Source organism: Streptomyces sp. NBC_00876, assembly GCF_045207435.1.
Taxonomy (GTDB): Bacteria; Actinomycetota; Actinomycetes; order Streptomycetales; family Streptomycetaceae; genus Streptomyces.
Genome location: NZ_CP108800.1, coordinates 3677309 through 3734979, shown reverse-complemented (window position 1 = coordinate 3734979; position 57671 = coordinate 3677309). Strand labels below are relative to the sequence as shown.

At 68.7% G+C, this 57671-nt stretch carries 44 protein-coding genes and 1 tRNA gene; 21 read left to right on the top strand and 24 right to left on the bottom strand.

The genetic code is table 11. The features are described 5' to 3' along the window. The first annotated feature begins 228 nt into the window (after positions 1 to 228). From topA to OG782_RS16320, 5 genes are all read left to right on the top strand, one after another. A complete protein-coding gene (gene topA, locus OG782_RS16340) occupies positions 229 to 3111 on the top strand; it encodes a type I DNA topoisomerase (RefSeq protein WP_406451599.1) in 2883 nt (960 codons plus the stop codon). Between the two features lie 491 nt (positions 3112 to 3602). Next, positions 3603 to 6905, top strand: coding sequence for a dTMP kinase (gene tmk / locus OG782_RS16335; protein ID WP_406451597.1), 3303 nt, complete (start codon positions 3603 to 3605; stop codon positions 6903 to 6905). Between the two features lie 165 nt (positions 6906 to 7070). Further along, positions 7071 to 8276, top strand: coding sequence for a DNA polymerase III subunit delta' (locus OG782_RS16330; protein ID WP_406451595.1), 1206 nt, complete (start codon positions 7071 to 7073; stop codon positions 8274 to 8276). Between the two features lie 176 nt (positions 8277 to 8452). Next, positions 8453 to 10009, top strand: a complete 1557-nt coding sequence (locus OG782_RS16325; protein ID WP_406451593.1) for an alpha/beta hydrolase — start codon at positions 8453 to 8455, stop codon at positions 10007 to 10009. 119 nt (positions 10010 to 10128) lie between these two features. Beyond that, positions 10129 to 10202: transfer RNA gene (locus OG782_RS16320), tRNA-Thr, on the top strand. A gap of 226 nt (positions 10203 to 10428) precedes the next feature. Here OG782_RS16320 and OG782_RS16315 read toward each other — a convergent pair. The 10 genes from OG782_RS16315 to OG782_RS16270 all read right to left on the bottom strand — a co-directional run bounded on the left by OG782_RS16315 (position 10429) and on the right by OG782_RS16270 (position 21351). Next, positions 10429 to 11994 (bottom strand): carbamoyltransferase C-terminal domain-containing protein, encoded by a 1566-nt coding sequence (locus OG782_RS16315; protein ID WP_406451591.1) that lies wholly within the window; start codon positions 11992 to 11994, stop codon positions 10429 to 10431. 118 nt (positions 11995 to 12112) lie between these two features. Next, complete coding sequence (tyrS, locus tag OG782_RS16310) at positions 12113 to 13528, bottom strand: tyrosine--tRNA ligase (protein ID WP_406451589.1); 1416 nt, start codon at positions 13526 to 13528, stop codon at positions 12113 to 12115. Positions 13529 to 13608: 80 nt separating this feature from the next. Further along, positions 13609 to 14643: a hypothetical protein gene (locus OG782_RS16305; RefSeq protein WP_406451587.1), complete on the bottom strand. Its 1035-nt coding sequence runs from the start codon at positions 14641 to 14643 to the stop codon at positions 13609 to 13611. 18 nt (positions 14644 to 14661) lie between these two features. Beyond that, entirely contained in the window at positions 14662 to 15675 is a 1014-nt protein-coding gene (locus tag OG782_RS16300) for an alcohol dehydrogenase catalytic domain-containing protein (RefSeq protein ID WP_406451585.1), read from the bottom strand. After that, a complete protein-coding gene (locus tag OG782_RS16295) occupies positions 15672 to 16415 on the bottom strand; it encodes an HAD family hydrolase (RefSeq protein ID WP_406451583.1) in 744 nt (247 codons plus the stop codon). Before OG782_RS16295 ends, OG782_RS16300 begins: the two co-directional genes overlap by 4 nt. Next, positions 16412 to 17353, bottom strand: coding sequence for a glycosyltransferase family 2 protein (locus tag OG782_RS16290; RefSeq protein ID WP_406451581.1), 942 nt, complete (start codon positions 17351 to 17353; stop codon positions 16412 to 16414). The genes OG782_RS16295 and OG782_RS16290 overlap by 4 nt, the downstream gene beginning before the upstream one ends. After that, positions 17344 to 18408 carry a hypothetical protein gene (locus tag OG782_RS16285; protein WP_406451579.1) on the bottom strand — a complete coding sequence of 355 codons (1065 nt, stop codon included), beginning with the start codon at positions 18406 to 18408 and terminating at the stop codon, positions 17344 to 17346. The genes OG782_RS16290 and OG782_RS16285 overlap by 10 nt, the downstream gene beginning before the upstream one ends. 17 nt (positions 18409 to 18425) lie before the next feature. Beyond that, complete coding sequence (locus tag OG782_RS16280; RefSeq protein WP_406451577.1) at positions 18426 to 19628, bottom strand: glycosyltransferase; 1203 nt, start codon at positions 19626 to 19628, stop codon at positions 18426 to 18428. A 20-nt stretch (positions 19629 to 19648) separates the two neighbouring features. Further along, a complete protein-coding gene (locus OG782_RS16275; RefSeq protein ID WP_406451575.1) occupies positions 19649 to 20374 on the bottom strand; it encodes a class I SAM-dependent methyltransferase in 726 nt (241 codons plus the stop codon). Further along, the gene (locus OG782_RS16270) at positions 20356 to 21351 is read right to left on the bottom strand and encodes a hypothetical protein (protein WP_406451573.1); all 996 of its coding nucleotides are present in this window, start codon (positions 21349 to 21351) and stop codon (positions 20356 to 20358) included. The genes OG782_RS16275 and OG782_RS16270 overlap by 19 nt, the downstream gene beginning before the upstream one ends. 934 nt (positions 21352 to 22285) lie before the next feature. Here OG782_RS16270 and OG782_RS16265 point away from each other — a divergent pair. Beyond that, positions 22286 to 23512 carry a helix-turn-helix domain-containing protein gene (locus OG782_RS16265; protein WP_406451571.1) on the top strand — a complete coding sequence of 409 codons (1227 nt, stop codon included), beginning with the start codon at positions 22286 to 22288 and terminating at the stop codon, positions 23510 to 23512. A gap of 165 nt (positions 23513 to 23677) precedes the next feature. After that, complete coding sequence (locus tag OG782_RS16260; protein ID WP_406451569.1) at positions 23678 to 24079, top strand: hypothetical protein; 402 nt, start codon at positions 23678 to 23680, stop codon at positions 24077 to 24079. A gap of 1287 nt (positions 24080 to 25366) precedes the next feature. On the opposite strand, the gene valS is transcribed toward OG782_RS16260, so the two are convergent. Together valS and OG782_RS16250 are read right to left on the bottom strand one after the other, a co-directional pair. Beyond that, complete coding sequence (gene valS, locus OG782_RS16255; protein ID WP_406451567.1) at positions 25367 to 27940, bottom strand: valine--tRNA ligase; 2574 nt, start codon at positions 27938 to 27940, stop codon at positions 25367 to 25369. Positions 27941 to 28305: 365 nt separating this feature from the next. Next, the gene (locus OG782_RS16250) at positions 28306 to 29028 is read right to left on the bottom strand and encodes a methyltransferase domain-containing protein (RefSeq protein ID WP_406451565.1); all 723 of its coding nucleotides are present in this window, start codon (positions 29026 to 29028) and stop codon (positions 28306 to 28308) included. Positions 29029 to 29375: 347 nt separating this feature from the next. On the opposite strand from OG782_RS16250, the gene OG782_RS16245 reads away from it, so the two are divergent. Continuing rightward, the gene (locus OG782_RS16245; RefSeq protein WP_406451563.1) at positions 29376 to 30503 is read left to right on the top strand and encodes a hypothetical protein; all 1128 of its coding nucleotides are present in this window, start codon (positions 29376 to 29378) and stop codon (positions 30501 to 30503) included. Positions 30504 to 30595: 92 nt separating this feature from the next. Here OG782_RS16245 and OG782_RS16240 read toward each other — a convergent pair whose 3' ends face one another. The 8 genes from OG782_RS16240 to OG782_RS16205 all read right to left on the bottom strand — a co-directional run bounded on the left by OG782_RS16240 (position 30596) and on the right by OG782_RS16205 (position 40782). Then, the gene (locus OG782_RS16240; RefSeq protein WP_406451561.1) at positions 30596 to 31252 is read right to left on the bottom strand and encodes a hypothetical protein; all 657 of its coding nucleotides are present in this window, start codon (positions 31250 to 31252) and stop codon (positions 30596 to 30598) included. Beyond that, a complete protein-coding gene (locus tag OG782_RS16235) occupies positions 31249 to 32439 on the bottom strand; it encodes an NlpC/P60 family protein (RefSeq protein ID WP_406451559.1) in 1191 nt (396 codons plus the stop codon). Before OG782_RS16235 ends, OG782_RS16240 begins: the two co-directional genes overlap by 4 nt. Then, complete coding sequence (locus OG782_RS16230; RefSeq protein ID WP_406451557.1) at positions 32436 to 34844, bottom strand: hypothetical protein; 2409 nt, start codon at positions 34842 to 34844, stop codon at positions 32436 to 32438. Before OG782_RS16230 ends, OG782_RS16235 begins: the two co-directional genes overlap by 4 nt. Then, a complete protein-coding gene (locus OG782_RS16225) occupies positions 34841 to 37453 on the bottom strand; it encodes an ATP-binding protein (RefSeq protein ID WP_406451555.1) in 2613 nt (870 codons plus the stop codon). Before OG782_RS16225 ends, OG782_RS16230 begins: the two co-directional genes overlap by 4 nt. 34 nt (positions 37454 to 37487) lie before the next feature. Then, a complete protein-coding gene (locus OG782_RS16220; RefSeq protein ID WP_406451553.1) occupies positions 37488 to 38060 on the bottom strand; it encodes a TcpE family conjugal transfer membrane protein in 573 nt (190 codons plus the stop codon). Then, the gene (locus tag OG782_RS16215; RefSeq protein ID WP_406451551.1) at positions 38057 to 38398 is read right to left on the bottom strand and encodes a hypothetical protein; all 342 of its coding nucleotides are present in this window, start codon (positions 38396 to 38398) and stop codon (positions 38057 to 38059) included. The genes OG782_RS16220 and OG782_RS16215 overlap by 4 nt, the downstream gene beginning before the upstream one ends. Positions 38399 to 38435: 37 nt before the next feature. Further along, positions 38436 to 39707: a conjugal transfer protein gene (locus tag OG782_RS16210; RefSeq protein WP_406451549.1), complete on the bottom strand. Its 1272-nt coding sequence runs from the start codon at positions 39705 to 39707 to the stop codon at positions 38436 to 38438. Positions 39708 to 39936: 229 nt separating this feature from the next. Beyond that, positions 39937 to 40782 carry a hypothetical protein gene (locus tag OG782_RS16205; protein WP_406451547.1) on the bottom strand — a complete coding sequence of 282 codons (846 nt, stop codon included), beginning with the start codon at positions 40780 to 40782 and terminating at the stop codon, positions 39937 to 39939. A 536-nt stretch (positions 40783 to 41318) separates the two neighbouring features. Here OG782_RS16205 and OG782_RS16200 point away from each other — a divergent pair. The 12 genes from OG782_RS16200 (at position 41319) to OG782_RS16145 (ending at position 52713) form a co-directional block, all read left to right on the top strand. After that, positions 41319 to 41822, top strand: coding sequence for a hypothetical protein (locus OG782_RS16200; protein ID WP_406451545.1), 504 nt, complete (start codon positions 41319 to 41321; stop codon positions 41820 to 41822). After that, a complete protein-coding gene (locus OG782_RS16195; protein ID WP_406451543.1) occupies positions 41816 to 42757 on the top strand; it encodes a hypothetical protein in 942 nt (313 codons plus the stop codon). Before OG782_RS16200 ends, OG782_RS16195 begins: the two co-directional genes overlap by 7 nt. Positions 42758 to 42960: 203 nt before the next feature. Next, positions 42961 to 43650, top strand: a complete 690-nt coding sequence (locus tag OG782_RS16190) for an SAF domain-containing protein (RefSeq protein ID WP_406451542.1) — start codon at positions 42961 to 42963, stop codon at positions 43648 to 43650. Then, positions 43650 to 44486 carry a hypothetical protein gene (locus tag OG782_RS16185; RefSeq protein WP_406451540.1) on the top strand — a complete coding sequence of 279 codons (837 nt, stop codon included), beginning with the start codon at positions 43650 to 43652 and terminating at the stop codon, positions 44484 to 44486. The genes OG782_RS16190 and OG782_RS16185 overlap by 1 nt, the downstream gene beginning before the upstream one ends. Further along, positions 44476 to 46023, top strand: coding sequence for a CpaF family protein (locus tag OG782_RS16180; RefSeq protein ID WP_406451538.1), 1548 nt, complete (start codon positions 44476 to 44478; stop codon positions 46021 to 46023). The genes OG782_RS16185 and OG782_RS16180 overlap by 11 nt, the downstream gene beginning before the upstream one ends. After that, complete coding sequence (locus OG782_RS16175; protein WP_406451536.1) at positions 46020 to 46931, top strand: type II secretion system F family protein; 912 nt, start codon at positions 46020 to 46022, stop codon at positions 46929 to 46931. Before OG782_RS16180 ends, OG782_RS16175 begins: the two co-directional genes overlap by 4 nt. Continuing rightward, entirely contained in the window at positions 46928 to 47815 is an 888-nt protein-coding gene (locus tag OG782_RS16170) for a hypothetical protein (RefSeq protein ID WP_406451534.1), read from the top strand. Before OG782_RS16175 ends, OG782_RS16170 begins: the two co-directional genes overlap by 4 nt. 80 nt (positions 47816 to 47895) lie before the next feature. Continuing rightward, positions 47896 to 48120, top strand: a complete 225-nt coding sequence (locus tag OG782_RS16165; RefSeq protein ID WP_406451532.1) for a hypothetical protein — start codon at positions 47896 to 47898, stop codon at positions 48118 to 48120. Between the two features lie 17 nt (positions 48121 to 48137). Then, positions 48138 to 48527 (top strand): TadE/TadG family type IV pilus assembly protein, encoded by a 390-nt coding sequence (locus OG782_RS16160; RefSeq protein ID WP_406451530.1) that lies wholly within the window; start codon positions 48138 to 48140, stop codon positions 48525 to 48527. A gap of 18 nt (positions 48528 to 48545) precedes the next feature. Further along, positions 48546 to 48968, top strand: a complete 423-nt coding sequence (locus OG782_RS16155; protein ID WP_406451528.1) for a TadE/TadG family type IV pilus assembly protein — start codon at positions 48546 to 48548, stop codon at positions 48966 to 48968. Then, positions 48968 to 49393, top strand: a complete 426-nt coding sequence (locus OG782_RS16150) for a pilus assembly protein TadG-related protein (RefSeq protein WP_406451526.1) — start codon at positions 48968 to 48970, stop codon at positions 49391 to 49393. The genes OG782_RS16155 and OG782_RS16150 overlap by 1 nt, the downstream gene beginning before the upstream one ends. Before the next feature lie 5 nt (positions 49394 to 49398). Continuing rightward, the gene (locus OG782_RS16145; protein ID WP_406451524.1) at positions 49399 to 52713 is read left to right on the top strand and encodes a hypothetical protein; all 3315 of its coding nucleotides are present in this window, start codon (positions 49399 to 49401) and stop codon (positions 52711 to 52713) included. A 54-nt stretch (positions 52714 to 52767) separates the two neighbouring features. On the opposite strand, the gene OG782_RS16140 is transcribed toward OG782_RS16145, so the two are convergent. Continuing rightward, the gene (locus OG782_RS16140; RefSeq protein ID WP_406451522.1) at positions 52768 to 53613 is read right to left on the bottom strand and encodes an SDR family oxidoreductase; all 846 of its coding nucleotides are present in this window, start codon (positions 53611 to 53613) and stop codon (positions 52768 to 52770) included. 125 nt (positions 53614 to 53738) lie between these two features. On the opposite strand from OG782_RS16140, the gene OG782_RS16135 reads away from it, so the two are divergent. Further along, positions 53739 to 54686, top strand: coding sequence for a helix-turn-helix transcriptional regulator (locus OG782_RS16135; protein ID WP_406451521.1), 948 nt, complete (start codon positions 53739 to 53741; stop codon positions 54684 to 54686). Positions 54687 to 54779: 93 nt separating this feature from the next. Here OG782_RS16135 and OG782_RS16130 read toward each other — a convergent pair whose 3' ends face one another. From OG782_RS16130 to OG782_RS16120, 3 genes are all read right to left on the bottom strand, one after another. After that, on the bottom strand, positions 54780 to 55586 hold the full coding sequence (locus OG782_RS16130; protein WP_406451519.1) for an SDR family oxidoreductase: 807 nt from the start codon (positions 55584 to 55586) through the stop codon (positions 54780 to 54782). Positions 55587 to 55654: 68 nt separating this feature from the next. After that, on the bottom strand, positions 55655 to 56299 hold the full coding sequence (locus OG782_RS16125; RefSeq protein WP_406451517.1) for a response regulator: 645 nt from the start codon (positions 56297 to 56299) through the stop codon (positions 55655 to 55657). Beyond that, positions 56299 to 57654: a sensor histidine kinase gene (locus OG782_RS16120; RefSeq protein ID WP_406451515.1), complete on the bottom strand. Its 1356-nt coding sequence runs from the start codon at positions 57652 to 57654 to the stop codon at positions 56299 to 56301. Before OG782_RS16120 ends, OG782_RS16125 begins: the two co-directional genes overlap by 1 nt. Positions 57655 to 57671: the final 17 nt, after the last annotated feature.

Here is a 57671-nt window from a genome sequence, read left to right as displayed (position 1 = left end):
CCACGGCGCCGCCGAAACCCGCAGGCAGCGGCCGTGCACAGGACGGACCGAGCGGGCCGGGCGGCAGGAATGGCGGAAGTCGGGTTACCGTTCGAGTGGCCGTTGCGGGCTTTTGCCGTTTGACACGGGGGCGGGTTGTACCGTCACACTCCGCAGCGACAGCACTGTCGGCAGCGCCATCGCGCTGCCCGGATGCCCATCGAGCGTCGACCGGAGAGAAGAGCGAAGTTGTCCCCGACCAGCGAGACCGCACAGGGCGGCCGCCGACTCGTCATCGTCGAGTCGCCTGCCAAGGCGAAGACGATCAAGGGCTATCTCGGCCCCGGATACGTCGTCGAGGCGAGCGTCGGGCACATCCGCGACCTGCCGAACGGCGCCGCCGAGGTGCCCGACGAGTACACCGGCGAGGTACGCCGTCTCGGCGTCGACGTCGACAATGACTTCCAGCCGATCTATGTCGTCAATGCCGACAAGAAGGCCCAGGTCAGGAAGCTCAAGCAGCTGCTGGCCGAGTCCGACGAACTCTTCCTCGCCACCGATGAGGACCGCGAGGGCGAAGCCATCGCGTGGCACCTGCAGGAAGTGCTCAAGCCTAAGGTCCCGGTCCACCGGATGGTCTTCCACGAGATCACCAAGGACGCGATCCGGGCCGCCGTCGCCAACCCGCGCGAGCTCAACCAGCGCATGGTCGACGCCCAGGAGACCCGTCGTATCCTCGACCGCCTCTACGGCTACGAGGTCTCGCCGGTCCTGTGGAAGAAGGTCATGCCGCGGCTCTCCGCGGGCCGTGTCCAGTCCGTCGCCACCCGCCTCGTCGTCGAACGGGAGCGCGAGCGCATCGCCTTCCGGTCCGCCGAGTACTGGGATCTGACCGGCACCTTCGCCACCGGGCGCTCCGGTGACGCCTCCGACCCCTCGACGCTCACCGCCCGCCTCAGCGCGGTCGACGGGCGCCGCATCGCACAGGGCCGTGACTTCGGTCCCGACGGGCAGCTCAAGGCCGGCTCCGCCCAGACACTGCACCTGGACGAGACGAACGCCCGCGCCCTGGCCGCCGCGCTCGCCGACTCCACGTTCGCCGTGCGGTCCGTCGAGTCGAAGCCGTACCGCCGTTCCCCGTACGCCCCCTTCCGCACCACGACCCTCCAGCAGGAGGCGAGCCGGAAGCTGGGCTTCGGGGCCAAGGCCACCATGCAGGTCGCGCAGAAGCTGTACGAGAACGGCTTCATCACCTACATGCGTACCGACTCCACGACCCTCTCGGACACCGCGATCACCGCGGCCCGGGCCCAGGTCACGCAGTTGTACGGGGCGAACTACCTGCCGGACAAGCCCCGCACGTACGCCGGCAAGGTCAAGAACGCGCAGGAGGCGCACGAGGCGATCCGCCCCTCCGGCGACCGCTTCCGCACCCCGGCCGAGACCGGCCTCACCGGCGACCAGTTCCGGCTCTACGAGCTGATCTGGAAGCGGACCGTCGCCTCCCAGATGAAGGACGCGGTCGGCAACTCCGTCACCGTCAAGATCGGCGGCCGGGCGAGCGACGGCCGGGACGCCGAGTTCTCCGCCTCCGGCAAGACGATCACCTTCCACGGCTTCATGAAGGCGTACGTCGAAGGCGCCGACGACCCGAACGCCGAGCTCGACGACCGTGAGCGCCGGTTGCCGCAGGTCGCCGAGGGCGACGCGCTGTCCGCCGACGAGATCACCGTCGACGGCCACGCGACCAAGCCGCCGGCCCGCTACACCGAGGCCTCGCTGGTCAAGGAGCTCGAAGAGCGCGAGATCGGCCGCCCGTCGACGTACGCCTCGATCATCGGGACGATTCTCGACCGCGGCTATGTCTTCAAGAAGGGCACGGCGCTCGTACCGTCGTTCCTCTCGTTCGCCGTGGTCAACCTGCTGGAGAAGCACTTCGGCCGGCTCGTGGACTACGACTTCACGGCCCGCATGGAGGACGACCTCGACCGCATCGCCCGCGGTGAGGCCCAGTCCGTGCCGTGGCTGAAGCGCTTCTACTTCGGTGCGCAGGACGGCGACGACACGGCCGGTGCCGGAAAGGCCTCCGACGCGGGCAACGGCGACGGCGACCACCTCGGCGGGCTCAAGGAGCTCGTCACCGACCTCGGCGCGATCGACGCCCGGGAGATCTCCTCGTTCCCCGTCGGCAACGACATCAAGCTCCGCGTCGGCCGCTACGGCCCGTACATCGAGCGCGGCGAGAAGGACTCCGAGGGCCACCAGCGCGCGGACGTCCCCGAGGAGCTGGCACCCGACGAGCTGTCCGTCGAGTACGCGGAGGAGCTGCTGGCCAAGCCGAGCGGCGACTTCGAACTCGGTGCGGACCCGGTGAGCGGGAACCAGATCATCGCCAAGGACGGGCGCTACGGCCCGTACGTCACCGAGGTGCTGCCCGAGGGCACCCCGAAGACCGGCAAGAACGCGGTGAAGCCGCGGACGGCCTCGTTGTTCAAGTCGATGTCGCTCGACACGGTGACGCTGGCCGACGCGCTGAAGCTGATGTCGCTGCCGCGTGTCGTCGGCGAGGACGCCGAAGGTGTCGAGATCACCGCGCAGAACGGCCGCTACGGCCCGTACCTGAAGAAGGGCACGGACTCGAGGTCGCTCACCTCCGAGGACCAGCTCTTCGACATCACGCTCGACGAGGCGCTGGCGATCTACGCCCAGCCGAAGCAACGCGGCCGCGCCGCCGCCAAGCCGCCGCTGAAGGAGCTGGGCACGGACCCGGTGAGCGGTGCTCCGGTCGTCGTCAAGGACGGGCGCTTCGGCGCGTACGTCACCGACGGTGAGACGAACGCGACGCTGCGGACCGACGACAGCGTCGAGGACATCACGCCGGAGCGCGGCTACGAGCTGCTCGCCGAGAAGCGGGCCAAGGGGCCCGCCAAGAAGAAGACGGCGAAGAAGGCCCCGGCGAAGAAGGCTCCTGCAAAGAAGGCGCCGGCCAAGAAGGCGACCGCGGCGAAGAAGACTGCTACGGCCGCCAAGAAGACCGCGGCGAAGAAGACGACTGCGGCGAAGAAGACGACTACTGCGGCGAAGAAGACGGCTTCTTCCTCGGCTTCTTCCTCGGCTTCTGCGGAGGACTGACCTTCCCGGAGCCCCTGGGCTCCTGAACGCCGGAGGGGCTGGACGAGTGTCCAGCCCCTCCGGCGTTGCTGCGTTTCCGTTCCCGGGACGGTGGGGCGGTGGGGCGGTGGGGCGGTTGGGAGGGGGCGCCTGCGGCGGGCCGTGTCCCCTCCCCGCCCCTTCCCGTAACCGGGGGCTCCGCCCCCGGACCCCTGCTCCTCAAACGCCGGAGGGGCTGAATGGGGCGAAGGGGCTGAATGAGGCGGAGGGGCCGGGGGAGAGACCCCTCGGGTCCTGCGGGTCCCTCGGGTCCCTCGGGTCCTGCGGGTCCCTCGGGTCCCTCGGGTCCTGCGGGTCCGGCGGGGGCCGGCGGGGTTCTGCGGGATCCTGCGTAGTTCTGCAGGGTTCTGCGGGTGGAAACTGTTCCGGGCGGCAGGCCGGATCGGTGCGTCGACGGTCGTATGTTCGGACGCGGACCCCGGGCATGGCCCCGCTCCCGATAGGCTGGGCGGATGACGCGAGCCGAGCAGCCAACGGTCGTGAGCCCCACCTCCGACACACTTGCCGCAGACTCACGCGAGCGCGCCGTACGAGCACTGTTGCGTGTTCCCCCGCTGAAGCGGTTGTGGAGCGCCCAGCTCGTCGGCAGTACCGGCGATGCACTCGCCCTTCTCGTGCTGGTGTTGCTGTCGCTGCAAGCGGCGGTCCTTGAGGGCTCATTCGGATCCGGATACCGCGGGGCGGCCTTCGCCGTCGCCGCCGTGTTCGGTGCCCGGATTATTTCCACCCTGCTCTTCGGAGCCGTACTCCTGGGGCCTTTGACGACCCTGACGGCGCCGGGAGGGCCGCTCGACCGGCGGTGGCTGATGATCGGCGCCGACGGGCTGCGGCTCGCGCTGCTGGTCGTCGCGCCCCTGTGGATCGACTGGACGCCCGACAAGGCGCTCATGATGATCCTGATCACCGTCTTCGTCACCGGTGCCGGCGAACGCCTGTGGACGATCGCGAAGGACGGCGCAGCGCCCGCGCTGCTGCCCGCCCCGCCGATCGAGGGCGCCGCGGTGCGCCCGCTGCCGGACCACCTCGACGCGCTGCGCCGGCTGTCGCTGCGTACGGACTTCGTTGCCGTGCCCGCCGCCGCGGCCGTTCTGCTGGTCGCCACGCTCGTCGGCAATCTGCTGGGCTCCGGCCTCGACTGGTTCTCCTTCCACCAGGCGGCCCTCGGCTCGTACGTCGCGGCCGGACTGTTCTCCGCCTCCATCTCCACCCTGTACTTCCTGGAACTGCCCGGTTCGCCGACGCCCCGCCCGCGCTCGCCCCTGGAGGGCCTGCGCCGGCCGTCCACCGGGAGCGGACCCGACAAGGGCCGTACCGGCGCCGTACCGCTGATCGTCGCCACCTGCGCCGCGGTCGCCGGAGCGATCGCGGCCGCGGCCGCTGTCGCCGTACTGCACGCCGCCGACCTGGGCGGCGGCCCCGCCACCCTCGCCCTGCTGATCCTCGCCCTGACCGGCGGCACGGGCATCGGCATCCGCACCGCGCAGAAGGTCCTGCCGACCCTGTCGAGGCGGCGGCTGCTCTCCCTGGCCACCGCCGTCACCGGGATCGCGCTCCTGGCGATGGGCCTGGTCCCGGACACGGCGACCGTCGTCCTGCTCGCCGTGCTCGCCGGTTACGCGGCGGGTGTCGCCGCGAACACCGGACACGTCCTCGTCGATCAGGAGACCGAGGAGGTCCGCCGGGCCAGGGCCACCGAGCACCTCCAGGCCGTCGTCCGGGTCCTGATCGCACTCGGTGCCGTCGGCGGCCCGCTGGTGGCCGCGGCCATCGGCACCCACCGGCTGACCGCGGGCGACTTCGTCTTCGCCCACGGCGGCGCGGCGTTCACCCTGATGCTCACCGGCGCCCTGCTGCTGCCCGTCGCCGTGATCGTCCTCGCGAAGACGGACGACCGCGCCGGCGTACCCCTGCGCCGCGATCTGCGCGAGGCGCTGCGCGGCGGCGACCCGGCGGTCGCCCCTTCCTCGACCGGCTTCTTCCTCGCCCTGGAGGGCGGCGACGGAGCGGGCAAGTCCACCCAGGTCGAGGCGCTCGCCGAGTGGATCCGGGCCAAGGGCCACGAGGTCGTCGTCACCCGTGAACCGGGTGCGACCCCGGTCGGCAAGCGGCTGCGCTCGATCCTGCTCGACGTGTCGTCGGCCGGGCTCTCCAACCGTGCCGAGGCTCTGCTGTACGCCGCCGACCGCGCCGAGCACGTCGACTCGGTCGTGCGTCCGGCGCTGGAGCGGGGCGCGATCGTCATCTCCGACCGCTACATCGACTCCTCGGTCGCCTACCAGGGCGCGGGCCGCGATCTCGCACCGACCGAGATCGCGCGGATCTCGCGCTGGGCCACGAGCGGGCTCGTACCGCATCTGACGGTGCTCCTGGACGTGGACCCGGAGACCGCGAGGGAACGGTTCACCGAGGCGCCCGACCGGCTGGAGTCCGAGCCGCCCGAGTTCCACGCCCGGGTGCGGTCCGGCTTCCTGACCCTGGCCGCCGCCGACCCGACGCGCTACCTGGTGGTGGACGCCGGCCAGGAACCGGAGGCGATCACCACGGTCGTACGTCACCGGCTCGACCACCTCCTTCCGCTCTCCGAGGCCGAGATCAAGGCCCGCGAAGAGGCGCGCAAGGCCGCCGAGGAAGAGGCCAGGCGCCTCGCCGAGGAGGAGGCCGCCCGCAAGGCGGAGGAGGAGCGCCTGGAGCGCGAGCGGCAGGAACAGCTCGCCAAGCTCCGTGCCGAGGAGGAGGAGCGCAAGCGCCGCGAGGAGGAGGAAGCGCGCCGCCGCGAGGCCGAACGCCAGGCGGAAGAGGCCCGGCAGCGCGCCGAGGAGGCCCGCCGCGTCGCCGAGGAGGAGCGGGCCCGGGTCGAGGCCGAGGACGCGGCCCGCGAGGCCGAGCAGGCCAGGCTCCGCCGCCAGGCCGAGGAGGAGGCCAGGCTGCGCCAGGAGGCCGAGGCCCGGCGCCTGGAGAAGCAGCGCAAGGCCGAGGAGGCCCTGCTGCGGGCCGAGGCGGCCCGCAGGCAGGCGGAGGCCGAGGCGGCCGCCGCAGCGGAGACGGCCCGCGCCCAGGCGCAGGCCGAGGCGGATGCGGAAGCGGCTGAGAAGGCGTCCCGGGCGTCCTCGCAGTCCTCGTCCGCTTCGTCTTCCTCGCAGTCCTCGCAGTCCTCGCCTTCCTCGCCTTCCGTGCCGGACAACGAGCTGACGGTGCCGACGCCGATCGTCAACCCGAACGAGATCACCCAGCCGGTGCCTTCCCCGGCGGACCAGCCGTCGGGTTCCTCCCTGTCGCGGTTCTCCTCGCCGTCCGACACCTGGCCCGCGGACGAGGCCGAGACGGCGATGCTCCCGAAGACGGTCGATCCGTCCTCGCGTGCCGGTGCACGGGACGCGGCGGGGGCGGCGGACGAGACGACGGTGCTGCCGCAGTTCCGGGACACGGGACGAGGCGCGGGACGGGACTCCGTACGGGACGCCGATCCCGTCGACCGGGTGCCGCGGGGCATCTTCCGGGACGAGCGCCCGGCAGGCTCCGTACCGGAAGGCGAGAACGAGCGCACCCGCGAGCTGCCGCAGATCACCGACCCGCACGCCGACCGGCAGCCGGTCCAGGACCAGCAGGAGCGCTCCGGCCGGTCCCGGCGCCCCCGCCCCGACTGGGCGGAGGAGACCCCGCTGGACGATCTGCCGACGCTCGCGGACGAACTGCTCGGCGACCACGACGACGAGGGCCCCGAGTCCTCGGGCCGGGGACGCCGCCCGCGCCGCTGATCAGGGACGAGGAACGGGACGTCGGGGGGCCGCGCGAACACGCGAGGCCCCCCGACCGCGTCGGGCCTCCGGTCCGGCGCCGGACTTCCGTCTGCCGGGATTGTCAGCACCGTCCCCCACAATGGGAAGCGGATCGACGCACACCAGCGAAAGGGCGATGACCTCATGTCCGTATGGGACGACCTGGTCGGCCAGGACCGGGTGCAGGAGCAGCTCGGTGCCGCCGCCCGGGACGCCGACGTACTGGTCACCGCCATCTCCGCGGGAGAGCCGGTGCCGCCCGGCTCGAAGATGACCCACGCCTGGCTGTTCACCGGGCCCCCGGGCTCCGGACGCTCCACCGCCGCGCGCGCCTTCGCCGCCGCCCTGCAGTGCACCAGCCCGGACCGCGCCCTGGGCGGGGCGCCGGGCTGCGGATTCTGCGACGGCTGTCACACCAGCCTGATCGGTACGCATGCCGATGTCGACGTGATCCGCACCGATCTGCTCTCCATCGGTGTGAAGGAGACCCGTGAGCTGGTCCGCCGTGCCCAGCTCTCGCCGGCCGTCGGGCGCTGGCAGGTCATCGTCATGGAGGACGCCGACCGCCTCACCGAGGGCGCGGGCAATGTGCTGCTGAAAGCGGTCGAGGAGCCCGCGCCGCGTACGGTGTGGCTCCTGTGCGCACCCTCGCTCGAGGACGTACTGCCCACGATCCGTTCCCGTTGCCGCCACCTCACGCTGCGCACCCCGTCCGTCGACGCCGTCGCCGACGTCCTGATCCGGCGCGACGGCATCGATCCGGAGCGGGCCGCGGCCGCCTCCCGTGCCACGCAGGGGCACATCGGCAGGGCCCGCCGCCTCGCCACCGACGAGCGGGCCCGTTCCCGCCGGGCCGCGGTCCTGAAGCTGCCGCTGCGGGTCGAGGACATCGGCGGCTGCCTCAAGGCGGCGCAGGAGCTGATCGACACCGCGACCGATGACGCGAAGCAGGCCTCCGAGGAGGTCGACGTCAAGGAGACGGAGGACATGAAGGCCGCGCTCGGCGCCTCCGCGGGCGGCCGGATGCCGCGGGGCACGGCCGGGGTGATGAAGGAGCTGGAGGACAAGCAGAAGCGCCGTAAGACGCGCACCCAGCGCGACAGCCTCGATCTGGCGCTCACGGAGCTGACCGGCTTCTACCGCGATGTGCTCGCCCTGCAGCTCGGCTCGCGGATCGCCATCGCCAATGCCGACGCCGAGGACTCCCTCGACCGCATCGCACGCTCGTCCACACCCGAGCGCACTCTGCGCCGGATCGAGGCGGTGATCGCCTGCCGACGGGCACTGGACCGCAATGTGGCCCCGCTGCTGGCGGTGGAGGCGATGACGATGGCGTTGCGCGCGGGCTGACACGGCCGGCCACGGAGATCCACCGGCCCATTGGTCACTGACCCCCACGGACCATCGGCCACTGACCCCCATCGGCGTGGACCCATGGTCACTGACCCCCATCGGCCACGGACTGCCGAATCACCCGAAAGAGCTGGGAATCGGGCGAGTCGCCGCTCGGCGACTACGCTCCGGGAATGGACACCAGGCGCCCGCTCCGCACCCTCGCCCTCGTGCTCGGCACTGCCGGCCTCCTCATCTCCGGCTGCAGCAGCGGAAGTTCGACGTCGGGTACCTCGTCCTCTGCGCAGGCCGCCTCGGCTTCCGCTTCCGCCTCCGCCGTGCCCGCGGCGCTGAAGCCCTTCTACGCACAGCAGCTCAGCTGGCGGGACTGCGGTGTCACCGGATTCCAGTGCGCCACGATGAAGGCGCCGCTCGACTACGCGAAGCCGGACGGTGGCGAGATCAAGCTGGCGGTCTCCCGCAAGAAGGCCACCGGCCCCGGCAAACGGATCGGCTCCCTGCTGGTGAACCCGGGCGGCCCCGGCGGATCGGCCATCGGCTATCTCCAGGGCTATGCCGCGATCGGCTACCCGGCCCAGGTGCGTGCCCGTTACGACATGGTCGCCATCGACCCCCGCGGGGTGGCGCGCAGCGAACCCGTCGAATGTCTCACCGGTTCGCAGATGGACGCCTACACCCAGGTCGACCAGACCCCCGACGACGCGGTCGAGGTCACGAAGCTGAGCGGCGCCTTCAAGAAGTTCGCCACGGGCTGCGAGGAGCGCTCCGGCGAGATCCTTCCGCACGTCTCCACCGTGGAGACGGCCCGTGACATGGACATCCTGCGCTCCCTGCTCGGCGACGAGCACCTGAACTATGTCGGGGCGTCGTACGGCACCTTCCTCGGCGCGACGTACGCCGAGCTCTTCCCGGGCCGCACCGGGCGCCTCGTCCTCGACGGGGCGATGGATCCCTCGCTCCCGTCGGCCGAGATGAACCGCGACCAGACCGCGGGGTTCGAGACGGCCTTCCAGTCCTTCGCGGCGGACTGCGTGAAGAAGGCGGACTGCCCGCTCGGCACGACGTCGGCCGCCGACGCGGCGACCGCCCTGAAGAAGCTGTTCAGCGATCTCGACGCGAAGCCGATCCCGACGGGGGAGTCCCGCGAGCTCGGTGAATCCCTCGCCACCACGGGCGTCATCGCCGCCATGTACGACGAGACGGCATGGCCCCAGCTCCGCGAGGCGCTCGCCGGCGCGGAGGCGGGCGACGGCTCCGGCCTGCTCTCCCTGGCGGACAGCTACTACGAGCGCGAGCCGAACGGCACGTACGCGAACCTGATGTATGCCAACGCCGCGGTGAACTGCCTCGACCTCCCGCCCGCCTTCGCCACCGCCAACGCCGTCACCCAGGCCGTGCCCTCCTTCGAGAAGGCGTCCCCGGTCTTCGGCAAGGGCTTCGCCTGGGCATCCCTGAACTGCGCCTACTGGCCGGTCCCGGCCACCGGCACCCCGCACCGCATCGAGGCCGAGGGCGCCGCCCCGATCGTCGTGGTCGGCACCACCCGCGACCCGGCCACCCCGTACAAGTGGGCCGAGTCCCTGGCGGACCAGCTCTCCTCCGGCACCCTGCTCACCTACAAGGGCGACGGCCACACGGCGTACGGCCGGGGAAGCGACTGCATCGACACGGCGATCAACACGTATCTCCTGGAGGGCACCCCGCCGGCCGCCGGCAAGAAGTGCTCCTGAGCCACCTCATCCTCCACCTGACCTGCGGATACGCGCCTGCGGCAGGGTGGTGCGGAGCACCCTCGGAAACTGTGTAGACTTGGCGTCGCTACTGATCGCATCATGGTGCGACAGGGCGTGCCGCCTTAGCTCAGTTGGCCAGAGCAACGCACTCGTAATGCGTAGGTCTCGGGTTCGAATCCCGAAGGCGGCTCCGCTTAAGCCTCAGGACTCACTCGCCGTGACCTGGGGCTTTTGCTTTCTCGTGACCTTACCCGGCAGGGGTTGAAGCGCGCGGCGAGCCCGCCGACGGCGATGTGAGGCCGAGGCGCGGCCATTTCTGCAGAGGCGCTGCAGAGATGTGGCCAGGACGTGAGAGCCGGGAGCAGTGCCGCGCCGACGTTACCCATCGCCGCTGCGGCCGTCCGAATGGCACTCCGTCACACCCGTGGGTGCCTCTGGAACCACTGGTCGCCGACGACCATGTCGTGGATGCCTCGTGCTTCGCAGTAGCGCACAAGGTCGGACATGCGGTTGATGAACCCGTGGCCGTTGAAGTTGAGGGAGGTGTTGCATAGGACTCCGACACCGTGTTCGGCGGCGAACGCAGAGAGCAGGACGTGAAGTTCCTGATTGCTGTCGCGGCTGACGGTTTGGACCCTGGCGGATCCATCCACGTGCGTGACGGCCTGGACGGTCGAGGAACGCCTGACCTTGCGGAAGTACAGCATGTAGGGGTCTTCGAAAGCTCCGTCGAAGACTGTGTCGATGTCCTCGATTCGGCAGCACGGCGCGATGGGGCGGTAGGTCTCGCGCTGCTTGATGGTGTTGAGGAGGTCTTTGGTGTCCTGCCGAAACGGCTCGGCCAGCAGCGAGCGGTTACCCAGTGCGCGGGGCCCGATCTCCCAGCGGCCCTGGACCCAGGCCACCACGCGTCCTTGGCCGAGGGCTTGTGCCAGTGCTCGATGATCGAGTGAGGTGCGCTGCCACAAGGCCGGGTCTGGCCGTGTGTCGTGGACGAAGTCCAGTCCGCTGTACACGTTCCAGTCGATGTAGGGGTCGCCGGTCATAGTGGTGAGCGCATCGATCGCGGTGCCGATGGCTGAACCGGAGTCGTTGGTGCAGGGAGGGACGAACACCGAGGAGAAGTGGCCGAGGTTGGCCCACTCGGCGTTCCAGTCGCAGTTGAGCCCACAGCCGCCCGAGATGCGCAGGGGAGTGCCAGCCGGTAGGTGTTCGAGGGCTGCGTCTGCGAACAAGGTGAAGATCCGCTGGGTGAGAAGGGCAGCGGCCGTCTTGGTCACTTGGGACTCCACGCCGGCGTTGTACAGCGCGCAGTCGCGGAAGTCCCTCTTGGGGGCCGGGTACACACTGTCGGTCTTCAGTAGCCGGTCTACGGCGGCGCTGATGTCCGCGTCGGCGTCCTCGGGATTGGCGTAGGCTGCCAGGGCCATGAGTTTTCCGGCGTCATTCAGGCGGGGCAGCGCACCCTCGTCGGGGAAGCTCGGGTCGGCGAGGGCGAACAGGAACGAGAAGCGACCTCCGGGCTCGGTGAGCACGGGTATGTGCTTGACGACCTTGAAATGTTGGTCGACGAGGTAGAAGGCACCGGTGTCTCCTTCCCATACGAGGACGGTCTGCAGCGGGTGTTCGCCCCGCGGCGCCATACCAACGGCCATCATGAGGTGGGAGCGCTCGTGTGAGGAACTGAAGAGGCGCACCTCCTTGCCGAAGAACCGCATCTGGCGCTGGGTGAGGGCGTCGAGTCCGTCGTAGCCGGCGCCGATCGAGCGATGCCGCATGGCCCCCTGCTCACGCCATCCTCCGAGGGCCACAACGTCGGGCAGCTGGTCGACGTGTTCGGCGATGTCGAGGATGGTGTTGACGTTCACGGCTGCGTAGCGTCCGAAGGAGTCTTTCTCTGACTCCAGGGAGTACAGCAGCCGCCGGTCGCGGATTACCGCGACGGTCCCGTCGTGGCCTGGTTTGAGCGCGAATACCAACACTTCGGACTTCCCCTCCAGAATGCGACTGGTACGGGGCGTGTTTGTGCATCGTTGGATGCACAAACACGCCCCACTGGTGCCTGATGCGTGGAGCTGGTTTCGGCGCAGCTGCTCTTTGCTACACGCCGTCGATCTTGGCCACCTTGCGGCCGACCTTGAGGTAGACGGTGTCAGAGACTCCTACCAGGTCAGCAGCAGCGAGGGCGGCGGTCACGGTCTCGTGCAGAGGACGGACGATGTCGTCTTCCGACAGGTTCACCGTCCGTTGGCCTTCCTCGGTCTCCACCACGACGCGGAGACCGTTCTGCTTGGCAAGGCGGCGGCCCGCGGACATGCTGGGCGTGAACTCCAGCACCTGGGTCAGTACGGCGCCCACCGATTCGCCGCCGAGTGAAGCGTCCACGACGGGCAGTGACTCGACGTCGCTGAAGCTGCGCTTGGAGAATTGGGAGGTGAAGTGCCGACGGGCAGCAGCCGCTGCCTCGCAGCCGTGCACAGCTGCGACGGCTTCGCCGGCGAGAACTTTCTTCAGGTCCATCGGATGCAGGGTCTTGTTCTCGACCCGGGCGACAGCGGCGTCTACCTCGGTGTCGGTCCACTCAGTCCATGCCTTGAGGTATGGCACAGTCAGCCGGTCCGGAATCGACATGATCTTGCCGAAGATGTCGTCCGAGGCGGCGGTCAAAGGGATGTAGTTCCCCTTGCTTTTGCTCATCTTGGCTCCGGTGCCATCGGTGCCTTCGATCAGCGGCATGCTGATGACCAGCTGCGGCTTCTGGCCGGCGATCTCCATAACCTTGCGACCCATCTGCATGTTGAGCAACTGGTCGACGCCGCCAAGCTCGATGTCCGCGTGGATCTTCGCGGAGTCGATGGCCATGACTACGGCGTAGATGAACTCTGACATCGCCAGACCCTGGCCCTTGGCGAGGCGGGTTCGGAAGTCCTCTCGCTGCAGCGACATCGATACGGGGATCTGAGACAGCACCCCGATCAGCTCAGGCAGTCGGATCTCGGCAAGCCACTCGCTGTTGTGGCGGAAGTCTGCTCGCTGGAAGTCGAAGAACGGTGCCACCTGGTCCCGGTAAGTGGCCAGGTTTTTGGCGATGTCCTTGTCTGTCAGCGGAGGCCGCTCGTCGGACCGGCCGGAGGGGTCGCCGATCTTCGCGGTGATGTCACCGATGATGAGCACAATGTGGTGTCCCATCCTCTGGAACCGGCTGAGGATGATCATCGGGACGGTGTGGCCGAGGTGGACATCGGCGGAGGTGGGATCGATGCCGAGCTTGACCCGCAGCGGCCTCCCCTCACTCCTGGCCATGTCGATGGCCGAAGTCAGAGAGTCCAGCGAGGGCAGAATGCCGACGGTTCGGCCGGCGATGAGCTCAGCCTGCTCCTTGGGACTGAGGTCGGACAGGTCAAGCTGACGCCTGGCGCTGGTCTCGGCCAGAAGGTCCTCGACGGTCTTGTCGGAGGAGAGGTCCTGCGCGAGTAGCTCAAGGGCTCGCGCTTCGGATTCGCCAAGGCGTGTCATGGGGTTCCTGTATGGATCGAAGGCTCGCTCATAGGACGGGCGAAGTATACCTGAGGGAACGTGTCCGTTGCTGGCGCTTTTCATGGCCACAGCTCTTTAACGTGCACCAGGAAATCTGCGAAATTTCTCTTCTCTGAATTCCATCGGCGATTGTTCTCGGCGCAGTCCTGATGGATGCGTATGAGATCCTCGTGGGGGCAGTAGGTCATCTGATGCATCAGTTGGAAAACGGGCGACGACACAGGGTCTTTGCAGCTGTCTTCCTGGATGAGCCGGAGGATTTCGTCGTGCGGCGTTTCGACGCTGATCCCTGACCCCGGGATGCTCTTCGAGAATTTCGGATGGCCGTTGAACCCCGAGTTGAGTCGAGCGTACAAGGCGGCCAAAGTGAAGCCGCCACTCAAAGGTGCGTCGTCATCGAATCGGTGTGCCACCTCCTGCGCGAATCGTACGTATTTGTGCTCGTCGACACCCAGGAGCACCAGAACGGCTTCGTGGGTCTGGCCCAGGGTGACGAAGTCGGAGGCCATCAGGGCAAGTGAGAGGCGGCGGCGGAAGGTCATGGTCGCGTCCACAATGCCGCGTGCCACGTAGTAGGCGTGGTTGTCCTCCTCGGCGGTCAGGAAGTCGTTCTCCTGAGTGTATCGCCCGAGCAGATACATGTTGGTCAGGGCTTCATTATGGTCTCGCTGATTGCGAAGGATTCCCTTTGTTTCGTCGAATCCCAGACGTTGCGCGAAGAGACGGAAGCGTTCTGACAGCTCGATGGTGAACTCGTAGGACCGTCCGCGACCGTTGTAGGCGTCGAGATCTCCCAAAACGATCTGGCACTTCTCTCCGCCATTTTGCAGGCGCACCATCTTCATGATGTGAGAGGCGGTTGCCATGTGGGGCGGTCCGGACATTCCGAATCCCGTTGTGACGATTCGACTCCTTGCGGATGCGGCTGTATAGCGGTCGGCCGCATGATGGCAGAGATAGCGTAGGTTCAGTTCATTCTGGCTCAACCCGGCCAGGTCGAAGTCGAACCTCTGGAGATCGAAGGGGCTGTATCCGTATTCCTTGACGATGCTCCGGTAGTAGTCCTCGGAGAACAGTACGGGTTCGGCGGTCACGGTCTCTCCTTGGCGAGGTCATGCGGGCGAAGCCGCTTCGGCAACGAGTACGGCTTTGATCGGTCGAATGCCCGTACCGGTGGTGACGGCCGCGACAGCCGAAGGCAGGGAACGGAGCGGGAATCGGCACTGGACCAGCACGTCAGCCCATGCCGGGCGCTGGCCAAGCATCTGCAGCGCCTTCGGGAGGTCGCCGGTGCCGTGTCGGCGGCAGTAGCTGAATGATCCGGTGATGGTGATCGAGCGACGGAAGACGTTCCGCAGGTCGTGGTGCAGGCGCACGCCCGGATCGTAGGCGTTCTGTACGAGAACAGTGCCGCCGTCGCGGACGAGGGACAAGGCGGCGTCGAGAGGGCGGGCGTCCCAGCCGCTCGCGGCGTCCACCACGGCGTCGAATCCGTTCTTTGGGGCCTCGTGGAGGGATATGAAGGATGCGTCTATGTGATCGGCCACGGCGGCCAGCTTGCCGACGTTGCGGACGAGTACGGTCACTGACCAGCCCTGGGAAGCGGCGTAAGCCGCGCTGCAGAGAGCGAGCGGGCCGGAGCCGACGATGGCAAGGTTTCCAGGACGATGGTGCGACAAGCCGCAGCGGATGCCATGGATAGCGACCGCGAGGGCGTCTGCGAGGACGGCCTGTGCGGGGTCGGCGCCCTCGGGCAGAGGCAGTACGTTGCGGTGGGGTGCAACGACGAACTCTGCGAATCCGCCGGGCAGATCCCAGCCCAGCCGAAGGATGGCCGGGCAAAGATGGATCGCCCCCGTCGCGCAGCTCGCGCAACTGTCGCAGGGGACAAGGGGATCGATCACCACAAGAGAGCCGGAATGGGCATTGAGGTCCCAGCCGACGACTTCATGGCCTGGGCGCCAGGCGTGACCAGGCGTGGGAATTGGCGACTTGGTAATCTTGGCCAGGTCGCTTCCGCACACACCGGAGAACGCCACTTTGACCAGAGTCTGGTCCGGCTGTGGTTCCGGGCAGGTCAGGCGTGACCACGATAGGGCGCCCTCTCGTACTTCCCATGCCTTCATGCATCCCCTTCCTTCGGTCGTCGTGGTGCTCGCCAGGTCGGCATGAAGGTGGGTAGTTGTTCGATGCCGCTGATGGAAGGGCCGTGCCAGGGCTTGTCGCCGAAGGCAATGGTTGAGGGGCCGCCTCTGCGTTCGACGCGAACCGGGGTCAGGCCGGCGGCGGTCGCTCCGCGCAGTTCGTCGCCTCCGCCGTCTCCGCAGTACATCGTGTCCTGTGGTGCGACGCCGAGTTGTCCAGTCACCGCGTAGTAGAGGCTTATGTGCGGTTTGATGGCTCCCACGCGGCAACTGAAGACCGCGGCATCGACGGATTCGCTGAGCGCTGAGTCCTGCCATGCCTCGGCGATATCGGCGGACGCGTCGCTGAGCACCGCGATTCGGAGACCGCGCTCGCGTAGCGTCCGCAGGACGGCAACCACGTCGGGGGACGCAGAGAGCCGGGCGGTGGCCAGCCGCAGGAGGACGGTGCACAGGTCCTGCGGAGTTGGCGTGCTTTTGCCGCAGCGTTGCCAGAGATGGTCGCTGAGCGAGTCGAGCGTCGGCAACCGTCCATCATGGCGCTCCGCCCAACTGTCGATGTACGCCTGCTCAATGACGTCGGCGGGTACCGCGGTGGCCGCAGCTATCGTCTCAGCCGCCTCGAGTCGTTGCGCTCGGGTCGGAGCGTCGACCAGTGTCCCGAACAGGTCGAGCACCAGCGCCTGCGGATACGCGCGGGGGCCGGGCGATGGGATGGTCACGGCTCCTCCTGGGGTGGCGGGGCCAGGCGGACGCAGGGGCGGCCGGTCAGCACGCTATGAATGCTGGGGCCCCGGTCGCGGTAGTGGCGGCCCGCCAGCACGGTCGACACCAGTTCGCGTAGTAGCGGCCCCCAGGCCGATCGCCGACGGCCTCGTTGCAGGGCTGCTTCTACCTCGTGGGCTCGGGCCTCGGCCCGGTAGTGCCATGTCAGCCGACCCAGCGCACTCCGACTGGCCCACGGGGGAGGGGTGACCCGAAGTTCGGCGAGGCGGACTGCGATTTCGCCGCAGACATCCGCCATGTATTCCTGGTGGACACCAGGGGTGGCTCGATCGGTCATGTTGTCGCCGTGTACCCGGTAGAACGTTAGAGGGTGCGTCATCCGGGCACCGAGACCGAGGTCGTCGAGTACGTGGAAGAACTTCTCGTTCGTCACCGGCAGCAGTTTCAGGGCAGCAGCACGGTCGACGATGATGGTGCTCGTGTTGCCGCCTGGGTGGGGATCGGGAACCAGAAGGCTGCCGTCACCATCGACAACGTGCTCCCAGTGCTGCACGAGCATGGCGCCGGTCCGGAGATAGCCGGACGCGGTACGGAGCTTGGCCGGCGCGAACCAGTCATCGGCGTCCAGGAAAGCCACCCAGTCGCCATGGCATTGTCGGACGCTCTCCGTCAGTGTCGCCGCAAACCCACGGTGCAGCTGAGTGATCACCCGGATCCGAGAGCCGAATTCGGCACACACCTCCAACGTCCGGTCGGTCGATCCGTCGTCCAGGACGACGATCTCCTCCAGGCGGTAGTCGCCGGGCTCCTGCGCCAGGCAGCTCTCTACGGCCTGGCCAAGGAAGTGGGCGTAGTTGTGGCTGAGGATGCACACCGAGATGCTGGGGAGCGCGTTGCTGACGCCCTTGGCATTCACTGCGAGATCTACGTCCATGGGCGTGTGTAGACCTCCAGATAGGTGGCCATGATGGCCGCATGCTCCTTGATCCGGTGCTCGCTGAACTCCTCTGACGGAGCGCGACGGGGAACCTTGCGGAGGCGCTCGGCCGCCTCGTCGAGCGCGGAGAGGAAGCGGGCTCCGTAGGCGTACTCGGCCCCGTCGGACCAGTCGAACCACACGGGCTCGTCGATTACTCCCGTATGACAGCGGTACTGATCACGGAGGTAACCCACGGCGGAGGCCACCGGCACCAGTCCGAGGTCGAATGCGAGTTCCAACTGTCCCGAGTGCGATCCCCATCGGTACGGCAGGATCAGGGCATCGCATCCCGATGCCGTCTCCGCCACTTCCTCATCGGTGGGGAATGGCAGGACATCTACCTGGAGACGAGGCTCGGCTGCGGCCGTAGCGAGTAGAGCCGGCCAATGGTCTTGCTCCTGCAGCAAGTTGATGTAGCCAGGCGCCCTGAGCAGCACCGACAGGAAGGTGTTGTGCTGGTGGCGGCCGAAGCGCCAGTTGTACAGCACTGTAGCGATGTCGCGGTTGTCCCGCAGCGAGCCGAACAGAAAGTACCGCGCATGCCCGCTGCCCGGAGGCCGGAGGCGGGGAACGGCGGTGGGCGAGACCACGTACCCGTGCGGGATCGTGACGGTTTCCACCCGGTTGCCGAACCGTTTACGTATCTCGGTCCCTGACGCCTCGGTCAGACAGACGAAGGGGACGCGCGCGTCCACCAGGGCGCGCAGCTTGCGGTGGTAGTCGATTCTGCCGCTGAAGACAGGGCTGATGTCATGCGCAGTGAAGATCACGCGTCGGCGGAATCGGGCGCATTCTGACAGGACGGACTTCAGAGTCGGCAGGTCGTCGAACTCGACGTGGTGCAGGTGCAGAACGTCGAACCAGTTGAAGGGTCTGTGTTCGAGCAACCATCGCAGCGACATGTCCCGAGGCACTGCTTCAGTGCCGTGCGGTGAAGTGCCGTTGACGATTTCGACATGCTCGCTCGTGAGCTTGCGGGCATACGGGGTGCGGGCGGGTGCATGCACCACTTTCGTCCGGCTACCCATCACGTCCTCCGGGCGAGGGAAAGGACCCCAGCAGCGACATCACTCGCCGTCGGGAAACCGGGCATCGGGCCGGACAAGCGGTGAGCGTGCTCCTTGAGGGCAGAGGAAGACAGCACGGTATCGACGGCCGTAGCGACAGCTTCCGGCCTGGGTGGCCATGCGACGGCGACTCCACACCCGGCCTCCTGTGCGGCTGCCGCCACATAGTGCTGGTCGCGGGCACGAGGTACGGTGATCAGCGGCTTGCCGAACCACAACGCCTTGCTGGCGATCCCGTACCCGGAGGTCGTGACAACCGCGTCAACCGACGGCAGCAAATCGGCGTGCGGGTAGTAGCCCAGCACCGTGGCATTGCGCGGAGTCTCGACGCCGAGAGCGTGGTCTGCCGAGATGGTCACCAAGATTTCCGTGTCCGTTTCCGCGAGCCCCTCCAGGGACGCGCGTACGAGGTCGACATCTTCTTGCCAGGCGCTGCTGTTGGCCACCAGGACACGGGAACGCCCTCGGGAAGCCGCACCCGCGCCGGCGGCTGGAGAAGAAGCCGGCCCGGCCTCGTCCCACGGGGGCAGCGAGGTTCGGGTGACGAAGTGCGGCAGTGGGCGAGTGCCCCGGCGAAGGTGCGGATGGCCGAGGAGAAAGGTGCACTGTGGAGACATCCGGAACCACGGTGCCTCTTGCCGATCCCGCGGTTCAGGGCCGAGACCGACTGCCTCCCGGATTCCGTCCCACCAGGAGGAGTACGCATCGAACTCTGGGACGCTGGTCTTCTCCCACCAGACGCGGTGCATCGCATCGGTCTCGGCACCTTCGTCGAACAGATAGTGCACGTAGGAGGCCCAGGGGACGCCGAGATGCTCAGCGGCAAGGCCGGCACCGATGACGAAGGAGTCAACCAGTAGGACGTCGGGCCGGAACAGCCGTGTGGCCCGTTCGATCTCGGCGTACTCGGAGGCCACCCGGTGATGGAACCAGTTGGTACCGCCGGCAGGGCCCAGACCGTGCTGATCCCGTCCCTCGGCGCGGGACCAGTCATAGGTGATGCTGGACTCATAGGCCATGAAGCGCGTGCCAAGCGTGTCAGCGAGAGGCTTCAGGCTCGGCAGGCCCAGAAGCATCGTGTCCGTACCCAGGTCTCCCAGGGCCTGTACTGCCGGAACGATCGGATAGAGGCTGCCTCGCTGCGCGTACGGTATCCACAACACGCGGGGACGATGCGGCAGCCTCATCGCGCGGCGCCCTTCCCCGGCTCCACCCTGCTCTTGATGAGTGCCAACTGGGTGGTCCTGCCTCCCCCGGCGTCATCGCTACGGGTGAGCGAGAAGTCGGCGATCTCCAGCCCTCGCGCCCGAACGAACGCACAGAACTCCTGACTGGCCCACTCCCGGACATGGGAGGTGTTGCGGGGAGGGCCCGGGTCCGCAGGGCCGGCCCGAAGCTCGCGTGCCGGAGTCGACAGCACTGCCGCTCGCGCACCACCGTGGAGGAGCGATCCGATGAGGTCCATTGCAACCTCGGGATGGACAAGATGCTCAAGCACGTCCGAACAGACCAGGACAGTCCGGCGAAGCACTTCGACAGGTAGTGGAAGTGTGCGGCACGTCTCCAAGTCCGCTTCGACCCACTGCCCGAACGGCAGATTCTGCTGACACCAGGCGATGTTGGGGCCGATGTCGACGCCGATGTACATCCAATCGGGATGTGCGGCTTGCAGGGTGACCAGCTTGCCACCACGTCCGCAGCCGAGGTCGATGACCACGTCGCAATCGTTGGCCAGTGCCACCTGGGCGGCGAATGGGTAGACGTCCGGCTGCCAGACGACACCGTCCTGTTCGTCGTCAATGAAGTACTCGGGCTTACCCCGCTGTTCATAGCCGTACGGAAGGAAGTAAAGGTCGGGATCGAGCCCTGGCTCGACCGCGTTGCCAGCGGCTATATCGTTTGTTGGCACAGCGCTTCCTCCCTGAGTGCTTCGACTTTCGCCCACGCTCGCCCGCTGTTGATCGCTGCCTTCGCCTGGCTGTAGCCATCCACCAAGTCCCCGGCGAGCCCCGCTGCCATCAGCATCACGGCGCTGTTCAAGGCGATCAGATGTACATGCGCTGGGTTCCCCTCCCCAGCGAGGGCGTCAAGCACCCACTGCACCGCCTCTGTCGCTGATCTTGGCGGGTGGATGGAGTTCGGCGAACTCAACCCCAGGTCTTTCAGGTCATCTGCCTCGAACGTGTGGACTGCGCCGACTGTGCCGTTCGCCAGACGGCAGGTGAGGGAACGATCCCCCAGCCCGAACTCGTCGGCGAAGTAGCCGGCGGTGTTGCCCGAAGCCACGACGAGTGCTTCCGAGACCCCGAGACGACCAAGCACGCGGGCTGCCAAGTCGACCTTCGGGTGCGCGAGGCCGAAGACCAGGACCCCACCGCGAAGTCGTGCCGCAAGGGCGGCCAGGCCGAAGCTGAGTGGGTTGAGGACGTGGAATCGGCCCCCGTACACCTGGTCCAGGACGGGGATCATGTCCTCGATCGGGACGAACGCCAAGCGTGAACGCTCGACCGCCGTAATGATGCTTGAGCGGGTACGGCTGTGCGGTAAGCCGAGGCTTTCCGCGAGGTCCCTTGAACCCATGACGGAGGATGTGGCTCGTGAACCCATCTTGACCACGGAGGCGCCGGCTGCGGCGGCTACGATCGCGCTCGATGTCGAGACGTTGAAGGACTTGATCCCCTTCTTACCGCTTCCCGCGAGGAGCAACAGGCGTGATCCCGAAGGTGAGGGGAGATCGGCAGTCTCCACCTCGTCGAGTGAGAGGGCCGCACGCAGAACCTCGACGACATCACTTTCAGCTGGACCGCGAGCCATGAGACCTGTCAGCACGGCGGTCAACAGGTTGTCCCGCGCCGCGTGGTCGGGCAGAGCCACGAGGTCGAGCATCGCGCGTCCAACCGTCCCCGAGGCGATGGGAAGCCCGAGACTGACGCGGTACAGCACCTCTCGGACGGATGGTGGCGGTGATTGGCAGTCGGACCCGTTGGCTGGACGCCTGAGCGGCAGCCGTATATCGCCATTAACCCCCACCAAACAACACCTTCCTGATGCGATAACAGCCCAATAGCCCTCCCGAGTAGTGCGATGCCGCGTTACCGGCGCGGCATTCGTCTCGGCAGGTGCGTTCCCTTGCGCCGGACAGTCCTCGGTAGAGCGAGGCGCGCATGTCGGCTTCCCGTCAATGAGGTTGGAGGTTTGGCTACCCACCCAGGCCTTCCCGCCCGCCTTCACCAAATGAAAGTGATCTACGTCGTGCTCCAATGACGTATGGCATGGCTTCTTCGGGAGGGACCGCAGAAGCCCAGTGGCCGGAAAGCCCTTGATTGAGTGGTGCGGCCGTGCTTGGACGGGTAACCCCGCACCGGACTCCATAGGAATGCCTCCATGCGAATGTGTGTGCAGCGACCATTCCACTCTGTGATCACCGTGAGCGGACAAGCTGTCCGTAGGTATCTCCTGCCGCAGCGCTTGACGAACCGGATCTGTGTGCTAGAGGTCGTACTCCAACGTCCGGAGATAGATCGAACGGTGCCGCGCCTCGGCGCAGCGTCGATGTCGGGGGCGTTCTCCGTGGCGTCAAGGCAGTGGTGCTGCCTCCGGAGGTCAAAGCGGCACTCGACATGAGGGTGGTCGCCGATTCTCCGTGTTGCGCAGGAGGCCCGTCCGGTAATCGCTGTCAGGCGGGCCGGTGAGTGCTCCGCGTGACGGGGACGCTCCCAGATATCGCCGGTTGCGATAACAGTTGGAGACCAGCTGGGCGGGCTGGACAACGTCCGTACTCTGATCGTGAGTGCTCTGTCGCGAAGGGAACGAACAGTCGATGACTGACAATCTCACGCTGGGTGACCGGCTCCGTATAGCGCGCAGAACACGGAAGCTGTCCGCTGCCCAGCTCGCAACCAAAGTCGCGATCTCACCGAGCTATGTCCAGAAGCTGGAGTCCGGGGCGCGGAAGGCGGCGCCATCACTGGTGCTGGCTCTCGCGAACGCTCTGCATTTCGGGCCGGAGGTGCTGACCGGTCAGCCGTACTACGGAGAGCCGGAGGCCGAGGACGGGGTGCACGCGGTTATCCCTGAGCTGCGCCGTTTGCTGTTGTGCTACGACTCTCCGGATGAGTTGGAGATCGCCCCGCGGGGCCTCCCGGTGCTCGCGTCGGAAGTCGACCAGGTCTCGGCGCTCCGGCGTGACGCAAGGTACGCGCCAATGGGCCCGCTGTTGCCATCGATCATCGCGGAACTGACGCACGTTGCCCTCGGCGCGCAGGACAGGGAGCAGAGGCAGGCGTACTGGCACTTGGTCAGGGCTTACCGAGCGGTGAACTCGTTGGCGCACAAGATGGGGCACCACGATCTGTCCAGTACCGCGCTGGAGCGGGTTCGGTGGGCCGCCGACCGGTCGGGTGACCCACTGATGCAGGTAACTGCCGGATACCTGGTTGCTGGCGCGATGCTGCGTCAAGGCGCGTACGCGTCCGCTCGCCGGAAACTGCTGGCGCTGCGGACGGAACTGGAGCGGCTCCAGCCGGAGCGTTCGTACACCGCTGAAGCGCTGGCGGTCGACGGAGCGCTGGTGCTGAAGCTGGCCGTGGCGGAGTCGCGGGACAACAACCCGGACGGCACGGACGGGTACCTGCGGGAAGCGGAAGAAATCGCGAGGCTGGGGGGCAATCGTGACTCACACGCGTACGAGATGTCGTTCGGGCCGACGAACATCCGCATCCACAATGCCCACGCGTTGATCGACATGGGCGACACGGAGCAGGCGCTCGCCCGACTCGTGGAATGGGCTCCGTCCGGTGGGGAGTGGGCTCCACCTGCCGCGACTGTCGGGGAACGGGCCAGCCATCACTACATCGACGTCGCTTCGGCCAAGCTCGTTGTGGGGGACCGGGCGGGAGCGTTCGGCGACCTCCAGAAGGCACGGAAGATCGCACCCAATCACACGCGGTTCCACCCGTCGGTACGGGAGACGATCGGAGCCTTGCTCCGAATGGACTCTCATCCGTCCAACGAGCTCTCGTCGTTCGGGAGTTGGGCTGGCCTCTAGCGCATACTGGCGTTCTGTCAAGGCGCTTGCGGAGAATGTCTGCGGACAGTCTGTGCGATCACGGCGCTTGCGGAGTGGAATGGTCTCTTCGCAACCAGTTGTGAGGAGACCATTCCCATGTTGTCCGACGCCAGGCCGGGCGCTGCAGCTCGGCCACCCCGATGGATGCCCATCGGCGATGAGTCCGATCTGTTCCCTGCCGGCCAGTGGTGGGACGCCATCCGTGCGCCCGAAGCCATTGGCCGTCGGGCCATCGAACTCCTCATTGAGGCCAGCCACCCCGTTGGCCCGGTGATTCTCGACTCCGATGGACTAGAGCCACGCCTGTACTTCTTGACCGTCTCCGGCGCGAGCGTGGGCTGGGACGAACCCGGCACTGTCGCCCTCGGGCGTACGTGTCACGTCGTCGTGCCTTCGGCCGACCGGATGTTCCCGCCGGGCCTGCACTGGTACAACGTCCCCGCCCAGCCCCACACCTTGGCGCAGCCCGACACTCTGCGGCGCGCTCTCGCCATGGCGCGCAGGGAACAGCAGGGCGCTGCCGCCGAACCGGACTCTTGTCCGTAACTGCGTCGTTCCTCGTGCTGAGCCGCATGTCCGTGTGACACAGGCGAGGAGCGTTATGGCCGAATCCGACCACCACGATGACGTGACGGAGTCGCCGTGTCCGCGTCGTCGCTGGTCGCTCTCGAACTCGATGCAGATGTCCCCGGCGACCGGCTGTAGGGGAAGGCGTGCAACTCCTGCGCCATCACCTGTCGTTCCCCGTATATGCCTGTGCTTCCTGCCATGCGACAGCCTTTAGGGCGACGGAGCGACTCTGGGTGAAGCGGTGAGAACCGCGTCAGTAGAACAGGGATACCGGACTGATCCCGGCCGGGCCGTTTCACGATGGTGGTAGACCACGCGTTGTGAGACTGCCCCGCAGCGGATGACCTCGATCACCCGAAGTTTGAATGACGGGGGAAGGTGGTGGGGCAAGGCCCTGGGCGCACCCGGCACCCAACTCCCGTACGGCCTTGTCATTCCGGCCGTTCTGCAGCAGAGCACGCTCAGGTGCAGAACGGCCACATACAACTCCTGCTGTGGCGGGCGGGTTTCCCAGCACTCAGCCCGCTCGTCACAGCAGGTCCGTAACCGCACACGAGTCCTCCCACCGTCCCTCAAACGTAGCAGGGATGTCCGTTGCTCTCACCGAGATGAGTCCCTGTTCCTGCCCGACCTTGTCTGGCCACGTCACAGTGTCGACGACGAGAAGCGCGAAGAGTGCAGCCGAGCCACCCGCGGTGCCTACTACGAGCAGTAAATGAGCGAGGCCCAAGCCTGCGCGCATGCTGATGCACGGTCGTGAAGCGATCGTCTGTCGGGCCGTCAGGTTGAGGTGTCCCTGGAAGACCCGGAGGAGAGCGTGCCCCGGGAGGGAACAACTGCCGGAACCTGCCTCGTGATCGAACACGCCGAGGCGGGACTGGTCAATGCAAGCGAACTTCGGTAGGCGCAAACGCCTACTGCGTCGCGGGCGCGCGATCGCGAATATGCACGAGGTGCCCTTCTGCTTCTGCGCCCAGGCCACGGATCCGGCAGAAGTCAGCCGCCCATTCTGTGAGCGCCCGCCGACGGTCGAGGAGGGTGTTGTCGAGATCGAAAAGGACCAGCCTCTGCATGGGGCGAGACCCTACGGGACACTCCCCGGCCGGACCCGGCGGCGAGCAGGACGTGAAAAACCCCAGGTCACGAGTAGTGACTCTGGGGTTGTTCACGAGCTGCCACCGGGATCCGGCGGGTGATCCACGCATAACGAGATCACCAGTGATCGGGACGCGTAGCGCCCTCCCGTGCCGCCGGTACGGCTTCTTACGGCAGCTCCACCTCGACCGTCAGCTCGGCGGCGTCGTCGGAGGCCCGGAGTTCAAGCTCGGACACGTTGCCGGCCGCCTTGATGTCCGAGCCCAGCAGCGCGATGCTCTCCAGCACGTCGGCGGGCGCCTGGAACACGACCCGGGCGACTTCCGCGCGCATCGACAGCTTCGCGGTGGACTTGGCCTTGCGGACGACGGCGATCGCCGAAGCGGCGACGTCGGCCAGCTCCGGCCGGCCACCGTCGGCACCCGTCGAGAACTCCTCGAGCGTCGGCCACGGGGCCAGGTGCACCGTGGAGTCGTGGGTCCACGACCAGGTCTCCTCCGTGGTGTAGGGGAGCACGGGCGCGAACATCCGGGTCACGATGTCGAGCGCGGTGCGCAGCGTGGCCCTGGCCGACTCCGCGCCCTCCTCGCTGACCTTGCCGTACGCCCGCTCCTTGACCAGCTCGACGTAGTTGTCGCAGAAGAACCAGAAGAAACGCTCGATGCCGTCCAGCGCCGAGGTGTAGTCGAATCCCTCGAGCGAGGCCGTCGCCTCACGCACGGTCCCGGCCAGCTTCGCCAGCAACGCCTTGTCCAGCGGATCCGTGGTCTGCGCTCCGGCAGCCGGGGCAGGCAGCGAGAGCACGAACTTGCTCGCGTTGAGCAGCTTCACCGCGAGCCGACGGCCGATCTTCATCTGCTGCGGGTCGAAGGCGGTGTCGGTCCCCGGACGGCCGCTCGCCGCCCAGTAGCGGACCGCGTCCGCGCCGTACTCGTCCAGCAGATGCCCGGGCGTGACCACGTTCCCCTGCGACTTGGACATCTTCTTGCGGTCCGGGTCGAGGATCCAGCCGGAGAGCGCGGCGTGCTTCCACGGGGTGGTGCCGGCCTCCAGGTGGGACCGGACCACGGTCGTGAACAGCCACGTGCGGATGATGTCGTGCGCCTGGGGGCGAAGGTCCATCGGGAAGACCTGCGCGAACAGCTCAGGGTCGGAGAGCCAACCGGAGGCCAGCTGGGGGCTCAGCGATGAGGTCGCCCAGGTGTCCATGACATCCGGCTCGCCCATGAAGCCGTTGGGCTTCCCCCGCTGGTCCTCCGTGAAGCCGGCCGGACAGTCGCTGGAAGGGTCGACAGGAAGCATCGACGCGTCGGGGACGAGCGGCTCGCGGTAGTCCGGCTGGCCCTCCTCGTCCAGTGCGTACCAGAGCGGGAACGGCACCCCGAAGAAGCGCTGCCGGCTGATCAGCCAGTCGATGTTGAGGCCCTGGACCCAGTCGTTGTAGCGGGACTGCATGTGTGCCGGGTGCCACTGGATCTCATTGCCACGGGCGAGGAGTTCGTCGCGGTGCTCGACGGTCCGGATGAACCACTGCCGGCTGCTGACGATCTCCAGGGGCTTGTCGCCCTTCTCGAAGAACTTGACCGCACGCGTCGTCGGACGGGGGTCGTCGACCAGACTGCCGTCGGCCCGCAGCTCCCCGACGAGGATCTCCCGGGCGCTGTGCACCGTCTTGCCCACGACCGTGTCGTAGATCGCCTGCGCCCGCGCGGCGTCCTCGCTCGGCAGGGTCTCGAAGTCCAGCGCGAGCAGCCGGCCGTTGCGGCCGATGACCGTACGGGTCGGAAGCTGGAACTCGCGCCACCACATCACGTCGGTCATGTCGCCGAAGGTGCAGATCATCGCGATGCCGCTGCCCTTCTCGGGGTCGGCGGCACGGTGGGCGACCACCGGGACCCGGACACCGAACAGCGGCGAGACGACCTCACTGCCGAAGAGCGGCTGGTACCGCTCGTCGTCGGGATGCGCGACCAGCGCCACGCAGGCCGGCAGTAGCTCGGGCCGGGTCGTCTCGATGAAGACGTCCTCGGACCCGTGCTTGAACGCCACCCGGTGGTACGCCCCCGAGGCATCCTTCTCGATCACTTCGGCGTTGGCGACCGCCGTCTGGAACGACACGTCCCACATCGTGGGCGCCTCGGACTGGTACGCGTCACCGCGCCGGAGCAGGTTCAGGAACGCCGCCTGCGAGACCCGCTGGGCCTCCTTGCCGATGGTCGTGTACGTCATCGACCAGTCGACCGAGAGCCCCAGCTTGCGCCAGAGCTCCTCGAAGACGAGCTCGTCCTCGGTGGTGAGCTTCTCGCACAGTTCGACGAAGTTCTGCCGCGAGATGCTGACCGCGGGGGCCTTCTTGTCCTTGCCCGTCCGCTCGGCGATGGGCGTGGGCGCCACGAAGTCCGGGTCGTACGGCAGCGAGGGCTCGCAGCGCACCCCGTAGTAGTTCTGCACGCGGCGCTCGGTCGGCAGACCGTTGTCGTCCCAGCCCATGGGGTAGAAGACGTGCTTGCCGCGCATTCGCTGAAAACGGGCGACGATATCGGTGTGGGTGTAGCTGAAGACATGCCCCACGTGCAGGGAACCGCTGACCGTGGGCGGCGGAGTGTCGATCGAGAATACGGCGTCACGACTGCCCGGCCGGCTGAAGCGGTATACGTCGGCCTCGCTCCAGAACTGCGACCACTTCGATTCCAGCTCGTCGAGCGAGGGCTTCTCCGGAAGCGGAGACCCATAGCGCGTCACACCGACACACCCTTCCCAGTCAGTCCTGCATTTTGAGATCGGCCGAACGGCGAAACCCGCCGACGGCGGCGACTTCGGTACGGATCCTCAGCGATACCGATGAGTCCAGACTCGACCCCATGCCTAGTGTAGGGGCCCCGGGCGCAAGCCCCTGCCCTGCTTTCCCGGAAGATCACCGGCAGAGCGGCGCCCGGAACAGCCCGGCAGGGCGTCCCCGACGTTCACTGACGCAGCGGCGGCACGTCCCTGTTCCGCCCCTGGCGCGCGCTCAGCCCAGCCCCGGAATCGATGTCCACCCGGTTGTCCATCCGGTTGTCCTGCCGGGGCGCGAGTCCCGTCCGTCCACGTCGAGCGCGAACCTCTCCTCAGATGCGGTGAGCTGCAACAACCACTGCCGTTTCGGCGAAGAAGAAGAGCCCGGCGTCTGCGGCCTGTTGAAGCGCTGAATACCACTCGTCGATCTCCTCCAGCCCCACCGAGCCGTTTCCTCGCATCGCGGTCGACCGCAGTGCCCCATGGATATCGCCCACCCGGCGAGCGGCATGGCCGGAGAGTTCCGTTGAGGAGGTCACCAGGGTCTCCACATGCGTCCGGGCAAGCGATGACGCCTGGACCAGGCCGGGCAGCTTGCGCCCGATCCTCCCGTCCGAGCTGTCCATCCACGGGGGCGAGTCATCGGCGAAGGCGTGGCCGACCTTGCGGTCCAGGCCGACGGGGGCGCCCGAGATGACGAGCGCGTCGAAATCGGAATGCGAGAGTACGGCGCGACCCCCCGGCCGCAGCACGCGCCACACCTCGTTCAGGAGCTGCGCGGGGTCGGGCAGACACTCGAGAAGGTTGGACGAGATGACCGCGTCGACGCTGCCGTCCGGGAGTGGCAGCTTCTCGCGCAGATCGACCGATGTCAGCTCCACGGCTGCAGGATGGGCCCGCAGCCGTTCGCGCGCTGTTTCGAGAGCCTCCTGTGACTTGTCGAACCCCGTGAGGTGCGCCTGTGGAAAACGCGCCGCGAATGCGGCCAGGGCGGGGCCGGTGCCGCAGCCCAGGTCGACGACCCGGCCCTGTGCCGGAAGGTCGGCGAGATCCATGAACCGGTCATGCAGCGTCTCATTAGGTGTGGGCACGCAAGCCTCTCCATTTCGCGTGATACGCAGTCATGTATGCGTCAGATCGGCGTATCTTAAGGTCCTGCGGTATTCCCCGGCTCAGGATTATTGGTCCTGGCTGTCAGTTCCAACCGGGACCGCGGTCTCGGCTGGAGGCCGTCGGCAGGGTGCCCGGCGCCGGAGCGTGCGGGTGGCGGCAAGGCCGGCCGGTCGGCCTCGTGTGCGTCGGCTGACACCTTCTGGCGGCGCCTGGACCGGCCCGGGTGCGGATGATGCGGTACGTCGTCCGACTTCAGGATCGCAGGGTGTCGAAATGCTACACTAATTCCGTGCGCTATTTCATTCAATACCCTGCGGGTATCAGTGAGCTTATTGTTGATTCTCTTTCGCGTTATGTCGATGATTTCAGCATTCACTATCAGGATGATAGTGCAATGATTTTCGAGTCGACGTCAGATGCCGCACGAGTATCGTCGATTCCTTTTGCCAAAAATGCCTTCATTGTCATCGCGGAGGCGGACAGGGGGAGGATCGACGACAGTGTTCGGGATCTCACCCAGGTCCTGAAGGGGCAGCGGTTCCCCGTCATTCCCGACTCTCCCCGCGGGTTTCGCGTGATGGCCCACATCGACGGCGAGCTGTCTTCGGTCGACCCGGCGGCGAAGCAGGGGCTGGAGAGGCTCGTCTCGGCGAGCACCGGTGGCCGGGTCGAGGCGCGAGGTATGTGCCAGGAGTACTGGGTCATCGGTCGCCTCGACATGGGCGAGGTGCTGTTCTGTGCCCGGCTCCCCAAGGTGGCGCGCCCCAAGAAGGCTCGTGGGGCCGTCTCCTACGAACTGTCGTCCATGTTCGTCATGGCTTCGGGCCCCAGCCCTCAGGACGTCTACCTCGATCCCTTCGCGGGGAGCGGTTCGTTCGTGACCGCACGCCTGGAAGCGCCTGCGCGCGAGATCATCTATTCCGACGCGGATCTGAATTCTCATCGGGATGGCTTTCCGGGCGAGATGATCGATGACCGGCGAGTGCGTCTGCTCTCGGAGGACGCCCTGAAGCTGCCTTCGATTCCCGACGGGGCCGTGGATGTCATCGTCACGGATCCCCCGTGGGGTGAGCACGAAGAAGTTCCCATGCCGTACCCGGAATTTGTGAGTGCTGTCTCCGATTCCTTCAATCGGGTTCTGAATCCGGAGACGGGGAGATTCGTACTGCTCTGCGCTCGAAGGAGTTCTCAGATCTTTCGGGAGAGCCTGGAAGGCGTCTCCTTCGCGATCGACGCAGCGCACGAGATCCTGGTGAACGGCCACCCGGCCACGGTGCTGGTCGGCAGGAGAGGGGCCGGTGAACCGGCGGGGACGGACGCGAAGGGCGTCGGCCGGCGGGCGCCGCACTCGCCCCAGAAGCCCTTGCTGGTGGGGATGAGCACCTACCGTCGTGCCGTCGGCCGGTTTTCTCAGTAGGCCACCCCTGGAATCCGCAGGCAAACCCTGAAATCCGTGCGAGGTGAAGCGAGGCCACCGGTAACGGCTGTCCCCGCTTCACCTCAGTCCTCTCAGTCCTCTGCGTCCGCGAGCGACTCCGGTGCCCAGGCGCCCACCGCATCCCTCACCAGCAGGACGGTTGCCGGCTGTCGGTCGTCCCGGTCCCCGTCCGGGCTCGTGCCTGCCCACACGAGGTGGATCACGGCTGCGTCGGACCGGTCGTCGTAGCGTTCGGCCACGCCTGCCCGGATGCGGCTGTCGCGCCAGCGGTTGGTGGCCGACTGGCCCTTGAAGTACTCCGGGAAGGCCTTGCGGTCCACGCCGGTGACGTCGGCGAGCAGGACCTTTCCCCCGATGGCCACGAGCCGCTTCTCGAGGGCAGGGGGGATGTTCGCCTGCCGGCTCTGCTCCAGGGCGCGCTGCAGGGCGGAGTCGCTCACCTCCCCGGCGAGCGCGTCACCGTCGGGCGATGCGGACGCTGACGGTGATGGTGACGGTGCGGCGGTTGTCGGGGACGGAGTGGGGGGCGGCTTCGGCTTGGCCGTGTGGGATGGCGTGGCGGTGGCGGAAGCCGTTGTGCGGACCGGGGTCGCCGATGCCGCCGGCGGGCCGGCCGCGGGGGCGGACCCGCCGCTCAGGTCGGGCCAGAGCAGCGCGACTCCGATCACCGAGAGGACCGCGGACATGGCGAGCATGATGATGCCCGAGCGTTCCGTCCCGTCGGTCATTTCAGATGTCCAATGCTGTCCAGTGAGCTCATGCGGACGTCGGACTCCTTGACGACGTCACCGGTTCTCGGCGCCTCGATCTGTCTGTTCTTCCCCAGATAGATGGATACATGGAAGAGTCCTTGACCGCTGCCCGGATTGTCCGAGAAGAAGAGCAGGTCCCCCGGTTCCGCGCCGGCCAGGTTTCTGGAACTGGTGATCCGGAGTTTTCCGCTGTCGTGCTGAGACTGCGCAGTGCTGGTGATCATGATGCCCGCTCGTGCGTACGCGTACTCGGTCAGGCCTGAGCAGTCGAATCCCTTTGTGTACCTCCCGCTGTATCCGCCGGGAGAGCAACAAATGCCGTACGAGGGCCCGTTCGCGTCTCCGCCGCCCCAGGAGTAGGGCGTTCCCTTGTACGACCGGGCCGCGTCGATGATGATCTTGGCCTTCCCGGTCGCGTCGACCGGTTCGGAGATGTCTCCCAAGGCGTCGTACTCGGCCTTGGCGTTCAGTACGTCGGAGACGTACTTCTCGGAGTGGTTGTAGCGGTAGATGGCATCGTGCTCCGTCGTTGTGTTGGTGAAGTCGGCGTCACCCTTTCCGCAGAGGTACGCCGCCGTGGTCAGCGCCGAGTCGAAGACGTTCTGCGGGTCGGTGTCACCGTCGTCGTCGCCGTCCGCTGCGGGCACGCTCTTCCAGGTCTGGGGGAGGAACTGGGTGGGCCCGACGGCCCGGTCGTATGTGGTGTCGTTGTCGTACGTGCCGTTGTCGGTGTCGGTGATGCGTTCGGTGCCGTTACTGCCGTCCAGGACGGGGCCGATGACCGGCGGCTCCACGTTGCCGTACGTGGAGCCGCGCTTGTCGACGACCTTGCGGCCGTTGAACGTGCCGTGGTGGGACTCGATCTTTCCGATGCCGGCCAGCAGGGTCCACCGCAGGTGCGTGCACTTGGGGCGGATCTCCTTGATCTTCGCCTCCGCCGCCAGGTACGCCTCGCAGGTGGGTGCGGGGATGCCGGCCACTTTGACGCAGCTGACCTGGGACGGCACCTTGTCCCCGCCTTTCGAATCTCCATGGGGCAGCAAGCCCGCTGCTACGAACATGGCGATGAAGAGGAAGATCCAGGGAAGGACCGTGCATATCGCCAGGACGATGAAGGCCTTCTTGGCACCGCTCATCGGCTCGGACTCGGTGGCTTTGGTCACCCGCTGTTACCTCCACCATCCCTCCTGCGAAGGTTTCGGTGATCGGCGGAGCGGCGGAGGTTCTGGTGCTGGTTCCGCCTTCCGTTGATCACGCCGTTCAGCTTCTGTGCCTCGCTGTGGTGCTTACTTTTTGTCTTGCGCATCCGCAGGGAGGAATCCCGCTGGGCGTCACGTGTCCGGCTGTCCGTGCGGGGCGTTCGGGTGCTCGCCGCCGCGAGATTCCGCTTCTCGGTGGCGACGGCGTTCTTGAACCGGCTGCGGATGGTGGGGGCTTCCTTGGCGATGTGGCGTCCGGTGCGAGCCGTGGCGAGCGTGGCCCGCCCGGCACGGCTGTTCTGCATGCGCTGCATCGCGGCCTTGCGGCCGTTCTCCACGCGCTTCTTCGCGGCGTTCTTGAGCCGGGCCTTCAACGCCGCCTTCGCCGAGGCCTGCAGACCGGCGGACGTGCCGCCGGACCCTACGGCCGCTGCCACCGTGGTGCCGAGCTTGACCGCGCCCTGGACGCGTTGCTTGAGCCCCTTCTTCTGCTTGCCACCACCGCGTGCACCGCCGCCGCCTGCACCGCCACCGCGTGCGCCGCCGCCACCGCCGCCTGCACCGCCGCCGGCGGGCGGCTTGCCGCGCCAGAGGTCACGTGCCTTGCCGCCGACCTTGCTCAGGGTGGCGCCGTCCTCCTTGAGCTGATCCAGACCCGAAGTGCCGCCCTTGGTGGCCCCCCGGAAGGTGCTGCCCTCGCCGCCCCCGCCCGTCTTGCTGGCCATTTTCTGACCGAAGTTGGACGCGACGGTCTTGGCAGCTGCCGTGACCTTCTTCCGGAACATCAGGAAGGCCAGAGCCAGGAAGTCGATGGTGAGGAACTTGACCGTCATGACGTTGCCGGTTTTGGCGTCCAGCACCGCGATGACCATGACCAGGAAGAAGGCCAGGAACATCACCGAGAGGAAGATGGCCAAGATGACGCGGACGACCCCGGAGACCCAGTTCCACATCAGGGTCCGGCCGCCGCCCGGCAGGATGCCCGCGATCAGGGCCGGCTGCGCCCGGATGACCTCAACCGCCATCCAGACCTGCGAGACCAGGAAGGTGCTCGAGACCGCCACCACCAGCCCCACGACGATGATCGCGGCAAGGGCGATGAACCAGACGCTGAGCAGGTTGTCCAGCGACGCGGAGATCTGCTGCTCATCCATGGTCTTGTTGTCGCCGTCGCACTTGGCGATGACCTGCTTGTCCGCGGGCGCGACGTACTTCTGCCAGGCGTCGGAATGCGTCGCCTTGTCCTTGAAGTCCTTGACCGCCTGTTGCTGCGCGTCATCGACCACGGTGTAGATGGCCCAGGGGTTGCCGGTGGCGAGCAGGAGGCTGTGCTTCAGCCCGTCATGGGAGAAGACGTTGCTGAACGCCTTGCCGAGCTTGTCGTACCAGGGTCGGTCGTTCTCCTTCTTCATCATCTGCGGCAGCACGAGCCGGTTGAAGTTGTAGCGGGTGAGCGTGGCCTGGCCGTAGGCCGCGCTGCATTCCCCGGTGATGGCCTTGCCGGTGTAGAGCACCCAGATCGGACGCTGGATGAAGGCGTCGACCAGCCCGTCGGTGATCGGGCGGCTCACGCCCCTCGCCGGGTCGTCCTTGTTCTCCTGGCCGGAACAGGTGGTCGGTTGCGTGTCGCCGGTATCGGTCTTCGCCTTTTCCTTCTGCCGGTCCTTCGCGCACCTGTCGTCGAGAACCACGTCGGCGATGGCGAGCGAGATCTGCTTGGTCACCCCGAGTACGCCGGTGTCGTCGGCGTTGCCGATCAGCACCTTGCCCGGGTGGAGCAGGGTCACACTGGCGATGGAGGCGATGACAAGGGATGTGCAGATCTCCATCCAGCCCTTGGACCGCTGCTTGAACAGAATGAGGTAGCCGGCCCAGACCACGACGATCGTCAGGAACAGGACCTTCAGCCCCAGGCTGTCGATCATCCGTTCCTTGATGGTGGCGGCGATGTCGGAGACCGGGGTGAGGAGATCCTTGGCCAGGCCGAAGTCCAGGGCCCAGTCGACCAGCCAGCAGGCGAAACCGATCACGGTCCTGATGACACTGAAGCCGATGCCGATCAGGAAGGCGATGATCTTGCTGATCACGTCGAACGTGCCGCCCTGGTCGACGTTGAGACCGTAGGCGCTGATCGGGACGCCGTTCCTGTCCACGATGTCGAAGATGCCGAGCACCTTGCCGGGGTCCGTGGTCCGCGGCGGGGTGCACGTGAGTACCGGAATCGCGTCGTTCGGATGGCAGGGGTCCGCCGTGGGTTCCGCCCACGCGCCGTGCGTGAGGAACAGCGTGACCACGATCGGTACGCCGATCAGGATCAGCAGGCGCAACCAGACGCGCGGCTGCCGGATCACCCCCGTGAGTGCGGTCATATGCTCGTCGCCTCCGCCGCTTCCATGGCCTCGGCCGGCTCGTCGAGGGTGGCGCGGCCCGGCGTCGTGTGGATGGCATCCGCGGCATACTCGTCCGCCGGGATGAGCACCTTCATGCCGCCGATCCGCTTCTTCAGGTCGTAGTAGAGGCATTCACCGGAGCGCAGCAGCCGTTCGTCCTCGGAGACGTTGATCGGTGACAGGTTCTCGGTCACCAGCTTGAGCAGTTCCGGGTCGGTGCCGTCCAGCCCGAGGAACTCCAGTCCCCGGGCCGCCAGTTGCTTGTTGCGGTGGCGGAAGAGGAAGCGGTGCGAGACCAGGCCGCGGATCTTCTCGCCGTACTCGGAGTTGGCGGGACCGACGTCGTACGGGTCGTGGGAGCCGGCGAAGGCGCCACAGCCGTGCTTACGGCCGTCGTTGATGATCTCCAGCAGGAGCTCCGTGCCCTCGGCCGACGAGGTCAGCCACCAGCACTCGTCGAGGAACACCCCGACGAACTCCTCGGGGTCGGCGAAGGCGATCTCCCGGCACAGTGCCGCCACGAGGTACATGAGCCGCCAGCCGAACTTCTTCTCCACTTCGAGGCTGGAGAGCCGGTGGCCCTCCAGCTCGGTCTTCTTGGGCAGACCGATGTTGGCGGCGGAGAAGATGATCGTGTCGGCGTCCGTGATCTCCACGATGGGCAGCTCGGGGTCGAAGATCACCCGGCCCAGGTCCTTCTTGGCCAGGGAGCGGAGCTTGCGAGCCAGTTCGCTCGCCGCGGCCCGCACGTTGTGGTCGTCCGGATCCTGCGGGTCGGCCGTGTGGGCGCGTTCCGTCAGGGTGTCCAGCAGCAGCCGCATGCTGGGGTTGGCCGACTTGTGGGTGGCGTCGATGGCGTCGGCGAGGGTGACGCCCTCGGTGCTCATCGAGGCGATGTCCAGCAGCGGGGTGAGGAAGGATTCGGTGTAGCGGGCCGCGCGCGGTCCCTTGAAGACCCGCAGCGGGTCGAGAGAAACCTCGGCTTCCTCGTCCACGGTGATGACCTGGGTCTCGCCCGGGCAGGCACGGGCGAACCGGGCCCATTCCTGCTGGGGCGTACGGTCGATGGCCAGCGCCCGGCCGCGGCTGCGGGACCGGCCGATGCGCCGGCCGGTGGTGAGGATCGAGTACATGGCCGTCTTCATGGCCACCGACTTGCCGGAACCCAGCTCTCCGATGAACACGGCCGATGCCGAGGCGTTCATCCGTGGGCCGAGACTGAAGTCGACCAGGACCGGGCGGGCTCCACCGCCGTTGAGCTGGAGTCCGAACAGCGAGCCGCCGTCGTCGCCGAGCGCCTGGCCGCAGAAGGGCAGTGACATGGCGAAGTCCTTCGCCAGCAGGAACTGGGCGTAGTCGTTCATCACCCGGGGTGTGGGTGTGCCGGGCAGCATGCTGTGGAAGAGCGGGGTCTGCTCGCCGATGGGACGTACCAGCGTGTAGTCGTTGCCGCCGAAGTGGTTGATCAGTGCGGCCGCCTTCTCCTCGGCCTCCTCCGGGTTCTGGCCCCAGACACAGGTGACCACGCTTGCCCGGATCTCCACCTCGGTGGTGGACGAGGTGAGCCGTGAGCGGTATTCGTTGAGTGAGGCACTGGCCTTGTCCAGGCTGGCCGGGACGCCGGCCGTCTCGCCGTCGTACTCCCCACGCTGGTGCGCCAGTTCGCGGGCCTGCCGACGTGACTTGGGCTCGGCCTTGGAACCCGGCTCGATGTGCAGCCGGACCGCCCAGTCGACCGGGAACCCGAAGTCGTCCAGGGCGGCCAGGTATTCGCTGCCGGGGAAGGCGAAGGCATCCGGCATCTCGGCCAGGATGGAGAACGCCTGGTAACTGTCGCCGAACTCGGTCGTCGACTTCACATAGCGGTGCCGGAACGGGTTGAGGGGTACGCCGCGGCGTTCCTCGATGCCGTCGGTGCGCCCACCCTCGTCGATGATCACCTCCGAGTACGCCGCCACGGCCCGCCCGCGGCCCATGACGCCCCGGGGCTCGTCGTACTCGGGAAGCAGGGGTTCGGCCAAGCCCCGGCGTGCGGAGTGCCCGTAGATCCACAGGATCTCGCCCTCGGTGGCGGGGCGGAGCCGGATGGCGGACGGCCAGGTGGCCGCGAGGTGCCGGGCCTGTTCGATCCGGCGCTCCTCCTCCGCCTTGCCGATGGGGGCGGTGGGCAGCCCGAGGGTGCTCATCACCTCGTACTGGGCGGACGACAGTACGGACAAGGCGCCCTGTCTGAGGTCGGTGTGCCTCATCGGTACGCAGAGGAAGTCGACCCGTCCCGAAAGCTCCATTTCCTCCAGTTCGTCGAGAACACGAAGGGACAGGTCCACGTACTCCGGCGAGGCGTCCAGGTCGATACCCGCCGTCATACGGGTGACGACGCTGGCGGCATCCACCTGCGGGCAGAGGCTGAGCAGCAGGGCTTCGCCCTTGATCGACTTGAACAGCGACTCAAGTGCGTTGAGCCGATCGTGCTTGGCCGATGCGGAGGCGTGGCTGTAGTTGTCGGAGTCGACCCGCCACACAGCCCACACCGTCGCGTTGGTTGTCCAGATCAGATGGCCGCTGATGTGGCGCACGGGAAGACGCATGGCAGTTCATCCATCCTTCGTTTTCAGTGCCGGTTCATTGCCGCTCTGCTTCGTCGAGCAGTTCCTGGAGGCGGGTACGGGGCCGGGCAGGGGCCTGTTCGGCGGGTGCCGAATCGGGCTGTTGCCCCCCGGTACGGGCCGTCGTGGTGACGAGCCGTACCGGGCGGGCCTCGGGGGCGGGTGACGGGTCCGGGGCTGCGGGACGCAGCCGGATCGTCACCCGCCCGGTGACCAACTTGGCCTTGAACGTCCGCTGCGGGCGGCCGGCCAGCCGGCCGCCCGGCGGGGTGGTGCCGTACGTGATCAGCCCGAGCAGTGCTCGCGCGGGGTCGCGGCCGTCCATCCGGGCGTACCGCATCAGCCACGCGAGTCCCCAGGGGACGATGATCATGACGAGGGCGTTCCCGAGACCGAAGACCGCCCAGAGATCGCGGAGGCCCAACAGCAGGACGAAGACACCCACCATGGTCACGATCTGGGTGATCGTGTACGGGCCGCCCGGGAGCCGTCCGCCGCCGGGAAGCTTGCCGACGACGAGAGGGTGTTTACGTGCCCGGGTATAGGAACGCCCGATCAGCGCCTTCTCGCCGGCCGGCTGCCCAGTCACCGCAGATCAGCCTCGAACACAGGCTGGTCCAGGAACACCGTGTGGTCCAGCTGCTGGTAGGACCCGACAGCGGTCTCCTCGGGCACCTCGCTGTCCACCATCTTGCTGAGGCCGGGGATGCTCGACACGGCGAAGACCACGACGGCCCCCAGGATGGCCGCGGTCAGCGTGCCCGCAAAGGACTTCGTCTTCACGTAGGCCATGACGGTGGCCACGACGGCCATCACCCCGGCGGCTGTGGTGGCGAGTGCCTGGACGTCGCCGAGTGTTCCGTCGATCCAGGTGAAGACGTCGCCCTGGACTGCCAGTTGGACCATGTCGGTACTTGCATAGCTCACTGTCTGAATCCCCTCGTGTGATGAGCTGTTCGGTCTTTCAGTCCTCGGCGGAATCCGCCGAGGCGTCTGGGGACGGGCTCGTTGTGGGCGAGGTGCCGTCGGCCACCGGGCCGGTCTGTCCGGGGGCGAGCACGGGCGCGGTGTCGACAGCCGCGACTTCCCAGCGCCCGTCCCGGGTGCTCAGGGTGAGCGCGTAGGTGAGCAGGTAGTCCTGTCCGTCCGTCGTCGCGCTGACGGACACCAGTACGTGCCTCTTGGTGCCGTCCGCCGGAACGGTGGTGTCCTCGGCGTTGCTGTCGGTCTTGTCCTGGTCGTCCTGGAGGCCGGTGACGAGCGTGGACTTGTACGGAGCCGGAACGATCGCCGCGACCTCGAGTCCGGGGGCGACGTAGCGGTTCAGTTCCCCCTGGCCGGTCAGGTAGGCCGCGAAGAAGCGGCTCACCGTGTCGGCCACCGGGTCGTTCTCGTTGACTCCCAGATCCGAGCCGTAGGCGAGGTCCCCGTGTGCCGCGGAGGTCGGTGCGTTGACTTCGGCCGGCAGCGAGGTCGCGGCATAGAGCGCCGACGGATTGTCGGTGCCCGCGCTGCCGGAGGGCTTGGGGCTCCCGGCCGTGGCGGTGGGCTTGGCGCTCCCGGCGGTGCCGGTGGGTGTGGCAGGTGTGGCGGGCTTGGCTGTGCCGCCCGCCTCGGGACTGCCGGAGACCTGGACGCCGACCCTGAAGTAGTGGAGCCCCTGGTCGATGGTCTTGCCGGCCTTGTTCTTCGCCGATATCCGGGCGGCGACCGTTACGGCCCAGTAGCCCTTGCTGACCTGTTCGGCCGCCACTGTGGTCGTGCTGGTGGCATGACGCGAACCGGGCTCGTTGGCAAGAGCCACCGGCTCCGAGTAGAAGGGGGTGAGATCGTCCTCCGTCCCTTCGCCGGCCGCCAGATATGCCGTCAGGTAGAGCTCTGCGAAGCCCGCCGGACCGGTGGCCGAGGGCTGGCCTTGCGTCTGGCTCGCCGTCGTGGGCGGGGCCGCCTTCGAGGAGCCGGCGACCGCCACCGCGAAGACACCGATCGCCGGTCCGGCCAGGATCAGTGCCCAGACACCGAAGGTGATGAGTTTGGTGATACCCGCCATCTTGACGGTCGTCTGCTGCCAGCCGGTGGCAGCTTCGTCCATCTCGTCCTGGCCGGTGTCGTCGGCCGCCTCGGGTATCTCCTGAGGCCGCGCGTCGTAGCGCGATGTCCGGGTGGCCCTCGGCTTCGCGGGGGCCTGTTCGGCCGGCTGCTTCTTCTTGTCGGTGCGCTTGAGGCCGCGCTTCATCGCATGTCTCCCTGAGCGGTCCTCAGCACCGGGTGCCGGGGATCGACGACGTTTCGTCCGTCCTCGTCCAAGGACGCGGTGGTGATGGCGGTCACGGGATCCTCCGGGGACCTCTCGGTGGCTGGAATGGTGGGCGCGAAACTGGGTTCCTCATGGGAGAGGTGCGTCCGTCCGGTCCGGTGTGACGCTCAACCCGGGCCAATACTGGGTGACTTGTGTCACTGAATCGTCACTTCGCTGTTGCGAACCTGTCAGAAGCGGCGACCGCCAGGCGGCGCACCGCCCGGCTGCGGCGCTGGCGCTGGCGGGCCTCGTACCGTTCCGAGCGGCGGGGGGTGACCGGATCGGCCGCGGAGCCGTCCCGGTAGTAGCCGGTGATCAGCCGGGCCTCCGCCACGTCGAGCACGCCCGACTCGAGTGCCCACACCAGGAGTTCGACGAGTTCCGCCCTTGCGTCCCACCCGGCTGCCGGACCCGGCTCGTCCTCGGCGAGCAGCCGGTACTTGGCCGCCTGCGCGTGCAGCAGGGCCAGTTCGGCCTGTGATGCCGGGCCGGTGTCGACAGTCGTGAGGCGGGCGACCGTGTCGGCGTCCAGGGGTACGGATACCGCGTCCGGACCGATCAGGCGACGTGTCAGGCGCAGGGTCTCCAGCGACAGATTGGCGGCGATGCGCTCCGCCCGCCGGGCGACGGGATACGTGCGGATGACCTCGTACAGGGCGCCGACCGTGAGCGAGATCGTCTCCTCCCAGTCGTAGCCCGGACGCAGTTGGCTCCGGGCTATCCGGATCGCCTTCGGCAGCATCGTCTGTACGACCATGCGTGCGGCGAGCTGCGCCCCCGCGCCGCCGGCGACCGCGGCGCGCAGCAGGGGCAGCAGGATGCGGTCCTGTTCGCTCGCGGTCCGGCATCCGCGCAGGGTGTCCAGCACGCGCTGCGGGCAGGTGGGTGATTCGTCGTCGTACCAGTCCCGCACGAAGCAGGACAGTGTCCTGTCCTGACTCAGGCGTGACCACTCGGAGTTGAGACGGCCTATCAGGCCGTCGCTGCGGATGCGCATGGCGTTGCTGTGCATGGATGGACCCCCCTGGTCTTGCTGTGGAACACGGATGATGGTTCCAGTCACCCCTTGTCCGCCCCCTCGACCAGCGCGTGCAGCCCCGCGGTCAAGGGGAAACACCGGCCCGGTCCGTGGCCGGACCAGATCTTGACCGGCCAACTCGCTTGGTGTCACGCGGATATAGGGAGGGCTCGTTCTTCCCCGGTGCCGGCCCGCCGCGGACGGGGCCGGTGGTCCGGCGCTCCGTAATCACCGAGCGGTTTCGGCCGCCGCTGTGTCACGGTGGGCAACAAGTGGCCCGTGAGGAACTTGAGGTGATCAGATTCTGCATCAACTCCGGTCACCGACCGGACGTCTTGTCACTGCAGGAGTACATAGTTGTGACACAACGGCGCAGTAGTGCGTCCTGGTGTTGATGCAGAATGACGGCAGGTCACTTTTCGGATGCTGAAGCAGCGTGACCGCGCATGACCAGGGGGGGTCTGATGGCGCACGGGGAGAACAATGGCCTGAAAGCCTGTGCAGGGGTGGCCGCGGCCACGCTTCTGCTGGTGACCGGCTGCAGCTCGTCGGGGGGCGACGAGCCCGCGCCGCCCAGGGCGAGCGCCACGCACGACGACGGGCAGAAGGAGCGGTCGGTGGCCCAGCGCCGGGCCCTCGCCGCATACCGGGGCATGTGGGACGCGCAGGTCGAGGCCTACTCCTCCGGAAGCATGGCGAAGGCGCGGCTGGGCGATTACACGACCGGTGATGCCGCATCGATGATCATCAACCTCTTCACCTACTACAACGAGCACGGGCTCGCCTTCAAGGGGGGCCCCGTCACGAACCCCAAGGTGTCGGCCGTCAATGTCGGCTCCGAAGTCGACACGGCCACGATCAGCGACTGCGTCGACATGACGGGTGTGGTGGTGAGGCGCGCCACAGGCAAACCCATTGCAGTGGCAAAAGAGGACACCCGTCGCCCCTGGACGGCCAAGGCCACCACCGCCAAGTCGGGTGGTACCGAGTGGCGGATCAGCGACTACACGATCGACAAGGACCGGACATGCTGACCATGGCGCGTTCTGTGCGTGTCGGTCTGGTTGCCCTGGCCTCCGGCGCCCTGCTGATGGCCGGGACACAGGCGGCCCTGGCCGACGGTCCTGTCGACTGCCCGCCCGGGGCCCAGGTGTGCGACATCACGGCCGAGGACCCGGGCGACCCCGGAGACGACGGTTCGGGCGGCGGGACCGGCGGGGGCTCCGGCGGCGCGGTCAATGCCTGCCGCAAGGAGACCGGGGAGAAGATCCCCTGTTACGTCCCGGGGATGGGTTACTGGAACCACGGCTGCTACTGGCTGCTGCTCGAACCCCAGCCGCCGGCCGACGACTTGTTGTGGGGTGACGACAAACCGAGCGACGGTGACATCTACCGTCCCACGTCCTGTCCGGACTTCCAGTACGAGGGCGCCGGCACGTTCGTACCCCGTGACACCTTCTTCCCCAACGGCGAGATCGGCAAGGACGCCGGTCCCACTCCGGCGGAGGTCGCTGAGACCGCCGTCGCGCAGATGACCCTGAACGGGCCGGACATCGGCATCGCCCCCGAACCCGGAAAGACGGGACTGGTCGGGCTTCCGGTCTGGATGTGGAACAAGAAGAGCGACACCACCACCGGACCGCAGACCAAGTCCGCCTCCGCGGGCAGCGTCACCGTCACCGCCACCGCGAAGGTGGACAAGGTCGTCTGGAACATGGGCGACGGCACCTCGGTCACCTGCACGAAGCCGGGCGAGCCCTACAAGGCGGAGTACGGCAAGCGGCAGTCACCGGACTGCGGGCACGTCTACCGCAGCACGTCCCGCGGCAAGAGCGGCAACAAGTACAAGATCACCACGACGGCCACCTGGTCCATCCACTGGGAGGGCGGGGGCGAGACCGGGGACCTGACCACGACCCGGGAGTCCGACACCGCGATCGCCATCGGCGAACTCCAGGTCGTGGGCTAGTGGTCTTTCGTTTGGATCAGGCCGGATCAGGGAGCGGGGTCCGGTGTGTGCGGCTGCAAGGCGGAGGAGGGAGTCACTGCGGAGCATTGGCGACTGACGACAACGCCGCAGATGTGCGTGCCGGGCCCCGCGAGCCCGGCGTGATCCAAACGAGAGGCCCTAGTGGCGAGCAGTAGCAGCGACAGATCTGCTGGAGGCACGAATTGAACAGGACGAAGAGCGCCGCCCCGCCCGTTCAGGGCGGGCCCGGCGGCCTCGGCCCCATACCCGTGGCGCCGCCGCGGGCCCTGAAGCAGCGACGGCGCCGGCCGGCGCTGATCGCGCTGTCCCTCGCGCTGACCGCGGTCGGCGGGCTCTCGGGTGCGCTGCTGTTCACGGCGACCGGTGAGCGCACCGACGTGCTCGCGGTCAGCCATGAGGTGGCGGCCGGTGATGTGATCAAGGACAGCGACCTCACCGAGGCGTCCATCTCCCTCGACCCGGCGCTCAAGCCGGTCAAGGCGGTGGACAGGCAGAGCGTCGTCGGCAAGCGGGCGGCGGTCGCGCTGACTCCGGGTGCGCTGCTCGCCCGCGACCAGTTCACCGACAAGTCCCTGCTCAAGCAGGGCGACACGCTGGTCGGCATCTCCACCAAGCCCTCCCAGCGCCCCACTTCCGGCCTGTTCCCCGGGCGCAAGGTGCTCGTCGTCAGCACGCCGGGCCTGGACGAGGACATGTCGGACGACCCGCCCCAGACCATCGCGGCCACGGTCGTGGCGGTCGGGGACACGGCCGATGCCACGGGCGTCGCCACCATCGACGTGGCCGTCCCGGGAACCGACGGTCCGGCGCTCGCGGCCCGCGCCGCCACCGGCCGGGTGGCGATCGTCGTGCAGAGCGGGAGCGGTTCCTGATGTCAGTGATCGCGCTGGTGGGCGGTACCGGGGCTCCGGGGGTGACCAGTACGGCGCTCGCGCTGCTGCTGGCATGGCCGCTGGATCCGGGCCGTCGGCTGATCCTGGCCGAGTGCGATCCGGACGGCGGGGCCGTACTCGCCGGTGCCCTCCAGGGCCGGATGGACTCCCGCTACGGGCTGCGCAACCTTGCCGTGGCCCAGCGCAAGGACGAACTGGTCGAGGCGTTCTGGCGCCAGCTGGTCGACCTCTCCGAGGACGAGAGCAGCACCCGGCTGCTCCTGCCGGGCATCACCGACCCGGCGCAGGCCGCCGGTCTCGACCCGGCCTGGGGGAGCCTCGCCGAGCTCTTCGCCAGGATCGAGGACCACCAGCACGACGTACTGGTCGATCTCGGCCGGCGGGGAGCGTTCGGTGCCTCCGCGGTGCTCGCCAAGCGGGCGGACGTCGTGGTGATGGTGGTGCGCAACACCCTGCGCGGCGTGCAGAGCGCCCAGGTCCGGGTCGAGGCGCTGCGCAAGGCGCTGGCCGGGCCCGGCGGAACCGGTGACGACGCCCTGGCCCTGCTGCTGGTCGAGAGCGGCCCCTACAGCCCGGGTGAGGTCGAGAAGGTGCTGAACGCGCCCGTCCTGGGCGCGATGCCGTGGCGGCCGAAGCAGGCCGAGGTGCTGTCGGACGGCGTCGACGGCGGCAGCCGGTTCGCCCGTTCCGACCTGATGCGCGCGGCCCGTCAGGTGACCGGCCCGCTGCAGCAGCGCGTGATGCTCCGCCGCAACCGCCTCGCGCCGCGTACCCAAGGACCCTACGGAGACGAGGAGATGGCCCGTGCGCGCTAATCCCTTGCACCCGGACCCCGTGATGCACGCCAAGTCCACCGCCGAACACACGGTGATGCTCAAGCGCACCGGCAGCGGGTTCACGGTCTCGCCGGTCTCGCCCGTCGCGTCGGCCGCCCGGAGCCAGGCGGGTGCGGCCTCGCTCCGCCCGCTCGGCGAGGCCCGGCTGCCGCAGATCACCGTCGACTACCGGGTCGCCGGAGAGATCAAGAAGGGTGTGGCCGACCGGCTCGCCCAGGAGATCAAGTCCTCGGGCCGGATGGGCCCGGAGTCCCAGGCCCAGCGCGGCCGGGCACTGATCAACGAGGCCGTCGCCGTCTGGTCCGACGCCATCGCCGTCGAGCGCGGCGCCAGCACGACCAAGGGCGAGGACGCCGCCCTCGCCTCGGCCGTCTACGACATGCTCTTCCGGGCCGGCCGGCTCCAGCCGCACCTGGACGACGACCGGGTCGAGAACATCCTCATCAACGGCTACGACGAGGTGTGGCTGGACTACGGCGACAGCGAGCGGGTGCGGGTCGCACCCGTGGCGGAGTCCGACGAGGAACTCCAGGAGATGCTGCGGGACCTGGCCCGGCGCAACGGCCAGAGCGAACGCACCCTGTCCACCGCCGACCCGTTCCTCGCCCTGCGCCTCGCCGACGGATCCCGCCTCCAGGCCGTCACCGGAGTCACCCCGAAGACCTTCGTCACGATCCGCAGGCACCGCGTCAAGGACGTGGACCTGGCGGGAATGATGGAACTCGGGGCCGTCGACGAGACCTTGGCGTCCTTTCTCGCCGCCGCCGTGCGGGCCGAGAAGAACATCATGATCACCGGCGAGCAGGCGGTCGGCAAGACCTCGCTGCTGCGGGCGCTGCTCAAGGAGATCGACCCGGACGAGCGCTTCGCCACCATCGAGACCGAGTTCGAACTCTTCGCCCACACCAATGAGTTCCACCGGCAGGTCGTGCCGATGGAATCCCGGGAGTCCAACGGCGAGCGCGGGGCGGACGGCCGGGGCGCGGGAGAGATCACCCTCCTCGACCTCATCCACCGGGCCCTGCGCATGTCGCTGTCCCGGGTGGTCGTCGGGGAGGTCCGCGGTCAGGAGATCGTCGCGATGATGCAGGCGATGACCAACGGGAAGGGCGGCAACCTCTGCACGATCCACGCCCGCCGTCCCGAGATCGTCTTCGACCGCATCGCCGAGCTGTACCTGCTGGCCCAGGACAACATGACCGAGCAGCTCGCCTACCGCCAGGCGGCCAACGGGCTCGACTTCATCGTGTTCGTCTCCATGCGCGACGAGACCCGGATCGAGGGCAAGCGGCACCGGTTCGTCTCGCACGTGCTGGAGGTCACCGGCATGGGGGAGAACGGCCGGCCGGCCACCAACCGGATCTTCGCCCCGAGACCGGGCGAGCCCCGAGGCGTACCGCATATGCATCCCGCCTGCCTGGAGGACCTCGTGCGGGTCGGCTTTCCCGTCCATCTCCTCGACAACCCGCGCGGCTCCTGGCCGCACCCGCTGGACCTTCGCGTGATGGCCGGATGAACACGATGCTGTTGTGGGTGGTCGCCGGACTCGCCGTCGCCGGGGGGCTGGTGGGCGTGGTCGCCGGTGTCGTCGGCACCACCGCCCCGCCACCGCTCCGGCGGCCGGGGCGCGGCACGGGCGGCAGTGTGGAGCACGACGCGGCCATGCGGCGCCGGACCCGCTGGACGGCTGCCGCGGTCATCGGACTGGGCATCTGGCTGTTCACCGGGGTCTTCGTCGGCGGCGTCCTCGCCGCGGCCGCCCTGGTCGGTGTGCCCTGGCTGCTGTCGCCCACGAAGAACGCCACCGTACGCATCGACAAGCTGGAGGCGCTCGGGGAGTGGACCCAGCGCCTGTCCGATGTGCTGCGGCTCGGCATGGGACTCGAGCAGGCGATGATCGCCAGCCGCCGTGGTGCGCCCGGCGACCTTGAACACGAGATCGCCGACCTCGCCGACCGCCTCCAGGTCGGCTGGCGGCCCGCCGAGGCGCTGGAGTCGTTCGCGGACGCGCTCGACGACGTCACGGCCGACAAGGTCCTCGCCTCGCTGATGCTGTGCGCCTCCGACCGGGGGCCGGGGCTCGCCCAGGCGCTCCAGGACCTTTCGGAGGCCGTACGCGAGGAGGTCGCCAAGCGCCGCCAGATCGAGGCGGACCGGGCCAAGCCGCGCACCACCGTGCGGTGGATGACCATCATCACCCTGTGCGTGGTCGCGGCCGGGTTCCTCACGCCCAGCTACACGGCTCCCTACGGCACCTTCCTCGGCCAGCTCGTCCTGGGCCTGCTGGCGGCGGGCTTCGCCGGAGTGCTGGCCTGGATGCGTTCGCTGGCCGACCACAAGCCGGTGGCGCGCTTCCTCATCGCCGATCCCCGCAGCCGCGTGAAGCTGCCGGAACTCTCCGATCCGTACCAGGAGGACGCGTGATACCGCCCGGCGCGATTTTCTCGGGGCTCGCCGTCGGCGGCGGACTCGCCCTGCTCGTACGCGAACTCGTCAGGCCGCAGCCGGACCTGGCCTCCTCGCTGCGCCGCCTCAACACCTCCGCTCCCGATCCCGCGGCCGTCGCACCGTCCAGCCGTGACGACATGTGGGGGGCCTGGCTGGTGGAGCACCTTCAGGGCCTGCCCGGGGTCACCATTCCGCGCAAGGACCTGGCTCTGGTCGGGCAGACGGCCGAGCGGTTCCTGCTGCTCAAGTCCGCCCTGGCCGGCTCGGGCCTGCTGATTCCCCCGTTGCTCGTGGGCGCCTGGTCGCTGATGGGCCTGGGCGTGCCCTTCTACGTACCGGCCGTGGTGGGGCTCGTCCTGGGCGCCCTGCTGTGGTTCATCCCCGATCTGTCCGTACGGGACCAGGCGGGCAGGGCGCGCGAGGAGTTCGCCCACGCGGTCGCCGCGTACCTCGATCTGGTCGCGCTCAAGCGGGCCGCGGACTCGGGCCCCACCGAAGCGCTGGAACGGGCCGCGGCCGTCGGCAAGGGCTGGGCCTTCACCCGCCTCCAGGAAGCGATGATGCGGGCCCGCGTCGACAAGATCCCCCCGTGGGAGGCGCTGGTCCAGCTCACGGAGGAACTCGACCTGCCCGTCCTGGAGGACGTCGCCGAGATCATGCGGATGTCGGCGCACGACGGCGCGGCGGTCTACACGACGCTGCGGGCGAGGGCCAAGTCGCTGCGCGTCGAACTGCTGTCGAAGCAGGCGACCGAGGCGAACGAGAACAGCGAGAAGATGACGGCTCCGGGCGCGCTCCTGGCGGTGCTCGTGATGCTGCTCGTCGCCTTCCCGGCAGTGGTCAATATCTTGACCACGTAACCGAATCGGCCACACGGAACCGGCAACCACCCATCCAAGCGTCTGAGTTGACAAAGACAGTATCGAGGGGGCTCCCCAGTATGAACACGTTGAACAAGCTCACGACCCGAGCCACTGCATCCCTGGCCATGGTCCTGGCGGTGCTGGCCGACCGCGTCGAGCGCGGCGCCCAGGACCCCGACCGCGGCGACATCAGCATCACCACGGTCATCATCTGGGTCGCGGCCGTGGCCGGTGCCCTGCTGATCGCCGGCACCATCGCGGCGGTCGTCTCCCGGTACAACGGGCAGTTGGCGGGCATCTAGTGAGGCCCGCGGTCGTCATGCGCCGGCCACTGGACGACCGCGGGGACTCGTCGATCCAGATGGCGATCGTGTTCCCGTTCGTCATCCTGCTGACGATCGCCGTGGTGCAGGTGTCGCTGTGGTACTACGCGCGCAATGTCGCCCTGACCGCCGCACGGGAGGGCGTGGCCGCCGCCCGGGTCTACGAATCGGGCCCGGACGCCGGCGCTGCGCGCGCGAAGGACGTGCTCGGCCGGATCGCGGGCAACAGCCTGCTCGGCCCGACCGTGTCCACGGGGGGCAGTTCGGCCGAGCGCGTCCGTGTCCAGGTCTCGGGCAGCGCACCGTCGCTGCTGCCCGGGGTGCCGGGCCTGACCATCACACAGAGCGCGTCCGGACCGGTGGAGCGCTGGACGACCGGGGGATGAAGTGAACCGGGGGATGAAGTGAACTGGGACGACCGGGGCAGTGAGGCGATCCAGGCGGCGATCGTCACGCCGTTGATGATCATGTTTCTCTGTATGGCGCTCGCGGCCGGCCGGGTGGTGACCGCGGGCAGCAAGGTGGACGCCGCCGCGGAGGACGCGGCGCGTGAGGCCTCCATCTCGCGTACCGCCGGCAGCGCCCAGGACCACGCCTACGCCGCCGCCAACGAGACGCTGGCCGATCAGGGCCTCAAGTGCTCGGGAACCACGGTCTCGGTGGACGTCTCGGGTCTCAACGCCCCGCTGGGCACGGTCGGTACGGTCACGGCCACCGTGACGTGCACCGTGCCGCTGTCCGACCTGATGCTTCCGGGAGCGCCCGGCAGCCACACCCTCAGTTCGACCTTCACCTCGGCCGTCGACGCCTACCGGGAGCGCGACTGATGCGTACGTACGACGACCGCGGCGGCATCGCCGTCTACAGCGCCATCATCACGGTGGCACTGCTCGGTGTCATCGGCATCACCGTGGACGGCGGCGGGAAGCTGCGGGCCACCGAACGGGCCGATTCCATCGCCATGGAGGCGGCCAGGGCCGGCGGTCAGGCCATCGACCCCGGCCAGGCCATCCCCGGCAAGGCCGTCGTCGTCGATCCCGCAGGTGCGAGGGCCGCAGCCTTCGCCTATCTCAGCACGGCCGGTGCCACCGGCTCGGTGGACGTGTCCGCCGACGGCAAGACCCTGAGCGTGCGCGTGAACACCACGTACGCCACCCGCTTCCTGGGCATCGTCGGCATCTCCTCCATGGATGTCACCGGCCAGGGGCACGCAACGCTCATTCACGGTGTCGTCGCTCCGGAAGGAACGTGATCGCGGTGCGTACACTTCGCAATCTCCTACGAGCCCTGCTGAGCCTGGCCGTCCTGGCCGCGCTGCTCCTCGGCCTCCCGGTGCTGCTGTGGTGGGCCACCGGCATCGTCCTGGACAGCGGTCTCGACGACCTGACCCACCTGTTCTCCCAGCAGGACACCGGCGGCGCCTTCCTGCTCCTGCTCGCCGCTGCGGGCTGGGTCGGCTGGGCGGGCTTCACGTTCTCCGTCCTGCTGGAGATCCCCGCCCAGCTGCGCGGCCGTTCCGCACGCCGGCTGAGCGGTCTCGGCGCGAGCCAGCGGGCCGCGGCGACGCTGATCGGCGGCATCCTGGTGCTCCTGCCGACCGCGGGCGCGGCCTTCGCGGCCCCGGCGGCGGCGCCCGTCTCCGTCTCCCAGTCCTACGCCCAGTCCGGGAACTCCGACGCCACGCACGCCTCGGACGCCCGATCCACGCAACAGGCGGCGAAGGGCCACACCTACACGGTGCGGGACACCCGCCCCGCGGAGAGCCTGTGGAGCATCGCCGAGAGTCAGATGGGCGACGGGAACCGCTGGCACGAGATCGCCGCGCTGAACGAGGGCCGGGTGATGACCGACGGCACCGTCTTCCACGCCGACGGCTTCGTCCAGCCCGGCTGGAAGCTCCGTATGCCGGCCGGCACGGGCGCGTCCGGTGCGGGCGGCGCGAACGGTGCCAACGGCGAGAAGGGTGCCTCGACCGCCGGTGGGAGCACGACGGTGCGTCCCGGTGAGTCCCTGGGCGAGATCGCGGACCGTGAACTGGGCGATCCCGCCCGCTACACCGAGATCTTCGACCTCAACCGGGGCGCCGCCCAGCCGGGTGGCGGGTCCTTCACCGACCCCAACCTGATCATTCCGGGGCAGAAGCTGAAGCTGCCCGACTCGGGGCCCGACGCCTCCCGGCCCGGTGACAAGCCGGCCGGGGAGAAGCCTGCGAAGCCTTCGAAGCCGGCGGAGACCGCCAAGCCGAAGCCCGCGGAGCCGGACGGGGCCGCGAAGCCTGCGGAGACGGCGAAGCCGAAGCCCGCGGAGACCGCCAAGCCCAAGCCCGCGGAGTCGGCGAAGCCGGACGGGGCTGTGAAGCCCGCGGAGAGCGCCAAGCCGAAGCCCGCGGAGACCGCCAAGCCCAAGCCGGAGGAGTCGGCGAAGCCGGACGGGGCTGCGAAGCCCGCGGAGAGCGCGAAGCCGAAGCCCGCGGAGAGCGCCAAGCCCAAGCCGGAGGAGTCGGCGAAGCCCGCCGAGACCGCCAAGCCCGAGCCCGCCGAATCGGCCAAGCCCGCCGAGAGCGCGAAGCCCGGTGCGGCGGACACCGCTGACGCGGGCGACGAGGACGAGGACGGGTCCATCCGGACGGTCGCGGGCATCGGCGCGCTGCTGGCCGCCGGTGTGCTCGGTGTGCTCGGTGTCCGCCGGATCGTCCAGCAGCGCCGCCGGCGCCCCCGGCGCCGTATCGCACTGCCCGACGGCGACGCCGCCGCGCTCGAGCGCGACATGCGTGCGGCAGCGGCGGACCTGCCCGAAGGCCTCGACCTGCTGGATCGCGCCCTGCGTACCCTCTCGGCCGGTCTGGCGCAGGAGAAGGACGAACTTCCGCAGCTCGACGCCGTCGTCATCACCCCGGACGGCGCCGCCCTTCACCTCTCCGAGCCGGCCGCCGCGGTGCGGCCCTTCACCTCGGTGATCAGCGGTGACGACATCTGGTGGTGCCCGAAGGACGCGGAGACACTTCTCCCGGCCCAGGAGGCATCCGCCACCGCCCTGCCGTATCCCGCCCTGATCAGCCTCGGCACGAGCTTCGAGGGGTATCCGGTGCTGGTCGACCTCGAACGCATCGGCATGCTCCGGCTCGACGGTGAGGAGGACGAGGTACGTGCCATCCTTCTCGCCCTGGCCGTGGAGCTGGCCTCCGACTCCCTGCACGCCGCGCACACGATCCGGCTGGTGGGGTTCGGGCAGGAACTGAAAGAGGCGTTTCCCGGCCGAGTCGTCCACCACGCCACCCTGGCCTCGGCGGTCGCCGGACTCAGGGGGCACGACGCGGCACAGCGCCGTGCACTGGCGGACAGCGGTGCCGAGAGCCTGCGCGAGGCACGGCTGCTCGGTACGGGGGCCGATGCCTGGGCCCCGCAGATCGTGCTCTGCGCGCTGCCGCTCACGGAGGCGGACGAGAGCGCCCTCGACCTCCTCGACCTGATCGGGGCTCAGCCGCGTACCTCGCTGGCCGCCGTGACGGGCGCCGACGACGCGCTCGCCCTTCCGGACACCTGGAGGGTCGAGGCGGCGCCCGGCGTCGTGGTCCGTATCCCCGAGACCGATCTCGAAGTGATGCTCCAGCGCCTGGAACCGGCCCAGTACGAGAGCTTGTTGGAGCTGATGGAAATCACCGAGCGGCCCATGGACGAGCCCACGCCGACATGGGCGCGGCCCAAGGACCCACGGCTCACGCTCACCGTCACGGCCGCCCCGGAGCCGGAGCCCGTCGAGGAGCGCGAGGAGGCGGCGGCCGTACCCGTGGCGGAAACCGTCTCCGCTCCGCTGCCGGTCCCCCCGGAGCCGTACATCCGGGTACTCGGACCGGTGGAGATGGTGTCGGCCGACGGCCCCGTCGAGTCCAACCGCCGGGGCCGGCTGACCGAGCTCGCGGCCTGGATCGTGCTGCACCCGGGGCTGGAGCACAAGGCCCTGGACGAGGCGATCTGGCCCGGACGCAAGGTCGGCCACTCGCTGCGCAACTCCAACATGAGCAAGCTGCGCGCATGGGTGGGCGGTCAGACCCACCTCCCCTTCGTGGCGGACGGCCACTACGTCTTCGGCCCGTCCGTGCGGTGCGACTGGCTGGACTTCCAGCTGCTGTACCGCGACGGCATGCATGCCAGGGGCGCGGAAGCCGACACGGCTCTGGCCGAGGCGCTCGCGCTGGTCCAGGGCAGCCCGTTCGCGGCCACCAATCCGCGTAACTACCTCTGGGCCGACGCCATGTTCCACGACATGCTCTCGGCGATCGTGGACGTCGCCCATGAGCTGTCGGCCCGTTGCCTGGCGGCGGGCGATCACGCCGGTGCGGTGGCGGCCGCGACGCGGGGCCTCGTCGCCTCCCCGGAGAGCGAACTGCTCTCGCGCGACCTGTTCCGTGCCCATGGGGCGACGGGTGACAGGGCCGCCATCATCGAGGCCGCGGACCGGCTCAACCGTCTCAACGAGGAACTCGGCACCGATGCCGAGGACGAGACCATCGATCTGCTCAGGGATCTGCTGACGGCCATGGGGGAGGTGGACAGCAGCAGCTCCGCCGCCTGACCGCGCAAGGGCCGGTACCGGCAGCCCCCCGCCCTCGCCCCTCCCGCCCGGCGGCTACGCGAAGGCTCCGATGTTTCGGGTGACCCAGTCGGCGAACGGGCGGGCCGGGCGGCCTAGGAGCTGTTCGGTGACGGGACTGATCCGCTGCTCGGCGGGGGTGGGCGCGCCGAGGATCGAGAGCGTCGTCCCGACCACCGGTCCGGGCATGAACTGCCGCATCTGCGCCCGGGCTTCGCCGGCGGACTGCTCGACGAAGGTGACCGGTTCGCCGAGTGCACCGGCGATGACCTGGGCGCGTTGGCGGGGTGTGGTGAGGGCGGGGCCGGTCAGTTCGTAGGTCCGTCCGGCGTGGCCCTCCTCGTGCAGCGCGGCCGCGGCGACGTCCGCGATGTCGGCCGGGTCGACGACCGGCAGCCCGACGTCGCCGAAGGGTGCGAACACGGTCCGGCGGGTGCGGACCGACTCGGCCCAGGCGAAGGCGTTGGAGGCGAACCCGCCGGGACGCAGGATCGTCCAGGCCGCACCCGACTGCCGTACCGCCTCCTCCATGGACCGGCCCGCACCCCCGTGGGAGGCGGACTGCGGGCGGGTGGCAACGCCCTGGGAGGACAGCAGGACGATGCGCCCGACCCCGCCCGCCCTTGCCGCGTCCAGGATGTCCCGCACGTCCAGGAGGTGGGCGCCCGCGCCGGTGTCGTGCAGGAACAGCGCCTCGGCGCCGTCGAGAACGGGGCGGAGGCTGCCGGGGGCGGCGAGATCCGCGCGGTGCTGTCGTACGCCGTGGGGGACGGGGCCGGCGGCGGCGTTCCGGGACACCGCCGTCACCCGCTCGCCGGCTGCCGCGAGTGCCTGGACGAGCGGGCGTCCGACGTTTCCGGTTGCTCCGGTTACCACGATCATGGTCTCAAGTCCCTTGCTGGATGGGCTCTTCGGAGACCGGCGAGCTGCTGCCGCGCCGGTCATGACCTCATCCTGAAACCGAAAGTGGCCACCTTCTGGCCACTTTCCCCGGGACAATGACCGGCATGAGAGCTGACCGTCTGGTGGCCCTGCTGCTCTTCCTCCAGGTACGCGGCCGGGTCACCGTCGCCGAGGTCGCGGCCGAGCTCGAGGTGGCCGAACGCACGGCCCGCCGCGACCTCGAGGCGCTGGCTGCCGCCGGGATCCCCGTCTACTCGCAGCGGGGCCGGGGCGGGGGCTGGTCGCTCGTGGGCGGAGCCCGTACCGACCTCACCGGGCTTACCGCCGACGAGAGCCGGGCGCTCTTCCTGCTCGCCGGCCCGTCGTCGTCCTCGCCCGGACTGCGCACGGCCCTGCGCAAGCTGGTACGGGCCCTGCCCACGACCCTGCGCCCGGACGCCGAGGCCGCGGTACGCGCCGGGATCGCGGACGCCACGGACTGGTCGCGCACCGCCGTCACGGCCGATGAGCCCCAACTCGGGGCGCTTCAGCGGGCCGTGATCGACGGGGTACAGGTCAGGATGGGGTACGCGGCACCCGGCAGGTCCGCCGGGGAGCGGACGGTGCATCCGCTCGGGCTCGCGTCCAAGGCCGGTGTCTCCTATCTCGTCGCCGGTACGGACGGCGGGCTGCGGGCCTTCCGGCTCAGCCGCGTCACCTCGGTCGAGCCGACGGGGGAGCCGGCCGTGCGCCCGGACGGCTTCGACCTCGCCACGGCCTGGCGCTCCCTCGCCGCGGTGATGGAGGACCGGATGCACGCGGTGACGGTACGGGGCCGGGCCGAACCGGGCGCCGAGGCCGTCCTGCAACGGCTGTTCGGCGGCCGGCTGCGCATCGGTCCGGTGCTCGCCGACGGCTGGACCGGGATCGAGATGGACGGGCCTTCGGCGGAGGTGGTGGCGTCGCAGCTGGCCGGTCTGGGAGCGCGGGTCGAGGTCCTCGATCCTCCCGGCACGCGGGCGCGGCTCGCGGAGCTGGCCGCCGAACTGGCGGCGCTGTACGGGACGCCGTAGCCGTGCCCGGACCCGCCGGCCCGGAGGCGGTTGGGGTCCTTCGTCTGGATCATGCCGGACCCCGCGAGCCCGGCATGATCCGAACGAGAGGCCCTACGCCGATCCGCCGTTGCTCTTCAGCAGCTGGCCGTTGATCCACTGGCCCTGCGGCGAGCAGAGGAAGTCCACCAGGTGCGCGGTGTCCTGCGGGGTGCCCAGGCGGCCCAGCGGGGTGTTGCGGACGAGGAGCTCCGAGAGTTCCTCGTTCATCCAGCCGGTGTCCACCGGACCCGGGTTGATGACATTGGCGGTCACCCCCAGGTGCGCGAGCTCATGCGCGGCGGCCAGCGTGATGCGGTCCAGGGCGCCCTTGCTGGCCCCGTACGGCAGGTTGCCGACCGTGTGGTCGCTGGTGAGGGCGACGATCCGGCCGGATCCCCCGGCGGCGCGGAAGCGCAGCCCGTACTCCCGGATCAGCAGCCAGCTGGCGCGGGCGTTCACGGCGAAGTGCCGGTCGAAGCTCTCGACGGTGGTGTCGAGGAGACCCGAGTCGACCGACTCGGCATGGCTGAGCACGAGCGCGGTGACCGGGCCGATCCGGCGTTCGGCCTCGTCGAAGATGCGGGACGGGGCGTCGGGGTCGACCAGGTCGGCCTCGATCGCCTCGGCGCGTGCGCCCTGCCCGGCGAGGGACGCGGCGATCGCCGCGGACGCGCCCTGTTCCTCGCCCCAGGCCATGCGCCGGTCGTACGGGGTCCAGTAGGTGAAGGCGATGTCCCAGCCGGAGGCGGCCAGCCGGCGGGCGATGCCCGCGCCGATGCCGATCGTGCGGCCGACGCCGGTGATCAGTGCGAGGGGGCGGTCCGGTGCGGTCCCCGACGACGGTCCGGACGGCTGGGGGCGCTCTTCTGCTGTGGTCACAGGGCGGAATCCTGCTGTACGGGTCCGCGTCCCGGCAACACCTTTGGGACCCGGCGGCAGGGGCGGTGTCAGCCCCGCAGATACGCCAGCACCGCCAGGACCCGGCGGTTCTTCGTGTCGTCCAGGGACAGGTCGAGCTTGCCGAGGATGCTGCCGAAGTGCTTGCTGACCGTGCCCTCACTGACCGTCATCGCCGCGGCGATCGACGCGTTGGACTTGCCCTCCGCCATCAGGGCCAGTACCTCCTGCTCGCGCGCGGTCAGCCGCGACAGCGGGTCCCGGCGGTGCCGGATCAGCTGGCGGACCACCTCGGGGTCGACCACCGTGTCCCCGGCGGCGACCCGGTGCAGGGCGTCGACGAACTCCTCGACGTTGCCGATCCGTTCCTTGAGCAGATAGCCGACGCCCCTGCCGTCCGCGGAGTCGAGCAGGTCCTCGGCGTAGGTCCGCTGGACGTACTGGCTGAGTACGAGAACGGGCAGGGCCGGCCGGCGGGTACGCAGCTCGAGCGCGGCGCGCAGGCCCTCGTCGGAGAAACCGGGCGGCATGCGGACATCGGTCACGACGATGTCCGGGCCGTGCTCGGCCACGGCCGCGATCAGCTCGTCGGCCGTACCGGCACCCGCCACCACCTGATGGCCGAACCGCTCCAGCAGACCGACCAGTCCCTCCCGCAGGAGCACGCTGTCCTCGGCCAGTACGATGCGCACCATCAAGTCCTTGTATCCGCAGGTGACATGGGGACCTGGAGCCGAAACACGGTGGGCCCGCCGGGCGGACTGGACACTAGCAGGTGGCCGTCGAGCACCGAGATACGGTCGGCGACGCCCTGAAGCCCCGTACCGCCGCCGGTGCCGGCGCCGCCCACGCCGTCGTCCGACACCTCCACCACCAGCCGCTCCTTCTCCGTCCGTCCCCTCTCCACGCGGCCGGCCACGCGGGCGCGGTTCGCCCCGCTGTGCTTGGCCACATTGGCGAGCGCCTCGCAGACCGCGAAGTAGACGGCCGTCTCCACCGCCTCGGGCAGCCGCTCCGGCAGGTCGAACTCCACCTCCACCGGGACCACCGAACGGTCCGCGACATCCTCCACCGCCGCCTGAAGGCCCCGGTCCGTGAGGACCTGGGGGTGGATGCCCCGGATGAGTTCCCTGATCTCCACCAGTGCGACCCCGGCCTCCTCGTGCGCCTTGGCCAGCAGTCCGGCCAGCGGCTCGGCCGGGCTCTCCAGCCTGGCCAGGCCGAGCGTCATGGAGAGGGCGACGAGCCGTTGCTGCGCCCCGTCGTGCAGATCACGTTCGATCCGGCGGCGCTCCGCCTCGAAGGCGTCCACCAGGCGCATCCGGGAGCGCCCCAACTCCCGCAGCCGTGAGTCCAGTCCGGCCTCCGGCGCGGAGAGCAGCGCCCGGGTCAGCGCGGCCCGGCCGGCCGCCAGGACCCCCAGCGGATACGCGAACAGGGGCAGCAGCACCAGCCCGGCGAGCAGCGCCGCGAAGGCGGGCGGATAGGAGTCGATCAGCCAGATCTTCAGCACCCGGGCCTCCTCGCCGCCGTTCGCCGCCAGCATCACGGGGGCGGCGGTCAGGCCGCCGCAGACGATCAGGGCCGTCCCCACGGCCAGTGCCTCCAGCGGCCACAGCACCAGGGCGAACAGCAGCGCATAACCCAGCTCCCGCCAGGTGGCGCGCTCCTGGAGGCGGGTGCGCAGCCAGGACGACAGACCGGTGCCGTCCGGCTCCCGGTGCGCCGCGGCGACCGGCCGGGGATCGAGCAGCCGCAGCCTGCGCCGCTCCAGCGCGGCCAGCGGGATGCCCGCGAGGACGAGCGTGAGCAGCAGCGGGATGCCGATCAGGATCACGGTGAGCGCGCTGCCCGCGACCGCCAGGAGCAGGAGCGCGGTGAGTGTCGCGAGGCCCAGGGGCACGCTCGTCAGCAGATAGAGCGTGGCGCGCCACGGCCAGGCGGTGGTGGCGTAACGGCGCTGCCGCAGCGCCTGCCACAGGCCCGGGGAGGCCGCGGGGCCGGGGGAGGACATGGGGTCACCGCAGGGGGCGGCGGCAGGGGAGGACATGGGGGAACGGTAGGCCG

Coding starts and splice junctions, on each gene's coding strand:
- tmk (WP_406451597.1), top strand. CDS start 3,603: ATGACGCGAGCCGAGCAGCCAACGGTCGTGAGCCCCACCTCCGACACA.
- OG782_RS16330 (WP_406451595.1), top strand. CDS start 7,071: ATGTCCGTATGGGACGACCTGGTCGGCCAGGACCGGGTGCAGGAGCAG.
- OG782_RS16325 (WP_406451593.1), top strand. CDS start 8,453: ATGGACACCAGGCGCCCGCTCCGCACCCTCGCCCTCGTGCTCGGCACT.
- tyrS (WP_406451589.1), bottom strand. CDS start 13,528: ATGACACGCCTTGGCGAATCCGAAGCGCGAGCCCTTGAGCTACTCGCG.
- OG782_RS16300 (WP_406451585.1), bottom strand. CDS start 15,675: ATGAAGGCATGGGAAGTACGAGAGGGCGCCCTATCGTGGTCACGCCTG.
- OG782_RS16290 (WP_406451581.1), bottom strand. CDS start 17,353: ATGGACGTAGATCTCGCAGTGAATGCCAAGGGCGTCAGCAACGCGCTC.
- OG782_RS16270 (WP_406451573.1), bottom strand. CDS start 21,351: ATGCTCGACCTCGTGGCTCTGCCCGACCACGCGGCGCGGGACAACCTG.
- OG782_RS16265 (WP_406451571.1), top strand. CDS start 22,286: ATGACTGACAATCTCACGCTGGGTGACCGGCTCCGTATAGCGCGCAGA.
- OG782_RS16260 (WP_406451569.1), top strand. CDS start 23,678: ATGCCCATCGGCGATGAGTCCGATCTGTTCCCTGCCGGCCAGTGGTGG.
- OG782_RS16250 (WP_406451565.1), bottom strand. CDS start 29,028: ATGGATCTCGCCGACCTTCCGGCACAGGGCCGGGTCGTCGACCTGGGC.
- OG782_RS16240 (WP_406451561.1), bottom strand. CDS start 31,252: ATGACCGACGGGACGGAACGCTCGGGCATCATCATGCTCGCCATGTCC.
- OG782_RS16230 (WP_406451557.1), bottom strand. CDS start 34,844: ATGACCGCACTCACGGGGGTGATCCGGCAGCCGCGCGTCTGGTTGCGC.
- OG782_RS16225 (WP_406451555.1), bottom strand. CDS start 37,453: ATGCGTCTTCCCGTGCGCCACATCAGCGGCCATCTGATCTGGACAACC.
- OG782_RS16210 (WP_406451549.1), bottom strand. CDS start 39,707: ATGAAGCGCGGCCTCAAGCGCACCGACAAGAAGAAGCAGCCGGCCGAA.
- OG782_RS16205 (WP_406451547.1), bottom strand. CDS start 40,782: ATGCACAGCAACGCCATGCGCATCCGCAGCGACGGCCTGATAGGCCGT.
- OG782_RS16195 (WP_406451543.1), top strand. CDS start 41,816: ATGCTGACCATGGCGCGTTCTGTGCGTGTCGGTCTGGTTGCCCTGGCC.
- OG782_RS16185 (WP_406451540.1), top strand. CDS start 43,650: ATGTCAGTGATCGCGCTGGTGGGCGGTACCGGGGCTCCGGGGGTGACC.
- OG782_RS16175 (WP_406451536.1), top strand. CDS start 46,020: ATGAACACGATGCTGTTGTGGGTGGTCGCCGGACTCGCCGTCGCCGGG.
- OG782_RS16165 (WP_406451532.1), top strand. CDS start 47,896: ATGAACACGTTGAACAAGCTCACGACCCGAGCCACTGCATCCCTGGCC.
- OG782_RS16160 (WP_406451530.1), top strand. CDS start 48,138: ATGCGCCGGCCACTGGACGACCGCGGGGACTCGTCGATCCAGATGGCG.
- OG782_RS16150 (WP_406451526.1), top strand. CDS start 48,968: ATGCGTACGTACGACGACCGCGGCGGCATCGCCGTCTACAGCGCCATC.
- OG782_RS16140 (WP_406451522.1), bottom strand. CDS start 53,613: ATGATCGTGGTAACCGGAGCAACCGGAAACGTCGGACGCCCGCTCGTC.
- OG782_RS16135 (WP_406451521.1), top strand. CDS start 53,739: ATGAGAGCTGACCGTCTGGTGGCCCTGCTGCTCTTCCTCCAGGTACGC.
- OG782_RS16125 (WP_406451517.1), bottom strand. CDS start 56,299: ATGGTGCGCATCGTACTGGCCGAGGACAGCGTGCTCCTGCGGGAGGGA.
- OG782_RS16120 (WP_406451515.1), bottom strand. CDS start 57,654: ATGTCCTCCCCTGCCGCCGCCCCCTGCGGTGACCCCATGTCCTCCCCC.